The sequence below is a fragment of the Stenotrophomonas sp. CASM114 genome (assembly GCF_049384325.1).
GTDB lineage: Bacteria > Pseudomonadota > Gammaproteobacteria > Xanthomonadales > Xanthomonadaceae > Stenotrophomonas > Stenotrophomonas muris.
Window position 1 is genome coordinate 224,901 of the sequence record NZ_JBMRGJ010000003.1, and the last position, 56,601, is coordinate 281,501.

A 56,601-nucleotide genomic window follows, 5' to 3' on the forward strand; every position below is an offset into this window, starting at 1 on the left:
GTTGTGCGGCGGCTTCAGCGCGGCCACGTGCATGGCCAGGCCACGGGCCAGCTCGACGTCGCCGCCGATCAGGTCGACCAGCACGCCGACCTTGCCGTTGGTGTGGACGTAGGCGCCGATGTTGCCGGTGGTGTCGACCTTGACCATGCGGCGGATCTGGATGTTCTCACCCAGGGTCTGCACGGCGGTGGCGCGGGCTTCCTCGACGGTACGGCCGTCGGCCAGCGTGGCGGCCTTCACGGCTTCGACGTCGTTGGCGCCCGATGCCAGGGCAGCAGCGGCGACGGCGTTGACGAAGGACTTGAAGTTGTCATCGTTGGCGACGAAGTCGGTTTCCGAGTTGACTTCGACCAGCACGGCCTTGCCGCCGTCCTGGGCCAGGCCCAGGCGGCCTTCGGCGGCCACGCGGTCAGCCTTCTTGTCGGCCTTGGCGGCGCCGGACTTGCGCATGGCTTCAGCAGCGGCGTTGATGTCGCCGTTGGCTTCGGTAAGCGCCTTCTTGCATTCCATCATGCCGGCGCCGGTGCGCTCGCGCAGTTCCTTGACCAGGGAAGCAGTGATTTCCACGGGATTACCTCACGAAAGAAAGGGGTTGGGCCGGCATGGTGGCCGGCCCGTGTGACACGGTCCTGTCACGCGCCGATGGCTGCGTGCAGGGAGGGTGGACGCCGGGCGTCCACCCGGGGCCTGGATCAGGCCTGGGCGTCGTCGCCCTTCTTGGCAGCCTTCTTGGCCGGAGCGCGGCGGGCCGGCTTCTCTTCGCCTTCAGCAGCGGCTTCAGCGAATTCTTCCTCGCGCACCGAAGCGGCGTGCGGGGCAGCCGCCTTGCCTTCCAGCACGGCGTCGGCAGCGGCGCGGGCGTACAGCTGCACAGCGCGGATGGCGTCGTCGTTGCCCGGGATGGCGTAATCAACCAGTTCCGGGTTGTAGTTGGTGTCGACCACGGCGATGACCGGGATGCCCAGCTTCTTGGCTTCCTTGATCGCGATGTCTTCGTGGCCGATGTCGATCACGAAGATGGCGTCCGGCAGGCGGTTCATGTCCTTGATGCCGCCCAGCGAGGCTTCCAGCTTGTCGCGCTCGCGACGCAGGCCCAGCACTTCGTGCTTGACCAGCTTCTCGAAGGTGCCGTCGGTTTCACCGGCTTCCAGTTCCTTCAGGCGGGCAACCGACTGCTTGACGGTACGGAAGTTGGTCAGGGTGCCGCCCAGCCAACGCTGGTTCATGAACGGCATGCCGCAACGCTCGGCTTCTTCCTTGATGGTTTCGCGGGCGCTGCGCTTGGTGCCCAGGAACAGGACGGTGCCGCGCTTCTGGGCAACCGACGAGATGAAGTTCATCGCGTCGTTGAACAGCGGGACGGTCTTTTCCAGGTTGATGATGTGGATCTTGCCGCGGGCGCCGAAGATGTACGGAGCCATCTTCGGGTTCCAGTAGCGGGTCTGGTGGCCGAAGTGGACGCCGGCTTCCAGCATCTGACGCATGGTGACCTGGGGCATTGCAATACTCCTGATATGGAACCAGCGATTCCGCCCGCGGGGATAGGTATGCGGGACGCGTGGAAGCGCGATCGGTTCCGGGGTTGGGCTTCCCTGTTGCCTCCGTGGCCGAACTCCTTGCGGAGCACCCCGGCACGGATGGGGGCAGCAGGTGTGGATTCACCGGTGACGTCCGGTGTGGACGGGTTCGCGCGCACGCTGGCGGCAGGAATCCGGTCGATTATAGCCCGCTGGGGGCGCTTGCTGCAATTGCAGGGTCAGTTGCGGCCAGATCGACCTCGCGGCCGTCCTGCAGGCGTGCCTGGAAGCGGCCGCCTGCATAGCCATCGGCGCGGGCAGGCAGGGGCCAGCGGCGTTCATGGCCCGCCAGAATGTAGCCGGCCAGGCCAGCCGTCAGCAGCGTTGCCTGGCCGTCCGCCGTGATGAAGCGCAGATCGTGCAGGCGGCCGTGCAGGGTACCGGCATTGCTGAGTCGCAGTACGGCCAGAGACCCGTGGGCCTCGACGCGGCCCAGCAGCCGGGCCTGCAGTGCTGGCCCCGCTGGGCCGCGGAACAGCGGCAGCGAATAGCGCGGCAACCCCGGCAACGTCGGTGCCAGTACGACCCGATAGGCCTGTTCAGCGGCCGCCGCTGCCGGATCGCCCGGCAACAGCCAGACGCGCTGGGTGCTGCCGGGGGCCAGGTCCAGCCGCGCCGGGCTGACCCGGATCTGGTCGCTGGGGTGCAGTCGTTCGGCGTCCAGCTGCTGATCCCACGCCAGCACCTGCACCTGGCCCTGCCAGCGGCCGGGCCCGGGGTTGTGCAACCACAGTTCGGCGCTGCCGCCCTGGGCCGGCAGCTGCAGGGTGGTCGGCAACAGCTCCAGCGCTGCGGCAGGCAGTGCCAGCAGCAGTGCCAGCAGGATCAGCAACGCGCGCATCAGTAGATGAGGGTCACGGAGGGTGTTGCGTTCTCGTCCGTCGCCGGTGGTGCGAGCTCGCGGACCTGGCGCGACGCCTGGGGTGCGTCACTGCGCTGGTGCGGTGCCGGGCAGCGGATGCCGCCGCCATCGTCGCTGCAGGATTCAACCACGGTCAGCCGGATCTGCAGGGGGCTGCTGGGTTCGGCCCATGCCGGCAGGCTGGCGACCAGCATCGCCCCGATCAGGAATGTGCGAACCACCTGCCATCCACCATGCTGAAAGACTTGCTGCGCGGTATCGGCGGGATGTGCTGGAACTGTAGCGCCGAGCCGGCGCTCGGCACGGCCTTCGTCCGGTGGGTGCCGACCGTTGGTCGGCACGCCGGTCAGTAGGTGATCGTCACCGTCACCAGGTCGTTGTAGGTGCCGGCCGGCGGCTGGCCGCTGACCGGTGGCACCCGGCCATGGATGGTCAATTGCTGCGCGCTGCCGGTACCGGTGCCGCTGGCCGTGTCGACGGTCAGGGTATTGCCCCAGCGCAGGCTCCGCGCCGAGTCCCGGTAGAGCTCGTAGGCGAGGTAATAGGTGCTTCCGCCGAGGGTGGTGGCCATGCGCCGGGTGGTGGTGGCGGTGGGATTGTTCTGGCCGTTGTTGAGGCCGACCTGGAAGGCAGTGTTCTTCAGGCAGGTCAGGGTGAGGGTGGCGGTCCGGTCGATGTTGGCCGGAATGCCGCCGGTGACGTTGCCGAAGTCCATGGTGGTGGTGACGTAGCTGCCACATTGCGGCAGCACGTTGGCGGTGGCGGTGAAGCTGAAGGCTGCACTGGCGCTGTTGGTGCCGGTGGCGCCGCCATTGCAGGTGGCGGGCACGGTGGCGGTACCGAGCAGGACTTCGTTCCAGGCCCAGGTCAGGACCACGTTGGCCCCGCTGAAGGTGCTGCTGTACGCGCCGGAGGCCAGGATCTGGTTGGCCGGGATCTGCCCGAACAGCTGTATGGACTGCGCGCCGCTGCCGCCCGTCACCAGCGGCACGTTGTAGGTCATGGTCAGTTCCTGCGCAGGTGGCGTGCCGCGCGGCACCAGTCCGGTGACCTGGCCGAAGCTGGCGTTGTTGTACAGCTGGAAATTCAGGGTGTCACTGCTGGAGGTGGCCATCGTGCGGAAGGTGGAACTGCTGCCGCCGCCACTGCCTGCGCCGATGCCCACGCAGACGCGCACGCCGGTGGTGGCCAGCAGGCTCAGCGCGGCGGTGGTGCAGGTCACCGTGATGTTGAGGTTGGCCGTACTCGGGCCGGGTGCATTGCTGTTGATGTTGCCGAACGGCAGGGTCGGATTGGCGACCGCCGTGCAGACCGCGGTGGCACCGGCGGGCGCCGCTGCCAGCAGGCCGGCCCAGAGCAGCAGGACGAGCAGCAGCACCCTCATGGCGCCACCTCCGGGATGCACTGCTGCGGCGCCGGCTTCGGCCGTGCGCCGGACGCCACCACCTTGGGCAGGTCCGGCACTTTCACGCGGCAGGGGCCGCGGCTGGTGGTGACGTACAGCACGCTGCCGGCGGCAACGTCTTCCAGATAGAGCAGGCCGTCGTAGCCGACCGTGGCCTGGCGGCCATCGGGCAACCGCACCTCGCTGCCGACCTCCAGAGGCTGGCCGTCCATTGCCAGCAGGGTCAGGCTCAGTGACGGCCGCGAGCGCAGCTGGAAGGTCACGCGGGTGCCGGCGCGCTGGCGCGGGGTCACCCAGTCCTCGATGCGGTCGGCGCGCATGTCTTCGGGCAGGTCCAGGGTGTCGATCGAGACCCGGTTGCGCTGCCAGGACAGCAACGGACTGACCAGCAGCAGGCCGCGATCATCGGTGACGCCGATCAGGCGGTTCTCCAGCCGCACCGGGACGCCGCCGACCCCATTGGTGCTGATCACCGCGAACGCATCGGACACCTCGCGCGTGGCGAAGGTGTGCCCGCCCATCCACACCAGGCTGCCGCTGGCGCTGGCGTAGGCATAGTTGAGTCCACCCTGGCGCGAGGCGCCGAACGAGTAGCGACCGACATCGTTGAGGATGCCGACCTCGGCCAGGCCGCCGTTGCCGTCCTCGCCGTGGCGCAGCTGCGCGCGCCAGCCGACGCCGCCGGCGCTGCCATCGCCCGGCACTGGCTGGGTCACGTCCGCCACCCAGCTCTGGCTGTCGCCGTTGCGCTGGCTCGAAAGGCTGGCCTGGCGGTTGTTGCCCAGGCTGGCAGTCACCGACAGGTAGATGCTGCGGTCGTCGCTGCGGTCCAGGTTCTGGTTTACCGAAAGATAGGCCGACCAGCGCTGGCTCCAGGTACGTGACCAGAACAGGCTGGCATAGCGGTTGTCGTCTCCATCCGGGTAGCGCAGGCGCAGATAGCTGGCGCTGAGCGTGCCCAGCCGCAGCAGGTCCAGGCCGAGCGTGGCCTGCTCGCTGATGCTCGGCGGCAGGTTGCCCTGCAGCGCGCCGAGGTCGCGGTAGTCGCCGTGGCTGCGTACGCTGCGCAGATTGACGTTGAAGCGACGGTTGTTCCAGCTGTAGCCCAGCGCCCATTGCCCACCCTGCAGGCCGTGGTAGCCGCTGTGCGCATAGGCGGCATTGAACACGCCAGCGGCGCCGAGCAGCCACCAGCCACCGACACCGGCCTGGGCCAGGCCGCCGCCGCCTTCGGCATGCGCCTCGCCGGTGAACGTGTCGGTGACACCGCCGCGCCAGCTGGCACTGGCCACCGTGCGATCGTCATAGGCGAAGGAGCGCTGGCCAAAGTCCTCGCGCAGGTGGCCGACGCCGGCCGACCAGTCCGAAAGGCCCCTGGCCAGCAGCTGCTGGGTGCCATAGAAACTGAAATCCAGCGTCTGCATGCGGCCGAACGCATCGGTCACCACCACCTGCGCGTTACCGGTGCCGCTGATGCCGGGCTGCGCCGCCAACTGGAAGGGCCCGACCGGCACCTGGCCGCTGTACTGGCGCAGGCCATCGACATACAGCTCGACCGTGGAGGGCACCACCGCCTGGCCGAGGAAGCTCGGCGTGGGCGTGAGCACGCGGTAGGGCTGCAGGCCGTAGTTGCGGCCGATCTGCAGGCCGCCCAGGCGAACCGGGCGGGTCCAGTCGACGAAGCCGCTGTAGAAGTCACCGACCTCCAGCGTGGTTGCACTGTCCGGGAAATCCAGGCTCCAGCGTGTGTCCAGGCGCACGCTCTCGCCGCGCCAATGGCGGTCGCCGGGTTGCTGGTAGCGGCGGCTGATGGCGGTGTTTTCGAAGGTGCCGTTGCCGATACCGAACACGCGCAGCTCCGCGCTCAGGCTGAGGTTGCCGAGCGTGTCCACCCGGCTGCCGTAGACGTCGTAGTTGAGCAGCACGCCGGGCGAGGCACTGCCGGTGGGCGCGCGCGTCTGCGGGCGGCTGAGCACGGTGGTGGGCAGGATGAGCTGGTCCAGCGGCACGTCCAGTGCCAGGGTCTGCATGTGCGCGTCATAGCGCACCACCGCACCGCTGATCTGGTCCAGGTAGACCGGCGCATCGCCGCTGGCGTTGAAGCCAAGCTGGCGCAGCACTTCGGGGCTGGCCTGCAGCCGGCCGCGGTTCTCGGTGAATGGCAGCAGGCCGCGCGGGGTGCTGTTGAGCGACACATCCAGGTACAGCGCCTGGCTGGCGGTCAGCGGGGTCGGGGGAGGCAGGATGGCATCGGCCGACACGCCGGATACATCAACGGCCGCCACGCCGGACACATCGGCGGCCTCGGTCGCCGCGGGAGCCAGGGCCGCCAACAGCGCGCCCATCAACGCCTCAGCGAGCCGGTGGGGGCGACAGTGGCGTCTGTTCCGACTCGCCATTGAGCTTGGCCGTGATCTGGTCGTTGTCGCGGTCGATCGCCGTGCGTTCGATCGGCCAGCGCATCACCTGGCCCGGCAGCACGTAGCCCAGCAGCCCGGGATGGACAATGCGCGGGCGCGCGGCGCTGCCCAGCGCAAGATCGGCGATCTGTGCGTAGCTGTCGCCCGTATTGGCGACTTCCACGCCATTGCGGCCGTCCGCCAGTTTCACCAGGTGCGCCTGCAGTCGTGGGGCCAGGCGGCCGGCCGAAGGCTGCACGAACACCGGGATCGAATAGCGCAGCACGAACTGCATGCCCTCGGCACGGGTGGCCAGGTCGGGTACCTCGTCCACGATCAGCCGGTAGTGCCGCTGTGCAGGCGGTGGCTCGCTGTCCGGACGCATCACCCGCACCAGCTGCTGCTGGCCGGCGGCCAGTTCCTGCATCGGCGGCGTGGCCATCACTTCATCGGTGGGCAGCAGCTGTTCCTGGCCGTCCTGCTGCACCCAGCGGAACACGCGCACCTGCAGCGTCACCGGTGAGGTGCCGCTGTTGGTCAGCCACAGCTCGCCGGCACGCTGGCGGGCTTCCAGCTGCAGGCTGGTCGGGGCGACCTGCAGGCTGGTGGCGCCGGCACCGGCGGGGGCCAGCAGGTACAGGGCGAGCAGCGCCACGCCGGTGGCGCGCCACGGGCGGGGTCCGGCCATGCGGGCGTGCTCCATCAATAGGTGATCGTGGCGGTAACCGTATCCAGGTAGTTACCGGTGGCCGGGTTGTTGGTGCTCAGGTTCAGGATCTGGCCATAGACGATGTAGGGCACGGCCAGGCCAGTGCCGATGCCGGCCTGGGTATTGGTGCCGGTTGTGGCGCCCCAGACCAGGGTATGTGCGGCATCCTGGTAGAGCTGGTAGCCGACATAGTTGTTGGCGGTCACCGCGGCATTGGTGTTCTTCATGCGCCGGGTGGTGACGTCGTTGGCGGTGCCGGCGTTGGCGCCCGCGTTCAGCGCAATCGTGTAGGGCGTCAGTGCCGAGCACTGCGCGGTCACCGTACCCTGGCCCAGGGTGGGCGTGGCGGTGGTCGAGGCCGCCGTGCCGAAGTCGACGTTGGTGGCGGCCGCCGCCGTGATGGTGCAGGCCTTGGTGACCACCAGGGTGACGTTGAAGGTGGTGGTGTCGGCGGCCAACGCCGGGCTGGAAAGCAGCAGCCCGGCCATGACCCATGTCAGCGGGGATCGAACTGGGGATCGCATGGACAACCTCCCTGACCCGAAGGTCCGTTGAACAAGGCGAAGACGGCACGTTCGGCGCCGCTTTGACGACAGTGGGTCCAGCTTAGGAGGCGTAAGTGTCTGTAATCCGTGATAAATAGGCAGGCGCAAGAGTGGAGGCCATCACGCTTTCACTTTCCTTGCCGGAATCGTGCATGGCCCGGATCGCCAGTTGGGCGGCGTTCGTTCAGATTGCGGCCGGATCGGCGATAATGGGTGCCATGAGCGTGAATCTGAAAACCCCGCAGGAAATCGAGATGATGCGCATCGCCGGCCGCCTGGCCAGCGAAGTGCTCGACATCGTCACCCCCCACGTCAAGCCCGGTGTCACCACCGAGGAACTGGACCGCATCTGCCACGACCACATCGTGAACGTGCAGCGTGCCATTCCGGCCAACGTCGGCTACCGCGGCTTCCCGAAGACCGTGTGCACCTCGGTCAACAATGTGATCTGCCACGGCATCCCCAGTGAAGGGAAGGTGCTCAAGGATGGCGACATCATCAATATCGACGTCACCGTCATCAAGGACGGCTGGCACGGCGACACCAGCCGCATGTACTTCGTCGGCACCCCGTCGGTGATGGCCCGCCGCCTGGTGGAAACCACTTACGAAGCGATGTGGCGCGGCATCCGTGCGGTGCGTCCGGGCGCCACCCTGGGCGACATCGGCCATGCCATCCAGAGCTACGCCGAAGGCGAGCGTTTCAGCGTGGTGCGCGAGTACTGCGGCCACGGCATCGGCAAGGTCTACCACGACGAGCCGCAGGTGGTGCATTACGGCCGCCCGGGCCAGGGCCTGGTGCTGCAGCCCGGCATGACCTTCACCATCGAGCCGATGATCAACGAGGGCACCCGCTACAACAAGGTGCTGCCGGATGGCTGGACCGTGGTGACCAAGGACCGCAAGCTGTCGGCGCAGTGGGAGCACATGATCGCGGTCACCGAGACCGGCGTGGACGTGTTGACCCTGTCGCCAGGCGAGTCGCAGGTTTCCTGAAGATGCTGCCGGCGAGTTCGCTGCTGGACACGCCGGCCGCGTCGCTCAACGACCCGGATTGGGCTGCTGCCGCGCGCCAGGCGCTGCAGCAGGCCGACGCGCGCCTGTACCGCCGCTTCGACCAGGGCGACAACATCGAGCGCCTGCTGGCGTTGCGCGCGCGCGCTGCCGACCATCTGATCCGCCTGGCCTGGCAGCGCTGCCTGCCGGCCGACAGCGGCCTGTCGCTGTTCGCGGTCGGCGGCTATGGCCGCGGTGAACTGTTCCCGCGTTCGGACATCGACCTGCTGGTGTTCGGCGATCCGCCGGCACAACTGGCGCACGAGGCGGCATTGGCGCGCCTGTTCGCGCTGCTGTGGGACTGCGGATTGGCTGTCAGCCATGCGGTGCGTTCTGCATTGCAGTGCCGGGAGGCGGCGGCTGACCAGACCGTGCTGACCGCGTTGATCGAGGCGCGCCCGATCCTGGCCGATGATGCTGCGCGCCGCGCGCTGCGCGAGGCGATCGACGACCGCGAACTGTGGCCGGCACGCGCCTTCTTCCTGGCCAAGCTGGAAGAGCTGCGCAACCGCCACCAGCGCTTCGGCGATACCGCCGACAACCTGGAGCCGGACCTGAAGGATGGCCCCGGTGGCCTGCGTGATCTCAATACGCTGGGCTGGATGGCGTTGCGTGCCTTCGGCGTGCGCGACCTGGAGGCCCTGGTCGGGCTCGGCCACCTGGGCGCCGACGAAGCCGCGGCGTTGAAGCGCGAACGTGCAGTGCTGGCGCGGTTGCGCTTCGGCCTGCACCTGGTCGCGCGCCGTCCGGAAGAGCGCCTGCGTTTCGATTACCAGAAGACCCTGGCCGCGCGGCTGGGCTTCGAAGACGATGCCGAGAACCTCGGCGTCGAGAAGATGATGCAGGGCTTCTACCGCGCCGCGCTGGTGGTGCGCCGGATCAGCGACCGGCTGCTGCAGCGCTTCGAGGAACAGTTCGACGGCGAGGCCCAGCCGGAGCCGCTGACCGTGGGTTTTTCCCTGCGCCGTGGTTACCTGGCCGCCAACGAGGCCGACTGGCCACGCGGCGACATCGGCCAGGTGTTCGCCCTGTTTTCCAGCTGGGCCAACAACCCGCAGGTACGCGGCCTGCATTCGCTCACTGCGCGTGCACTGGCCGAGTCGCTGCCGCTGCTGCCGGCCTATGACCAGGCCGATGCCGATGCACGCGAGCAGTTCCTGGCCCTGCTGCGCGGCCAGCGTCCGGTCGATACGCTTTCGCGCATGGCGCGGCTGGGCGTGCTTGGCCAGTGGATTCCCGCGTTTGCCCAGGTCAGCGGGCGCATGCAGTTCGACCTGTTCCATGTCTATACGGTCGACCAGCACACGCTGATGGTCCTGCGCAACATCGGCCAGTTCGCCAGCAGCCGCGCCGACGAGCGCTTCTCGATCGCGCACGAAGTGTGGCCGCGCCTGCGCAAGCCGGAACTGCTGCTGCTGGCCGGCCTGTTCCATGACATCGCCAAGGGCCGCGGCGGCGACCACTCGGAGCTGGGCGCGGTGGACGCGCGCGCGTTCTGCCAGGCGCATGCGCTCAGTGGCACCGATACCGAGCTGGTGGCATGGCTGGTCGAACAGCACCTGCGCATGTCGGTGACCGCGCAGAAGCAGGACATCGCCGATCCGGTGGTGATCCATCGCTTCGCCACCCTGGTCGGCAGCCGCGACCGCCTGGATTACCTGTACCTGCTGACCTGTGCCGACATCGCCGGCACCAGCCCGAAACTGTGGAATGCCTGGAAGGACCGCCTGCTGGCCGATCTGTACTTTGCCACCCGGCGCGCGCTGCGCGAGGGGCTGGAGCACCCGGTACCGGCCGCCGAGCGCGTGGCCGAGGCACGTGACAGCGTGCGCGCACTGGTGCGCGAGCAGGGTTACGACGATGCCACCATCGACCGCCAGTTCGCGGTGATGCCGGATGAGGGCTTCATCCGCCTGCGCCCCGAGCAGCTGGCCTGGCAGGCCGCCGCACTGGTGCCGGTGAAGCAGGGCCAGGCGCTGGTGAAGGTGCGCCGGATCAGCGTCGACGACCCGGCGCTGGAAGTGTTCGTGCACTCGCCCGACCGTGATGGCCTGTTTGCCGCGATCGTGATGACCCTGGACCGCAAGGGCTACGGCATCCATCGCGCGCGCGTGCTGGACGGTCCGGCCGACACCATCTTCGATACCTTCGAAGTGAACCCGGCCGACACCTTTGCCGATGGCAGCAGTGCCAACCTGGAAGCGGCGCTGCGCGAGGCACTCAGCGGTGACCTGTCGCGCCTGCGGCCGTCGCGCCGGGTGGTACCGCGGCAGCTGCGGCACTTCCGCTTCGCCCCGCGCATCGAGTTCCGCGATGAACCGGGCGCAACCCGATTTGCCCTGGTCGCCCCCGACCGTCCCGGCCTGCTGGCCGATGTGGCGTTCGTGCTGCGCAACCAGGGCCTGCGCGTGCATGATGCGCGCATTGCCACGTTCGGCGAACGCGCCGAAGACACCTTCGTGATCAGTGACGAACACGACCTCCCCCTGACTGAACCTGCCCGGCAGCAGCTGCATGACGCGATGCTGGCCTGCCTGGACCCTGATCGAAACGCCGGAGACCCCGCCTGATGGCCACCAAGCCCGCCAAGAAGACCGCCGCGACCCCCAAGAGCGCAGCGGCCCGGAAACCCGCTGCTGCCGCACCGGCCGCGAAGAAGACCCCTGCGCCGAAGAAGGCCGCTGCGGTGAAGGCCCCGGCGAAGAAAACGGCTGCAGTGAAGCGTGCTGTGAAGAAGCCGGCCCCGGCCAAGAGTGCCGAAGCCGTCCGCGCCGAAACCATCGCCCGCAAGTCGCTGCGCAAGCCGTCGGCACCGGGCGTGGAAGAACTCAAGTTCGGCATCGAGAGCGCCTTCGAGCGCCGCGCCACCTTGACCCTGCACGAGCTGGAAGGGTCGACCAAGCCGCTGGTCAACCGCGTGATCGACGGCCTGGAGAGCGGTGAGTTCCGCGTCGCCGAGCCGGACGGCCAGGGCGGCTGGAAGGTCAATGAGTGGCTGAAGAAAGCCGTGCTGCTGTATTTCCGCGTCAACGACATGGCGGTGGTCGATGCACGCCCGGCGCCGTTCTGGGACAAGGTCGAATCGCGCTTCGCCGGCTATGACGAAGCGAAGTTCCGCCGTGGTGGCGTGCGCGTGGTGCCGGGCGCGATCGCCCGCCGCGGTACCTACTTCGGCAAGGACGTGGTGCTGATGCCGAGCTTCACCAACATCGGCGCCCATGTCGGCGAAGGCACCATGGTCGACACCTGGGCCACCGTCGGTTCCTGCGCGCAGATCGGCCAGCACTGCCATCTGTCCGGCGGCGCCGGCATCGGTGGCGTGCTGGAGCCGCTGCAGGCCAGCCCGACCATCATCGAGGACCACTGCTTCATCGGTGCGCGTTCGGAAGTGGTGGAAGGCGTGGTGGTCGGCCACCACAGCGTGATCGGCATGGGCGTGTTCCTCAGCCAGAGCACCCGCATCTACAACCGTGCCACCGGCGAGGTCACCTACGGCTACATTCCGCCGTACAGCGTGGTGGTGTCCGGCTCGCTGCCGAGCAAGGACGGCACCCACTCGCTGTACTGCGCGGTGATCGTCAAGCAGGTTGATGCCAAGACCCGCAGCAAGACCAGCGTCAACGACCTGCTGCGCGGCCTGGCTGACTGAAGATGACGGCGCCGGAGGATCTGGCGCAGTCCGCGATCTACCAGCATCCGTCCGACACCCTGTTCGGGCGGATGCTGCCGCGCCTGCTGCACGCTCCACGCTGGTCCCGGCTGCGCCGCGCGCTGTCGCGGCGCTGGCCGATGCCGGCGCTGGTAAGCGATGTGCGCGACGTGGTCTACGTGAGCTGGTGGGTCGACGTACGCCAAGCGCCGATGCCACCACCAGGCCATCACTACGTGGTCCATGCCGGACGCACGCCCTACACCATCCTCAGCTACCGGCACGGCCACTTCGGGCCCGCGCTGGCCGGGCCGCTGCGCTCGCTGATGCCGTCTCCCCGGCAGAGCAACTGGCGCTGGTACCTGCGTCGTGACGACGATCGGGACGGGACGCCAGTGGTGCTGTTTGATCGCAACGTGATGGACCAGCTGGCCTTCGTCGCCGGCGCGCGCGCTTTCAGCGATGCCATGCAGCCGCATCTGTCGGTGCGCTTCGCGCACGTGGTGCGCGCCGATGGCGGTGGGTACACCCTGATCGAGGGCGGGCAGGGCAGTGCGCCGGCGCTGCACCTGCAGTGGCAGGGCGCTGCGGGCTGGGACGATGCCGGGTGGGCGGCGGCCTTCGGCGGCCACCAGGCCCTGCTGCGCTTGCTGACCTGCCAGGACGAGGCCATCGCCCGCACCTGCGACCAGCGCTGGGCCAGCACCCGCATTGCTCTGCCGGTGGACATCGCGCAGCTGCAACCGCTGCAGCTGGAAGGCGAACAGCAGTGCCCGCGCCTGCAGGCGATGGGCGTGGCGCTGCACGAGGGGCTGGCCTTCCAGCTGCCAAGGGTACCTTTCCGGGTCGTGTCCGAGCGCCTGTTGTGAGATTCTGGCCCTCTGTTTTCCAGCATCACAGATGGCCATGAGCACCACTGTCTACGGTTTGAAGAACTGCGATACCTGCAAGAAGGCGACCAGGTGGCTGGACCGCTTCGGCGTGCCGTACACCTTCGTCGACTACCGCGACAACAAACCCAGCCCGGAAATGCTGCTGGCGTGGGCCGCGCAGCTGGGTGGCCTGGCCGCGATGGTCAACAGGTCCTCCACCACCTGGCGGCAGCTGCCGGACAACCGCAAGGCCGCCGATTCCGAGGCCGAATGGAAGCTGCTGCTGCGCGAGTACCCGCAGCTGATCAAGCGCCCGCTGGTGGTCACGGCCGATGGCACGGTCAGCCAGGGCTTCAGCGACAACGGCTTCAAGGCCCGCTTCGGCGTGGGTGACGCATGAGCGCGGTGCTCGACCTGACCTGCGAGCTGATCGCGCGGCCCTCGGTGACGCCCGATGATGCCGGTTGCCAGGCGCTGCTGGCGGCACGCCTGAAGCAGGCCGGGTTCCAGTGCGATCACCTGCGGCTGGGTGAGGTCGACAACCTGTGGGCGACCCACGGCCAGGGCGCGCCGGTACTGGTGCTGCTGGGCCATACCGACGTGGTGCCGACGGGCCCTCGCGAGGCCTGGGCCAGCGATCCGTTCAGCCCGCAGATCCGCGATGGCGTGCTGTATGGCCGTGGCGCCGCCGACATGAAGGGCAGCGTGGCGGCGTTCGTGGTGGCCGCCGAGCAGTTCGTTGCCGCGCATCCTGATCATCCCGGCACGCTGGCGGTGCTGCTGACCAGCGACGAGGAAGGCGACGCCATCGATGGCGTGCGCCACGTCGCACGCCTGTTCGCCGAACGCGGCCAGCGCATCGACTGGTGCATCACCGGCGAGCCGTCCTCGACTGCGACGCTGGGTGACCTGCTGCGCGTGGGGCGTCGCGGCAGCCTGTCGGCCAAGCTGCGCGTGCAGGGCGTGCAGGGCCACGTGGCGTATCCGGAGAAGGCACGCAACCCGATCCACCAGGCGGCGCCGGCCCTGGCCGAGCTGAGTGCGCGGCGCTGGGATGACGGCTACGAAAGTTTCCCGCCGACCAGCCTGCAGGTCTCCAACATCCATGCCGGTACCGGTGCCAACAACGTGATTCCCGGCGAGCTCGAGGTGGATTTCAACATCCGCTACAACCCGCACTGGGACGCACCGAAGCTGGAAGCGGAGATCACCGCGCTGCTGGAACGGCATGGCCTGCAGTACACGCTGAAGTGGCACCGCAGCGGCGAGCCGTTCTACACCCCGGAGGGCACGCTGCGCGCCACCGCGCGTGCGGTGCTGGCCGAGCACATCGGCCGTGCACCGGAAGAAAGCACCGGCGGCGGCACCTCCGATGCACGCTTCATCGCGCCCTTGGGCGCGCAGTGCATCGAAGTGGGGCCGGTCAACGCCAGCATCCATCAGGTGGACGAGAACGTGCGCGTGGCCGATCTGGAGGCATTGCCGGGGCTGTACCAGCGGCTGGTGGAGCGGCTGCTGGCGTGAACCTGCGACGCTGGGTGCCGACCGTTGGTCGGCACGCCTTTCGCCGGCATTGCTTTCCTGTAGAGCCTAGCCATGCTCGGCTGCTTCTGCGGGGAATGCCCAGCCGAGCATGGCTCGGCTCTACTCAGAAAAAATGAAGAACGGCGGCTCGACCGCTTTTTCCCAGTAGCTCGGCGCCGCCATGTAGAAGCGCTGCGCCTCGGCCCGGGCGAACCAGCGTGCGGCTGCGTCGGTGTCCTTCTCCACGCCCGGTGCACCGCGGCCCAGCAGCAGTCCGGCGAAGTACTGGCCGAACACATTGCCCTTCTCGCCGGCACGCTGGTACAGCTGCAGCGCACGTGCGGGATCGCGCGGCAGTCCCATGCCCTTTTCCAGCAGCGCGCCCAGGTCTACCTGCGCTTCGGCATCGCCACGCTCGGCGCGGCGCTGGATCTGCGCAACCAGTGGATGCACGGTGCCATCCTGTGCGGCCACCGCATCCGGTAGCCGTGACGATGAACTCGGGTAACGCTCGTAGATCATTCCGCGCAGGTCCCAGCGCAGCGCCTGTTGCGCGTCGCCTCGCTGACGATAGGCCTTGGCGAGTTCGTAGAACGCATAGGGATTGCCGTGGTAGGCCGCCGCCAGGTAGGCGCGTTCTCCGCGTCGCCAGGACGCACGCAGCACCGGCGCCGGATTGATGTGGGGGCTGTCGGCATGCCGCAGCGTGCCGGAGATCCAGATCCTGCCCAGTGCTTCTTCCGCCTTGGTGTTGTGGAAGGTCCAGGGTGTGACCGCGGCGGCGCGCTCGTAGTAGGCGATGGCGCGCGGATCGTTGAAGCGTTCGAAGGTTTCCGCGGTATCGAAGGCACCCTCGAAGCTGCCGTCGGTGCCGTGTTGCTCCAGGCCCTGCAGCTGGGCCGGCGGCAGGGGCGAGGGTGGGGCCAGGGTCTGGCAGGCGGCCAGGCCCAGGCAGAACAGGGCGGCCAGCGCCGCGTTGCGTCCAGTGCGGTGTTGCATTTCCATTACACGTTTCACGGCGCGCCATTATGCGCGCCGGGGAGTGGTTGCCAACGCAACGGTTGCACCATGCCGGAAACCGGGGTAGGGTCAATGCCATGTCGATCCGCCTGGCCACCGCCGTCAATAGCAACAACCGCAATAATCTGCGCGCGAATAATCGTGCGCGGCCGATGCGGGACTGCGCCCTGGGTAGATAGACAGCAACACACGCCCGGACACCAGAAAACCCGCATCGGTCGATGCGGGTTTTTTTGTGCCCGGGCGTGGTCCCACCCGGGCCTGGATGGCCGGTCGAACACCCTCCCACCCGTGAAATCCCCAACAGGAGCTCCCCCATGTGTTCGATCTTCGGAATCTTCGGCCTGCAGGCCGGTGACGATCTTCCCGCCCTGCGCCGGCACGCGCTGGAACTGTCGCAACGCCAGCGCCACCGTGGCCCGGACTGGAGCGGCGTGTACCTCGACGAAGGTGCGCTGCTGGTCCATGAACGGCTGGCCATCGTCGATCCGGCCGGTGGTTCGCAGCCGCTGCTGTCGGCCGATGGCCAGCTGGCGCTGGCGGTGAACGGCGAGATCTACAACCACCAGGCGTTGAAGGCGGCGCTGACCACCACCTACGACTTCCAGACCGGCTCGGACTGCGAGGTGATCAACGCGCTCTACCGCCAGGGCGGCGCGCCGGCGCAGTGGCTGGAACAGCTCAACGGCATCTTCGCCTTCGCGCTGTGGGACCGTGACAGTGGACGCGTGCTGGTGGCGCGCGACCCGGTGGGCGTGGTGCCGCTGTACTGGGGCCACGATGCCCAGGGGCGCTTGCGCGTGGCCTCGGAAATGAAGGCGCTGGTCGATACCTGTGCCGATGTCGCGCAGTTCCCGCCGGGCCACTGTTTCGACAGTGCCAGCGGTGAGCTGGTGCGCTACTACCAGCAACCGTGGCGCGACTACGCCGACGTGCAGGGCCGCCGGGCCGATCTGGCTGAACTGCGCCAGGCGTTCGAGCATGCGGTGGAGCGCCAGCTGATGAGCGATGTGCCTTATGGCGTGCTGCTGTCCGGTGGCCTGGACTCGTCGCTGGTGGCGGCGGTGGCCGCGCGCTATGCACGTCGTCGCATCGAGGATGGGGGACAGACCGAAGCCTGGTGGCCGCGCCTGCATTCGTTCGCGATCGGCTTGAAGGGCTCGCCCGATCTGGCCGCCGCAGCGATCGCCGCCGAAGCGCTGGGCACCGTGCATCACGGTTTCGAGTACACGTTCGAGGAAGGCCTCGATGCGCTGCCGGAGGTGATCCGCCACATCGAGACCTACGACGTCACCACCATCCGCGCATCGACGCCGATGTTCCTGCTGGCGCGGCGGATCAAGGCGATGGGCGTAAAAATGGTGCTCTCCGGCGAGGGCAGCGACGAGATCTTCGGTGGCTACCTGTACTTCCACAAGGCACCGGATGCGCGTGAATTCCACGACGAGCTGGTACGCAAGCTCGACGCCCTGCACAACTACGACTGCCTGCGCGCCAACAAGTCGATGATGGCCTGGGGCGTGGAGCCGCGCGTGCCGTTCCTCGACCGTGAGTTCCTCGATGTGGCGATGCGCTTCGATGCCGCACACAAGATGGTCGGTGCCGGTTTTGGCGGCCGCCGCATCGAGAAGGCCGTGTTGCGCGAGGCGTTCGACGGCTACCTGCCGGACAGCATCCTGTGGCGGCAGAAGGAACAGTTCAGCGATGGCGTGGGCTATGGCTGGATCGATGGGCTGAAGGCACATGCCGAGGCGCAGGTGAGCGACCGTGTACTGGCGGCCGCCGACAAGCGCTTCCCGCACAACCCGCCGCAGACCAAGGAGGCGTACTACTACCGCCACCTGTTCGAGCAGTTCTTCCCGAGCCGGGCAGCGGCCGAGACCGTGCCGGGAGGCAAGTCGATCGCCTGTTCGTCGCCCGCGGCCATCGCCTGGGACGCCAGCTTCGCCGCGGCGGCAGATCCCTCCGGTCGCGCGATCGCCGGCGTGCACGAGCAGGCACTGGCCTGAGCACCCCAAAAAGGGGACGGAGGGGATTAAGTCGTTTGTGCCATTAACGCCTTAATCCCCTCCGTCCCCTTTTTGTATGATCGCCCCCTGCACATTGGGGAATGTTCATGGACGTACAGGCAGGCGGCAACGCGCCGCCCACGAAATGGGGATGGCGCTACCTGGCGTGGGCCGGGGTTCCGTTGCTGGCTGGCGTGCTGCTGGCGCGGTATGCCGGGCCGGCGGCGCCCGAGGCGGTTGCCCGTGCCTCCGTCGCCGCCGAAGGCGGCTGGCTGCAGCATCTGGCGTCTCCGCTGGGCCTGTTCCTGCTGCAGCTGCTGGTACTGCTGCTGGTGGCCAAGGGCGCGGGGGCGCTGCTCAAGCGCATGGGACAGCCGGCGGTGATCGGCGAAATGGCCGCTGGCCTGATGATGGGGCCGCTGGTGCTTGGCAGCCTGCTGCCGCAGCTGCATGGTGCGCTGTTCCCGGCCAGTTCGCTGGGCCCGCTGGGCATGCTCAGCCAGCTGGGCGTGCTGATGTTCCTGCTGGTGGCCGGTGCCGAACTGGACCTGGCGGCGCTGCGTGGCCGCCGGCGTTTCGCCTTTACCGTCAGCCATGCCGGCATTGCAGTGCCGTTCGTGCTCGGCGTCGCCTTGGCGATCTGGCTGTATCCGCGGCACGGCCCACAGGGGGTGGGCTTCACCGCATTCGCACTTTTCGTAGGCATCTCGATGAGCATCACGGCCTTCCCCGTGCTGCTGCGCATCCTGGCCGACCGCGGGATCACACAGACGCCGCTGGGGCAGACCGCGATCGCCTGCGCTGCCTTGGGCGATGCCACCGCGTGGTGCCTGCTGGCGCTGATCGTGGCTGCCGCCCAGGCCAGCGGCTGGTTGCCGGCCAGCCTCAACCTGGTGTGCGTGGTCGCGTTCGTGGCGCTGATGCTGGGGCTGGTGAAGCCGTGGTTCGCGCGCCGGCAGATTGCGCCGGGCCGTGAGGGGCGCTGGCTGCTCGGCATCCTGCTGCTGTCGCTGGGCAGTGCGCTGGTCACCGAGATGCTGGGCATCCACGCGCTGTTCGGCGCGTTCGCTGCGGGTGTCGCGGTATCGTCGAACGCGCAGCTGCGTGACCTGCTGATGGCACGTGTCGAGCCGTTCGCGGTCACGCTGCTGCTGCCGTTGTTCTTCGCCATGACCGGGCTGCGCATGCGCGCCGATGCGCTGCAGGCCAGCGACATCGTGCTGTGCGTGGTGGTGATCGCGGTGGCCACGACGGGCAAGCTGCTGGGCACCTTCAGTGCCGCGCGCAGTGCCGGCATGCCCACGCGCGAAGCGTGGCGGCTGGGCGCGCTGATGAACACCCGCGGCCTGATGGAGCTGATCGTGCTCAACCTGGGGTATGAGCTGGGCCTGCTCGGTGACCGCCTGTTCGCGGTGCTGGTGATCATGGCACTGGTGACCACGGCGATGACCGGGCCGCTGCTGAACCTGATCGAACGGCGCAGGGCCTGAACGTTGAACGGTAGTGCCGGCCGCTGGCCGGCAACCTGGTGATGCTGGACACACCTGCATGGATGCCGGCCAGCGGCCGGCACTACCGCGCTGGCACCAGTGTCATCACGTGCTGCGTCTTGCCCGGCAGGAACGGTGTCGGGCGCCCATGCACCCAGTCCTCGTGGCCGGCACCCCAGTACGGTGACAGCGGATGGCCGCTCTGGCCGCCGGGCATGTGCACGATGCCGTCGGCCTCGTGGCCGGGCGAGACCACCATGCGCTCGGAGGCGCCGAAGTTCGGCGTCTGCACGCGCGGCATGTCCCGGTCGCCGGGCAGGCGGTCGGCGGGCATGCACAGCCAGCGCTTGGCGATGTCCGGCAGCGCCCGTGCGATGGGGTGGCAGATCGCCGCGGTATTGCGTTCACCCCAGCTGCGCTTGGCCAGCGGCCCCTGCTTGGCCAGCTCACCCTCGGTACGGCGGGCGGCGTCGATCAGCAGCGCATCCCAGCTGTCGAAGGCCGGTGGCAGCAGGTTGGCCGGGCGCTGTTCCAGCATCGGCCAGGCCACGCCTTCCAGCTGTGCCAGGCGTGGGTCCAGGTAGGCATCGCCCAGCTGCGCGTTGGCCGGGGCCAGCAGTGCATCGGACAGCGTGGCCATGACCTGCGTGCGGAATTCACGCACCACCCGGTAGCTGACCGAACTGGCCGAGGCGCGCCCGCCCCATTGATGGCTGGCCTCCTTCAAACGCTTCAGCGCAGGGTCGTCACTGCGTTCGATGACGTCGTGCAGCAGAGCCCACCAGCGCTGCAGGAACACCGCGCGGTCGTCGAGCTGGATCGCCAGAAGGTCGTGCTCGTCGAAGCGCTCCTGGATCGCCAGCAGGTCGCGGATCTGCCGCGCCCGCGCACCCAGGTCATAGCCGCCGTTGCCGACGCTGGCGAGTGCCTCGCCGTCGAGGACGCGTCCATTGGCGGTCCACAGGCGATGGTTGGGGGGATCGATCAATGCCGGCGAGGCATCGCTGCGGATCGGCCACGGCGCGCAGCCCTGGTTGCTGGCGGCATTGAAGCCGGCCGGTGCACAGCCGGGGCCGCGGTCCGGGCGAGCGCCGATCAGGCGCCAGGCAATGCGCCCGCTGCGATCACCGACCACCAGGTTCTGTGCGGGGATGCCGGCACGGTCGGCGAAGTGCAGTGCACCGTCGAGGTCACCGGCGCGGGCCAGGTCAGCGAAATCCAGGCGTACGGCACCGGGCAGGTGTGCGACCCAGCGCAGGGCGTCGCCACTGCCATCGGCATGGGTATGCAGGATCGGCCCCCAGTCGGTTTCGCGCACCGCGAACAGCACGTCGGCCTGGCCGGCCACGGCGATGCGCTCTTCGTGCACGGTCACGGCGGCGCTGGCCGGTTCCGTGCGATAGTCCGCCGTGTCGATGTAGCTGTTGGTGAAGCCCCAGGCGACGTGCCCGTTGCTGCCGACGATCACCGCCGGCAGGCCCGGCAGGGAGAAGCCGGTGACATCGACCTGGCCGCCGGCGGCCTGCGGGTCGGGGTAGCGCAGGCGCACGCGGAACCACAGGCCGGGTGCACGCAGGCCCAGGTGCATGTCGTCGGCAACGATGGCGCGGCCGTCGGCGGTAAGCGCGCCGGCCACCGCGAAGTTGTTGCTGCCGATGAAGTCGCCCTCTTCCTGCTCAGTGCCCGTTTTTCCCTTCAATGTGCGCAGGTCCAGCTGGCTGGCATCGGGCAGGGCGGCGTTGCCGGTGGGTTCGCCAAACAGCGGCGCATCCCATTCGGTGCCGTCGTGGGCGATCAGTGCGTACAGCGCCGGCGGCACCACTGCGCGGATGCGGCTGAGCGCAAGCTCGGTCTGGTTGCCGGGATCCTGCAGGTCGGCATACATGGCCAGCCCGGTCAGCACGCTGTCGCTGGCCTGCCACGGTTGTGGTGATTGCCGCAGCAGCAGGTAGGCCCACGGGCGCACGGAGAGATCGGCCAGGCCTTCGTTGACGCCATCCACGTAGGCGCGCACGGCTATGCCGTTGTCGCCCAGTGCGGCCTGCAGATTCGCCTCGGTGCGTGCACGCAGCCGGTGCACGCGCATGCGCTTGTCGGCGTCGATGGCCTTCGGCCCGAACAGCGCCGACAGCTCGCCAGCGGCACTGCGGCGCATCAGGTCCATCTCGAAATAACGTTCCTGCGCGTGTACGCGGCCGAGCGCACGCATCGCGTCGGCCTGGCTGCCGGCAGTGATGGTGACCACGCCCAGCCCATCGCGCTCGATGGTGACCGGCTTGGCCAGCCCCGGCAGCGCATGCTCGCCGTCCAGGTCGGCCAGGCTGCCGCGCAGCAGCAGCCACAGCACCAGTGCGGTGACCAGCACGATGGCGATCAACACGCCCAGCACCCAACGCCATGTACGTCGCATCGCACGTCCTTTCCGAACTCGTGGGCCGATTGTAGCCGCAGGCGCAACTGCGACTGATTCCGATTAGATCACCGTATTTTGAAATGCGGCACCCTATGCCGCATCGATTCACAGGAGCCCCCCCATGAAAGGCAACCCGGACGTCATCGCCTGCCTGAAGGAACTGCTGCGCGGCGAGCTTGCTGCGCGCGACCAGTACTTCATCCATTCCCGCCGCTACGAGGACCAGGGCCTGTTCGCGCTGTACGAACGCCTGAACCACGAGATGGAAGAGGAAACCCAGCATGCCGATGCGCTGCTGCGCCGGATCCTGTTCCTGGGTGGCGACCCGGACATGCGCCCGCATGCCACCGAGCCGGGCAAGACCGTGGAGGAGATGCTGCAGAAGGATCTCGATACTGAATACGCCGTTCGGAACAATCTCGCCGCCGGCATGAAGCTGTGCGAGGAGAAGGGCGATTACGTGAGCCGCGACATCCTGCTGGCGCAGCTGAAGGACACCGAGGAAGACCACGCCTGGTGGCTGGAGCAGCAGCTGGGCCTGATCAAGCGCATCGGCCTGGAGCTGTACCAGCTGAGCAAGATCGACGGCAGCGGCGCCCCGGCGCACTGAGCGGGCATCGTTTTTGTAGAGCCGAGCCAATGCTCGGCTGCCTTCCGGTAGAGCCGACCGCTGGTCGGCTGCAAAGCAGAATCCAGCCGACCAGCGGTCGGCTCTACCAGCAGCACAGCGTTCTGTCGCCCGCCAGCACCGGAGCACCGCCAGCCAGCCTTCGCCCGCCAGCCGCTCCACCGCCCGCCAGCCGACAACGAAAAAGCCGGGGAATGCCCCGGCTTTTTCGTGCCTGGGGTCAGAGCCCTTTCCCATGGAAAGGGATCCGACCCCCGTACCTCTTATTCCACCGACAGCCCTTCCACCTTCTGCCAGCCGCGCGGCAGCAGGTGGCCGCGGGTGGCACGGGCGCCGAGGTAGGCGTCGAGCTCGTTGAACTTCAGGCCCATGGTGCGCTGGCCGCTGCGCACCTGCAGGGTCTGCCCCGGACTGATCGCCACGATGGCGACCACGCGTTCGGTGGCGAGCTTGGCCTTCGGGATCTCGATGATCTTGTTGCCCTTGCCCTTGTCCAGTTCCGGCAGGTCGTTGGCGGCGATCGCCAGCAGGTTGCCGGAGCTGGTCACCGCCACGATGCGGTCGGTGGCCACGTTGGCGACCATCGACGGGGTGAGCACCGACGAGCCGGACGACAGGTTCAGCATCGCCTTGCCGGCCTTGTTGCGACCGATCAGGTTCTCGAAGCGGGTGACGAAGCCGTAGCCGTGGCTGGAGGCCAGCACGAAGCGGGCATCCGGCTCGGCACTGGCCAGGGTCACGAAGCTGGTACCCGCTGCCGGCGAGAAGCGGCCGGTCAGCGGTTCGCCATTGCCACGCGCGGAGGGCAGGGTATGCACCGGCGTCGAGTAGGCGCGGCCTTCGCTGTCGAGGAACGCGACCTGCTGGGTGCTGCGCGCACGCACTGCGCCCTGCAGGGCGTCGCCGTCGCGGTAGGACAGGGCGGACGCATCGACGTCGTGGCCCTTGGCCGCTCGGATCCAGCCCTTCTCCGACAGCACCACGGTCATCGGCTCGCTCGGCACCAGCTCGGTCTCGTCGATGGCCTGCGCGGCCTGGCGCTGCACCAGCGGCGAGCGGCGTGCGTCGCCGAACTTCCTGGCGTCGGCGGTCAGTTCGTCGCGGATCAGCTTCTTCAGCTTGGCCTTGCTGTCGAGGATGCCGAGGATCTTCTCGCGCTCCTTGGCCAGTTCGTCCTGCTCGCCGCGGATCTTCATCTCCTCCAGGCGGGCCAGCTGCTTCAGCTTGGTTTCCAGGATGTACTCGGCCTGTTCCTCGGACAGGCCGAAGCGCGCGATCAGCGCCGCCTTCGGTTCGTCCTCGGTACGGATGATGTGGATCACCTCGTCCAGGTTGAGGAAGGCGACCAGCAGGCCTTCCAGCAGGTGCAGGCGGCGCTCGACCTTCTGCAGGCGGTGCTGCAGGCGGCGGGTGACGGTGTTGCTGCGGAAGGTCAGCCATTCGCTGAGCAGCATCTTCAGGTTCTTCACCTGCGGACGGCCGTCCAGCCCGATCACGTTGAGGTTGACGCGGTAGCTGCGCTCCAGGTCCGTGGTCGCGAACAGGTGGCCCATCAGCTGGTCCGCGTCGACGCGGTTGGAACGTGGCACCAGCACCACGCGCACCGGGTTGGCGTGGTCGGATTCGTCGCGGATGTCTTCCAGCCACGGCAGCTTCTTGGCGCGCATCTGCGCGGCGATCTGCTCGATCACCTTCGACGGCGACACCTGGAACGGCAGCGCCGTCACCACGATGTTGTTGGCCTCCTTGGTGAAGGTCGCACGTGCACGCACGCTGCCGTTGCCGGTCTCGTAGATGTTCCGCAGGTCGTTGGCCGAGGTGATGATCTCGGCGCTGGACGGATAGTCCGGGCCCTGCACGTGCTCGCACAGGTCGCGCACGCTGGCATCGGGGTGGTCCAGCAGGTGCAGCAGTGCGCTGACGATCTCGTTGAGATTGTGCGGCGGCACGTCGGTGGCCATGCCCACGGCGATGCCGGTGGTGCCGTTGAGCAGCAGGTGCGGCAGCCGTGCCGGCATCCAGGTCGGCTCCTGCAGGGTGCCGTCGAAGTTCGGTGCCCAGTCGGTGGTGCCCTGGCCCAGTTCGCCCAGCAGCACTTCGGCGATCGGGGTCAGCTTGGATTCGGTGTAACGCATCGCCGCGAACGACTTCGGGTCGTCGCTGGAGCCGAAGTTGCCCTGGCCCTCGATCAGCGGATAGCGGTACGAGAACGGCTGTGCCATCAGCACCAGGGCCTCGTAGCACGCGCTGTCGCCGTGCGGGTGGTACTTACCGATGACGTCACCGACAGTGCGCGCGGACTTCTTCGGTTTGGACGCGGCATTCAGGCCCAGCTCGCTCATCGAATAGATGATGCGGCGCTGCACCGGCTTCAGGCCGTCGCCGATGAACGGCAGGGCGCGGTCCAGGACCACATACATCGAGTAGTCGAGGTAGGCGCGTTCGGCGTACTCGCGCAGCGGCAGTTGTTCGAATCCGTGGAACACGGGGCGGGCAAGTTCGGTCATGCGGCGTTGTTACCTGTTGTCGGGAGGCGGCGACGGCGGTCGCCGCTCGCAATCCTGTGATTATCCGGATGCGGCGGGGGATGCCAAGCCGCGCGCAGGGTCCAGCCCGGTTTCCAGGCCGTGCCCGGCCCGTGCCAGGTAGCGACCGGGCGGCAGTCCGAAGTGGCGGCGGAACACGGTAACGAACGCGCTGGCGCTGCTGAAGCCCAGCGCGTGGGCGATGTCGGCCACGCTGCGGCCGTCGGTCAGCTGGCGCAGGGCCTCTGACAGGCGCGCCTGCTGCCGCCACTGGGCGAAGCTGAGCGTGGTCTCGTCGCGGAAGTGACGGGTCAGGCTGCGCGGTGACAGACCGGCCCAATGCGCCCATTCGGCCAGGCTGCGTTCGTCGGAGGGGTTGGCCAGCAACTGCGAGGCGATCTTCAGCAGGCGCCGGTCGTGCGGCATCGGCAGGTGCATGCGCTGGCGCGGCGCGGTGCGGATCTCGTCCAGCAGCACGTCGATGATGTGCTGGCGCTCGGGCGTGGTGTCATGGCCGAGCGGCCATTCGCAGATGCGGTCGGCCAGCGCCTGCGCCAGCTTGGACAGGCCCAGCACGCAGGGGTCGGCGGGCAGGGTGGCGCAGGCCGGTGCAGCCAATGCCATGCCCCAGCCGCGCAACGGGCCGTCGAGGGTGACGGTGTGCGGTTCCAGCGGCGGCATCCAGCCGGCCGAGCCCGGCGCCAGCGACCACGTGCCATGCGAGGTGCGGGTGGTCAGCAGGCCGCGTTCGACGCAGATCAACTGGGCACGCTGGTGGTGGTGCCAGTCGACCTCGCGGGCCAGGCCCTGCTGGCTGTCGAAGCGGAAGGCGATGACCGGCGGGCCGTCGTTGCGCTCGAACCAGTCCAGTGCCTCATCTCTGAGTAGGCGTTTGGGAACCTGAATTTCTGCCTTGTTCATCATGTCCGCTGGCTGAAATGTGACATCCATTGGCTGGATTGTACTACCGGGCCACCTGACCAGATCATTAAGGTAGGCGCCTTCACTGATCGAGCCCGCTGCTGCAACACAGCATTCGATGCCAGATCGAATATTTCCATTGAGAAATATTTTTTTTGGAAGAGAATGCTCCCCCATGATCTGTCCTGCAACCACTCCCCCCAGCTTCGGCCTGCTGCTGCGCCAGGTGCGCGACGGCCTGGTGCGCCAACTCGACGCGTCCATGGCGGAAGAAGATCTGGGAATCGGCTTCACCCATTACATCGGGTTGAAGGTGCTTTCCCACATGGCGCCCTGCACCGCCAACGAACTGGCCCAGGCCATCGACCAGGTGCCCAGCGCGGTCACCCGCCTGCTGGACAAGCTGGAGGCGCTGGGCTGCGTCCGCCGCGAGGCGCATGCGCAGGACCGGCGGGCACTGCAGATCGTGCTGACCGACGAAGGCCGTGCGTTGTGGGCGCGGCTGAAGCTGCGCGGCGACGCGGTGATGGATTACGCGCTGCGTGATCTTTCCGCCGACGAGCGCACGCTGCTGCTGTCCCTCCTTACCCGAATCCGCGATTCACTGACGACCCCATGAACCCGATCCCGCATTCCACTCTCCGCCGGTCCGGGCGCGCGCTGCTGGTGTCAGCGCTGGCGCTGGCCCTGGCCGCCTGCGCCAGCAGTCGTGGCCTCAACCCGCAGGGCCACGTGCTTGACGTGGACAGCCTGCACAGCGAACGCACCCTGGCTGACACCGACCTGAGCGCCGCCGGCTTCCCGGCGCAGGACTGGTGGAAGGCACTGGGCGATGCGCAGCTGGACGCACTGGTCGCCGAAGGCCTGGCCGGTCATCCGAGCCTGGACGCCGCCGACGCGCGCCTGCGCCAGGCCCAGGCCCAGGTCGGCACCGCACGTGCCGACGAACTGCCCAGCCTGTCGGTGTCCGGTGGCTACACCGGCCTGCGCCTGCCCGAGTCGATGGTCGGCAGCGAGATGGGCGGCCGCTATGGCGGCAGCAGCCAGGTCGCCTTCGATTTCAGCTACGGCGTGGACCTGTGGGGCGGCAAGCGCGCTGCCTGGGAGGCCGCCGTGGATGGCGCGCATGCCGCCACCGTTGAAGCCCAGGCCGCTCGCCTGAACCTGTCCACCGGCATTGCCCAGGCCTATGCCGACCTGGCCTACGCGTGGCAGCTCAACGACGTGGCCGAGGAAGAACTGACCCGCTCGCAGAAATCGCTGCAGCTGACCCGCCAGCGCCGCAGCGCCGGCATCGACAGCGATCTGCAGGTGCGCCAGGCCGAGGCCCGCGTGCCGGCCGCGCAGCAGCAGGTGCTGGCCGCGCAGCAGCGCATCGACGCCGCCCGCACCGCGCTGGCTGCACTGGTCGGCAAGGGGCCGGACCGTGGCCTGTCGATCCAGCGCCCGCAGCCGTTGAACCCGATGGCACTGCAGCTGCCGGGCGTACTGCCCAGCGAACTGCTCGGCCGTCGCCCCGACATCGTGGCTGCGCGCTGGCGCGTGGAAGCGGCCGACAAGCAGATCAAGGTCGCCAAGACCAAGTTCTACCCGAGCTTCAACCTGACCGCGCTGGCCGGCGTGGTCGCCCCGAACGTGGGTGACCTGCTGAAGAGCAGCTCGACCTTCGCCTACATCGGCCCGGCGTTGAGCCTGCCGATCTTCGAAGGCGGCAAGCTGCGCGCCAACCTGGCCAACACCGACGCGCAGTACGACCTGGCGGTGGCCAACTACAACCAGGCCGTGCTCGATGCACTGCGCGACGTCGCCGACCAGGTCAACGCGGTGCGCTCGCTGGCGCAGCAGGCGCACGCGCAGCAGCAGGCAGTGGACACCGCACGCTCGGCCTTCGACCTGGCCCAGCAGCGCTACCGCGCCGGCATCGGCAGCTACCTGGACGTGCTGACTGCGCAGTCCACCCTGCTGCAGTCGCAGCAGCAGCTGGCCGGCCTGCAGTCGCAGCAGGTGCAGACCTCGGTGCGCCTGAGCAAGGCGCTGGGCGGTGGTTTCCAGCCCGCCGACACCGACCGCGCACCGATCGCCTCCCATTCCGATTCCTCGCATTCCTGAAGACGCCCGCCATGAGCCAGACCCAAGACACCGCGGCCCCGGCCGCCCCCAACCGCCGCGGCAACCTGCTGCGCGGCCTGTTCGTGATCGTCGTGCTGCTGCTTGCCGCCCTGGCGCTGTGGTACTTCATGTTCGGCCGTTGGTTCGAAGAGACCGACGATGCCTACGTGCAGGGCAACCAGGTGCAGATCACCCCGCTGGTGGCCGGTACCGTGGTCGCCATCAATGCCGATGACGGCATGCGCGTGGAGCGCGGCCAGCTGCTGGTGCAGCTGGACCCGTCCGACACTTCGGTGGCGCTGCAGCAGGCCGAAGCCAACCTGGCCAAGACCGTGCGCCAGACCCGTGGCCTGTACCGCAGCGTGGAAGGCGCGCAGGCGGACCTGAACGCCCGCCAGGTGACCCTGAAGCGCGTGCGCGAGGACTTCGCCCGCCGCAAGGATCTGGCCGCCACTGGCGCCATTTCCAACGAAGAACTGGCCCACGCCCGCGACGAGCTGGCTGCGGCCGAAGCGGCCGTTGCCGGTTCGCGCGAGACCGTCGAGCGCAACCGCGCGCTGGTCGACGACACCGTGATCGCCACCCAGCCGGACGTGCAGGCCGCCGCCGCGCAGCTGCGCCAGGCCTTCCTCAACAACGCCCGCGCCGGCATCGTCGCGCCGGTCACCGGCTACGTTGCCCGTCGTTCGGTGCAGGTGGGCCAGCGCGTGCAGCCGGGCAATGCCCTGATGGCCGTGGTGCCGACCGAGCAGATGTGGGTCGAGGCCAACTTCAAGGAAACCCAGCTGCGCCATATGCGCCTGGGCCAGGAAGTGGAGCTGAAGTCGGACCTGTATGCCGGTGACGTGAAGTACAAGGGCCGCATCCAGAGCCTGGGCCTGGGTACCGGCTCGGCGTTCTCGCTGTTGCCGGCGCAGAACGCCAGCGGCAACTGGATCAAGATCGTGCAGCGCGTGCCGGTGCGCATCGCCATCGATGCCAAGCAGCTGGCCGAACACCCGCTGCGCATCGGCCTGTCGATGAAGGCCGAAGTGAGCCTGCGCGACCAGAAGGGTGAAGTACTGCCGAGCACCCCGGCCAAGGGCACCGTGTTCGACACCGACGTATATGCCAAGCAGCTGCATGATGCCGATGAGGTGATCCACACGATCATCCAGGGCAACCTGCCGCAGCAACAGGCAAAGGTGGGCTGAGGTCGCCATGTCCGCACAAGCTCCAGCCGCACCCGGCGCTCCGGGTGCACCGGCGGCGCCGGGTGCGGCCTCCGGGTTCCTGCCACCCAGCGTCGCCCTGTGCACCGTGGGCCTGGCGATGGCGTCGTTCATGCAGGTGCTCGACACCACCATCGCCAACGTTTCACTGCCGACCATCGCCGGTAATCTCGGCGCCAGCTCGCAGCAGGCGACCTGGGTCATCACTTCGTTCGCGGTCAGCACGGCCATCGCGCTGCCGCTGACCGGCTGGCTCAGCCGTCGCTTCGGCGAGCGCAAGCTGTTCGTCTGGGCCACGCTGGCCTTCGTCATCACCTCGCTGCTGTGCGGCCTGGCGCAGAGCATGGGCATGCTGGTGCTGTCGCGTGCGCTGCAGGGTTTCGTGGCCGGCCCGATGTACCCGATCACGCAGTCGCTGCTGGTCTCGATCTATCCGCGTGAGAAACGCGGACAGGCATTGGCGCTGCTGGCGATGATCACGGTGGTGGCGCCCATCTGCGGTCCGATCCTCGGTGGTTGGATCACCGACAACTACAGCTGGGAATGGATCTTCCTGATCAACGTGCCACTGGGCATCTTCGCCGCGCTGGTGGTGGGCAACCAGCTGAAGGGACGCCCGGAGCAGATCGAGAAGCCGAAGATGGACTACGTCGGCCTGGTCACCCTGGTGATCGGTGTCGGTGCCCTGCAGCTGGTGCTCGACCTGGGCAACGACGAGGACTGGTTCTCGTCGATGAAGATCGTGGTGCTGGCCTGCGTGGCGGTGGTGACGCTGACGGTGTTCCTGATCTGGGAGCTGACCGACAAGGATCCGATCGTCGACCTGAAGCTGTTCCGGCACCGCAACTTCCGCGCCGGCACGCTGGCGATGGTGGTGGCCTACGCGGCGTTCTTCAGCGTGGCGCTGCTGATCCCGCAGTGGCTGCAGCGTGACATGGGCTACACCGCGATCTGGGCAGGCCTGGCGACCGCGCCGATCGGCATCCTGCCGGTGATCATGACGCCATTCGTCGGCAAGTACGCATCGCGCTTCGACATGCGCATGCTGGCCACGGTGGCCTTCATCGTGCTGTCGATGACCAGCTTCCTGCGTTCGAACTTCAACCTGCAGGTGGACTACATGCACGTGGCCGGCGTGCAGCTGATCATGGGCATCGGCGTCGCGCTGTTCTTCATGCCGGTGCTGCAGATCCTGCTGTCGGACCTGGATGGGCGCGAGATCGCGGCGGGCTCCGGCCTGGCCACGTTCCTGCGTACGCTGGGTGGCAGCTTCGCGGCGTCACTGACGACGTGGCTGTGGGCGCGGCGTACCCAGGTGCACCATGCCGACCTGACCGAGCACATCTCGGCCTATCAGCCCGGCATGCAGGACCAGGTGACGGCGATGGGGCAGGGCGACCTGCAACACGGTGCAGCGGTACTGAACAACATGATCAACCACCAGGCATCGCAGATGGGCTTCAACGACATCTTCTTCCTGCTGGGCTGGATCTTCCTGGCGATCATCACGTTCCTGTGGCTGGCCAAGCCGCCGTTCGGCGCGGGTGCAGGTGCTGCCGCCGGTGGCGGGCACTGACCGTTCATTGCTGTTGAAACGCAGAACCCCGCCGCAAGGCGGGGTTTTTCTTTTGGTGGATCCACGCCTCGCATGGGTGGATCTCGGGGCGTGAATTCCCAGACCCCGGAAACGAAAAAACCCGCTTTCGCGGGTTTGATCATCTTGAGTCGTGGTGCCCAGGAGAGGACTCGAACCTCCACGGTTTTACCCGCTAGTACCTGAAACTAGTGCGTCTACCAATTCCGCCACCTGGGCGACTCAGGAGATGAATTATGGGGAGCGACAGAAGATGTGTCAACAACATTTCACACTTTTTTCTGGGGCTGCACGCCCAGGTGATGCAGCAGGCTGCGCATCGCCGATGACAGTCGTGTCCACTCGGCAAAGCACGCGCACAGGCGTCGTTGCGCCCACGCATCGGCGAGCGGTACGGCGACGGTGTGCGTGCTGCGCCGATGCTGGCGCGCGATGGTCCGCGGCACGATGCCGACGCCGATGCCGTGGCCGACCATGATGCACACGCCTTCGAAGGTCTTCATGCGGATGCGTACATCCAGGCGGCGCCCGATGTCGCGCGCCTGGTCCTCGATGTAGGTCTGCAGTGCATTGCCGTCGGCCAGGGCAACGAAGGTCTCTCCGGCAGCCTCGGCAAAAGCCAGGCTGCGCCGGGTCGCGAAGCGGTGGTCGGCCGGCAGCAGCATTACCAGGGGATCTTCGGCGACCACATGCTGCTGCAGGCCGGCAGCGTCGACCGCATCGCTGATGATGCCGGCTTCGGCCTGGCCGGCACTGATCGCGCGTACGACTTCGGGGCTGGTGCGCTCCAGCAGTTCGACATGCAGGCGTGGGCGTTCGGCCAGCCACGGCGCGAGCCGCGAGGGCAGGTAGTTGGTCAGCGCGGCGGTGTTGGCATACAGGTGCAGGGTGCCGCGCGCACCCTGCGCGAACGCCTGCAGTTCGCCACGCAGCTGTGCCTGCTGCTGCAGGATCAGGCGTGCGTGGTGGGCGAGGGCGGCGCCGGCCTCGGTCAGGCTGACGCCGCGTGGGTGCCGGTTCAACAGCGCGGTGCCGGCATCGGCTTCGATCGTGCGCAGGCGCTCGCTGGCTGAACCCAATGCCAGGTTTGCCTGTGCCGCGCCCGCGGTGATGCTGCCGGCTTCGGCGATTGCCAGGAACAGGCGCAGGTCGGCGATGTCCATCCGCATGTCGTGCCTCATTGCTGATCCGGCGCCTTCGGGTCAGCCGAAGGTTGGGCCGGGAAGACCGCATTGTGCGCCTGGCGAGGGCCCGGTCCAATGAAGCCATGCATGAATCGACGTACTTCTATTTGCTGCTGGTGGTGGTGTTCGTGCTGGCCGGCGTGGTCAAGGGCGTGACAGGGATGGGGTTGCCGACGGTGGCGATGGGCCTGCTGGGCAGCACCCTGTCACCGGTGGCGGCGGCGTCGATGCTGTTCATTCCAACCTTCGTCACCAATGCGTGGCAACTGCTGTCCGGGCCGTCGCTGGGCCACATCGTGCGGCGTTTGTGGCCGATGATGCTTGCCGTGGTGGTGGTGACGCTGGGTTCGGCCGCACTGCTGGTGCGGGTCGATCGCACCTGGTCGCGCATTGCGCTGGGCGTGGCATTGGTGGTCTATGCCGCCTATGCGTTGCTCGCGCCGGTGTTCCGCGTGCCGCAGCGGCGCGAGCGCTGGCTGGGGCCGCTGGTGGGTGCGCTGTCCGGCGTGGTGACGGGGGCGACGGGTGTGTTCGTGATGCCGGCGGTGCCGTACCTGCAGTCGCTGGGATTGCAGCGCGAGGAGCTGGTGCAGGCGCTCGGGCTGGCGTTCACCGTGTCGACGATTTCGCTGACCACCGGTCTGGTGCTGCACGGTGCGTTCGGCATCCAGCAGCTGGGGCTGAGTGCGCTGGCGGTGCTGCCGGCGCTGCTGGGCATGTGGCTGGGCCAGGTGATCCGGCAGCGCATCAGCGCGCGCGTGTTCCGCGCCTGCTTCCTGGGGTTCCTGCTGCTGCTCGGGCTGGAACTGGTGCTGCGGCCGTTGTTCTGATGCCGGATCCGGGGCATGAAAAAACCCGCTTTCGCGGGTTTTTCTCATTCTCGACGTGGTGCCCAGGAGAGGACTCGAACCTCCACGGTTTTACCCGCTAGTACCTGAAACTAGTGCGTCTACCAATTCCGCCACCTGGGCGTCGAGGAGCGAGATTATGGGGTGCCGTGACGGGGGTGTCAACACTTTTTGCTGATCCCGGGTCGGTTGCCGTTGCGCATGCGAAACGGGCTCTGCCCCCCATCTCACTCGCTTGGGGCCAGAGCCCTTTCCTCTGGAAAGGAATCCGACCCCGGCTGCCGGATCACAGGCAAAAAAAATCCCCGCCGAAGCGAGGAGTTTTTTCGTTGGTGCCCAGGAGAGGACTCGAACCTCCACGGTTTTACCCGCTAGTACCTGAAACTAGTGCGTCTACCAATTCCGCCACCTGGGCGTTCCAGAGGCGCAATTGTGAAGATGAATCCGCAGGCTGTCAACGACTTCCTGAATGTTTTTGACGCGATCGCTTGAAGGCGACCGCTGACCCGTTCTGCACGCCGCCAGCGGCTACCATGTAGGGCGATGACTACCAAAAAACCAAGCAAGGGCGGGAGCAAGTCCCGCAGCCAGGCCCCGAACAAGGGCGCCAAGGCGGGTGCAGCCCGCACCACCAAGCCGGGCAAGCCGCTGCCGGGCTGGTTCCCCGAATTGAATGAAGGCGGTGCACCGCCACGCGGCCGCAAGGTCCGCAGTACCGATGCACCGGGCCCGGCCCCGGGCCGCAAGCTGCCGCCGGCCGGCAAGGTGATCGACGATCCCTATGCCGCTCGCGAAGCGGAGAAGTACGAACAGCCCATCGCCAGCCGCGAGGCCATCCTGGCCCTGCTGGAGCGTTGCGAAGGGCCGCAGACCGCCGAGGAACTGGGCGCGCGCCTGGGCCTGACCGCTCCGGACCGGGCCGAGGCGCTGTCGCGCCGGCTCGGTGCGATGGTCCGCGACGGCCAGCTGGTGCAGAACCGTCGCGGCGGTTTCGCCCCGATCCAGACCCTGAACCTGGTCACCGGTGTGGTGATCGCCAACCCGGAAGGGTTCGGCTTCCTGCGCCCGGTCGAGGGCGGCGACGACCTGTTCCTGCCGCCTTATGAAATGCGCAAGGTCATGCACGGCGACAAGGTGCTGGCCCGCGTGACCGGCATCGATCACCGTGGCCGTCGCGAAGGCAGCATCGCCCGCGTGCTGGAGCGCGGCATGACCCGCCTGATCGGCCGCTTCAGCATCGAGATGGGCATCAACTACGTGGTGCCCGACGACAAGCGCGTGCAGCGCAACGTGCAGGTGCCGCCGGACCAGACCGGTGGTGCGCGCGACGGCCAGCTGGTGGTCTGTGAACTGACCCAGGCGCCGGACAGCCGCCGCCCGCCGATCGGCCGCATCATCGCGGTGCTCGGCGACAAGCTGACCGCGTCGCTGGTGGTGGAGACCGCCATCCATGGCCACGAGCTGCCGTTCGAGTTCCCGCAGGAGGTGCTGGACGAAGCGGCCTCGGTGCCGCTGGTGGTCGAGCCGGCGATGATTGGCGACCGTGTCGACCTGCGCAGCACGCCGCTGGTCACCATCGATGGCGAGGATGCCAAGGACTTCGACGACGCGGTGTACTGCGAGCCGAATGCCGAGGGTTTCCGCCTGGTGGTGGCGATTGCCGACGTCTCGAATTACGTTCGCCCTGGTACGCCGCTGGATGAAGAGGCGCAGAAGCGTGCGACGTCGGTGTACTTCCCGGGCTTCGTGGTGCCGATGCTGCCGGAGACACTGTCCAACGGCATCTGCTCGCTGATGCCGAAGGTCGACCGCATGTGCTTTGTCTGCGACATGCAGATCGACCGCGATGGCCTGGTCACGCATTCGCGCTTCTACGAGGCGGTGATGAACTCGCATGCGCGCCTGACCTACACCCAGGTGTGGAAGGCGGTGGGCGAGGACGATGCCGATACCAAGGCCTGGATGGGCGACCTGCTGCCGCAGGTGCAGCGCCTGCACCAGCTGTACAAGGTGCTGTCCAAGGCACGCGCCAAGCGCGGTGCCATCGAATTCGAAAGCAGTGAAGTGCGCTTCGTGCTGGACAACCGTGGTGAAGTGACCCAGGCCGGCATGCTGGTGCGCAACGACGCGCACAAGCTGATCGAGGAGTGCATGATCGCGGCCAACGTCGAGGCCGCCAGGTACCTGCTGTCGCGCCATGTGCCGGCGCCGTACCGCATCCACGAGAAGCCGCCGGAAACCAAGTACGCCGACCTGCTGGAATTCCTCAAGGAGTTCAAGCTGAGCCTGCCGCCGTGGTCGAAGGTGCGCCCGGGCGATTACACCAAGCTGCTGAAGAAGATCCGCGACCGCCCCGATGCCACGCTGCTGGAATCGGTGTTGCTGCGCAGCCAGAGCCTGGCGATCTACAGCCCGGAGAATCACGGCCACTTCGGCCTGGCGCTGGAGGCGTACGCGCACTTCACCTCGCCGATCCGCCGTTACCCCGACCTGCTGGTGCACCGTGCGATCAAGCATGCGTTGTCCGGCAAGCCGCTGGACAAGTTCACCTACAACGCGCGCGAAATGGCGGCCCTGGCGCTGCAGTGTTCCGAGCGCGAGCGCCGTGCCGACGAAGCCGAGCGCGAGGTCGACGAGCGTTACCGCGCGGCGTGGATGGAAAAGCACGTGGGCGGCCAGTTCGACGGCGTGATCAGCGGCGTGACCAGCTTCGGCCTGTTCGTGGAACTGGACGAGTCCAAGGTGCAGGGCCTGGTGCATGTGACCCAGCTGCCGCAGGACTATTACAAGTTCGACGCCACCCGCAAAACGCTGACCGGCGAACGCCGCGGCAGCAGCTACCGGCTGGGTGACCGCGTGCGGATCCTGGTGCTGAAGGCCAGCATGGAAGAGCGCAAGATCGACTTCCGCCTGGTCGAGCACAAGGGCGAGGACGAGGGCGATGGCCTGCCGCCGCCGCCCGAGCGGGGCAAGCCGGCCAAGCGCACCAAGAAGAAGTATTGAAAGGTGTGCCGACCAACGGTCGGCACCTACCTCAACTGGTAGGTGCCAACCTTGGTTGGCACGACGTCCCGGAGGAACCCCAGCATGCAAGGCCAACCCGAATACAGTGGCGGCTGCCAGTGCGGCGCGGTCCGCTTCCAGGCGCGTGGCGAGCTCACCGACAGCTCGATCTGCCATTGCCGGATGTGCCAGAAGGCGTTCGGTGCCTATTACGCGCCGCTGGTATCCGTGCGCGGCGTGCAGTTCAGCTGGACCCGCGGCCAGCCGCGCTATTTCCAGTCGTCCAACGTGGTGCGGCGTGGTTTCTGCGCCGACTGCGGTACACCCCTGACCTATGAAGCCCCGGATGGCGTGGCCGTGGCTGCCGGCGCCTTCGATGAGCCGGAACGCCTGCCACCGACGATCCAGTACGGGGTGGAGCGCAAGCTGCCGTTCGTCGACAGCCTGTCCGGCCTGCCGGCGCGGCGCACCGAGGACGACGTCGCCGCGCTGGAGTTCCTGGCCACCATCGTCTCCCACCAGCACCCCGACCACGACACCCCGCACTGGCCGCCGCGCAGTCGGTAACGCCCCTCTAGCGCCGAGCCCACGCTCGGCTGCTCCGGGTTCAGGCTTCATCGGCCCCCCGCCAGCCGAGCATGGGCTCGGCGCTACAGAGGGGCGGCCGGTCGCAGCGCCCGGCCTGCCGATGCTCTACCATAGCCACCCCCTTTCCGGTCCCCGCCCGCATGAGCAAGAACAGCCAGTGGATTGTCGGCGTCAACGCCGTCGCCTCCTCCATCGAGAACGACGCCGAGAACGTCCGCGAAGTGCTGGTCGAGGCCGGTGCGAAGAACCCGCGCCTGACCGAGATCGAAGAGAACGCCCGCCGCAAGGGCATCGATGTGCGCAAGGTGAACAGCCAGGCGCTGGACGGTGTTGGCGGTTCGGTGCGCCACCAGGGCGTGGCCGCGCGCTACGCCGCCGCCCGTACCTACAGCGAGAACGAGCTGGAAGGGCTGGTCACCGCGGCCGAGGGCAAGGCCCTGCTGCTGGTGCTCGACGAGGTGCAGGACCCGCACAACCTCGGCGCCTGCCTGCGCTCGGCCGCTGCCGCCGGGGCGACCGCGGTGATCATCCCGAAGGACAAGTCGGCCACGGTCAATGCCACTGTGCGCAAGACTTCGGCCGGTGCCGCCGACCTGATCCCGGTGGTGGCGGTGACCAACCTCTCGCGCTGCCTGAAGGACCTGCAGAAGCAGGGCGTGTGGATCTACGGCCTGGCCGGTGAAGCCACGGCCTCGCTGTACCAGCTGGACCTGAAGGGCAACATCGCGCTGGTGCTGGGCGGCGAAGCCGATGGCCTGCGCCGCCTGACCCGCGAGAACTGCGATGGCCTGGTCAAGATCCCGATGCCGGGCGAGATCGAGAGCCTGAACGTCTCCGTCGCCGCCGGCGTCAGCCTGTTCGAGGCCGTGCGCCAGCGCGGTTGATCGGCCAGCGCGATGTGATCGGGGTCAGATTCCTTTTCCAATGGGAAAAGGGATCTGACCCCGTTTCATGTCCCGCCTCACCCCGCGCTGCCGCCCAACGCCTTGTACAGCGTCACGTCGTTGTTGAGCTGGCCCTGGCGCGCACGTGCCAGCGACAGTTCGGCATCACGCCGGGTCTGCTGCGCTTCCAGCCAGGTGCGCAGATCGGTGGCACCCACGCGGTAACGCACTTCCTGCGCGCGTTCCACTTCCACCGCTTCGTCGTATGAAGCCTGCGAGGCCGCCACCTGGCGCGCCAGCTGCTCGCGCGCCGACAGTGCGTTGTCCACTTCCGAGAGCGCGGTATACAGCGTCTTGCGGAAGTTGCTGGCGGCGATCTGGTAGGTGGTGCCGGCGATATCGGTATCCAGCTGCGCACGCTGCAGGTTGAGGAACGGCAGCGACAGGCCGGCGCCCAGCGTGGCCACCGGGTTGCGCAGCACATCGCCCAGCGAGGTCGCGCTGGAACCGAGGCTGCCGGTCAGGCTCAGCGCAGGGTAGTACTGGGTGGCGGTGACCTTGATGGTCTTCAGACTGTTGCGCAGGCGAAGTTCGGCCGCGCGCAGATCGGGGCGGCGGCCGAGCAGATCGGTCGGCAGGCCTTCGCTGATGGCTGGGCTGCGTGCGCCCAGCAGGTCCTGTGGTTCGTCCTGCTGGGGCCAGGGCGTGCCGTCCAGCAGCACGGTCAGCGCGTTGCGCACCTCCACCCGCTGCTGTTCCAGCGCGCTCTGCAAGGACCGCTGCGACTGCAGGTTCTGCAGTGCCTGGCGCACTTCCAGGCGCGATACCGCACCGGCGTCGAAGCGGGCCTGCACCAGTTCGCGGGTGCGTTCCAGGCGCTCCAGGTTGGCCTGGCCGGTGGCGATCGACTGGTTGAGGTAGGCCAGGTTCCAGTACTGGGTGATGGTGTCGCTGATCACCAGCAGCGCGGTGTTCTGCCGATCTTCCTCGCTGGCCTCGGCTTCCCAGCGGGCGATGTCGCGCTGGGTGCGCAGGCGGCCCCACAGGTCCACTTCCCAACCCAGCGAGACGCCGGTGGAATAGCTGCGGCGCCAATCATCAGACTGGTCGGTGGCGCGGCTGGCGCTGCCGCTCACGCCGGATGACGAGGGCTGCGGCCACAGTGCGTTGCTGGCCAGGCCGGCCTGCAGGCGCGAACGCTGCACGGCCAGGCCGGCGGCGGCCAGATCGCTGTTGGCGGCCAGCGCCTGCGCCACCAGGCGGTCCAGGCGTTCATCGCCGAAGCCGGTCCACCAGGTGTCCTGGCGGATGTCGCGGCCCGGTGTATCCAGGCTGCTGCGCGGGTCATCGGCTGGCGCGTTGAGGGTGGCATCGCCACGTCCATACTGCGCCGCCACGGCCGGGTCGTGCACCGGGTAGCGGCCGACCGACGCGCAGCCGGACAGGGCGAGTAGAACGGCACCGGCCAGCAGCAGGTGCCGGGGAGCGGGGAAGGGCAGTCGGGTCATCATCTTCATTCGCGGGCCAGGGCCTCCACCGGGTCGAGCTGCGCGGCGTTGCGCGCTGGCAGGAAGCCGAACGCCACGCCGATCAGGGTCGAGCAGGCAAACGCGGCGACGATCGAGGCGGTGGAGAACAGCACCTGGAAGTCGCTGGCGAAGCGGCCGATCATCGAGCCCAGCAGCAGGGCCAGGCCGATACCGAGCACGCCGCCGAGCAGGCAGACCAGCACCGCTTCGATCAGGAACTGCTGGCGGATATCACTCTGCCGTGCACCGACGGCCATGCGCACCCCGATCTCGCGGGTGCGCTCGGTCACCGATACCAGCATGATGTTCATCACGCCGATGCCACCGACCAGCAACGCGATGGCGGCGATGGCACCGATCAGCAGGGTCATCGTGCGCGTGGTCTGCTCGATGGTCTCGCGGATCTCGGCGCTGTTGCTGAGGAAGAAATCCTCGGTGCCATGGCGCAGGGTCAGCAGGCGGGTGATCGCTTCCTGCGCGGCGTCCATCGGCGTGTCATCGTCCACGCGCACGGTGATGCTGGACACGTGGCTCTGGCCGAGCATGCGCGACATCACCGTGGTGTACGGCACCCACACGCTGAGGCTGGTGCTGCCGCCGAAGCCGAAACTCTGCCGCTTGGCCACGCCGATCACGCGCGCCGGCACGTTGCCGAGCAGGATCACCTGGCCGACCGGGTCGACATCGGGAAAGAACTGGGACTGGGTGTTCTCGTCGATCACCGCCACCTGGCCCAGGCCCTTGACCGCATCGGCATCGAAGAAGCTGCCGCTGAGCAGGGTCACGCCCTTGACCCGGAAGAACTGCTCGCCAACGCCGCTGACCTGGGCGGTGGACGACTGGTTGCGGTAACGCGCGGTGACCGAAGTCGATACGCTGGGGGTGGCGCTGTCCACGTAGCTCTGCCTTGCCAGTGCATCGGCATCGCTGGCCTTGAGCGTCTGTACGCGCGCCGAGCGCATGTCGCCGAAACCGCGGCCGGGATAGACGTCGATGGTATTGGTGCCGAGCGCGCTGATGTTCTGCAGGATCTGCTGCTGGGAGCCATTGCCCAGCGCCACCACCGAGACCACCGAGGCGATGCCGATGATGATGCCGAGCATGGTCAGGAAGGTTCGCAGCCGATGTGCGTTCATCGCCAGCAGCGCCATGCGGAACGCTTCGGTGAAGCGGTCGCGCGCGGCCCGCCAGCTGTTGCCGCGGGCGACGCCGGTACTGGCCTCGCGCTGCGCACGGTAGGTCGGCGCATTCGGGTTGGCGCGGTCGGCGATGATCTCGCCATCGCGGATTTCGAGGATGCGCTGCGCGTGCTCGGCCACGCTCATGTCGTGGGTGACGATGATGATGGTGTGGCCTTCGGCATGCAGTTCGCCGAGGATCGCCATCACTTCCTCGCCGGATTTCGTGTCCAGCGCGCCGGTCGGTTCGTCGGCCAGGATCACCTCGCCGCCGTTCATCAGGGCGCGTGCGATCGACACGCGCTGCTGCTGGCCACCGGACAGCTGGCCCGGCTTGTGATGCATGCGGTCGCTCAGGCCCAGCCGCTGCAGCAGTTGCTCGGCACGCGCGTTGCGCACCGGGCCGGGGCTGCCGGCGTACACCGCCGGCACTTCCACGTTGCCGCGCGCATCCAGGTCGCCGAGCAGGTGGTAGCGCTGGAAGATGAAACCGAAATGCTCGCGGCGCAGTTCGGCCAGTTCGTCCGGTTGCATCTTCCCGGTTTCGCGGCTGGCCACCTGGTAGCTGCCACGGGTGGGACGATCGAGGCAGCCGAGGATGTTCATCAGCGTCGACTTGCCCGAGCCGGACTGGCCGACGATGGCCACCATCTCACCGGCGTGGATGTCGAGATTGACGTCGCGCAGCACGGCGATCACATCATCGCCGGCCGGGAATTCACGTCGCAGGTCGCGCAGGCGCAGCAGCGGCGCCGTCGTGCTCATCGGCGCCCCATGCCCGGGCCGCCAACCCGCATCTGCATGCCGCCGCGGTTGCCGCCGCCGGCGCTGGCACCGGCCGCACCCGCTTCGCCAACCACCACGCGCTCGCCTTCCTTCAGCCCGGACAGGATCTCGGCCGAGGCGCCATTGTTGATGCCCACCGTGACCTTGCGCGGCTGCGGCTGGCCCTTGTCGTCCAGCACCCGCACCATGCGCTCGTCGCCACGGCGCTTCGGCCCCAGCGCCACTGCCGGCACCATCAGCACGCCCTTGGCCTGCTTGAGCAGCACCGAGACCTGCGCGGTCATGTCGATGCGCAGCGTGCCGTCCGGGTTCTCCACGTCGAACAGCGCGTTGTAGTAGACCGCGCTGCTGGAACTGGAACTGGAGGAGCTGCTGGAGCTGGATGAATTCTCGTTGGCGATCGAGGCTGGCGCCGGATTGATCTGGCGCAGCGTGGCGTGGTACTTGCGGTCCGGGTCGCCGAGCGTGGTGAAGTACACCGGCATGCCGGCCTTGATCTTGACCACGTCGGCCTCGGAGATCTCCGCATTGACGGTGACCACGTCCAGCCGCGCCAGCATGACGATGGTCGGCGCGGTCTGGTTGGCGTTCACCGTGCGGCCTTCCTCGGCCACCACCGCCACCACGGTGCCGTCCATCGGCGCGGTGATGCGGGTGTAGGCCAGGTTGGCGCGGGCGGTGCCCAGCTCGGTTTCGCGGCCCTTGATCTGCGCCTCGTAGGACTGCAGCTGGGCACGGGCGGTCTTCAGCTGCGCCTCGGCGGCATCGTATTCCTGGCGCGAGGTGGCCTCGGCGGCCAGCATCTGCTGCTGGCGCGCGAATTCCAGTTCGGCCTGGCGCAGGGTGGCCTGCTGGACGGCGCGCTGGGCGGTGACCTGGTCCAGCGAGGCCTGCGCGTTGAGCACCTGGTTCTGCTGGGTGGTGGCGTCGATCTCGGCAATCAGGTCGCCTTCCTTCACGGTGTCGCCCAGCTGCACCTTCAGCGACTTGATCTGGCCCGAGGCCTGCGCACCGACGCTGACCAGCTTGTAGGCATCGATCACGCCGGTGGCGTCCACCGTCTGCTCGATGTCACCGCGGCTGACCGGCGAGGTGGCCACCGCCGGCGCGGCGGGCTTGCGCAGCAGCCACCAGGCGGTCGCGGCGACGATCAGGGCAAGCAGGGCGATCAGTATCAGGCGACTCCGGCGGGTCGCGGGCAGCAGGCGGAACGTCACGTCGTGGCTTCACTCTCGGGGCCGCGCGTGCGGCGTTGGCGGGCATTGTGAAGACCGGGCGATGGACGGCTCAATCCTCGGGGTATGTCTGTATGTAACACTGTCGGTGAATACGCGTAACCACAGGTATCCCGCCCGTGGGTAGATACACTGGTACGCATTGCCCCGGATGCGGTTCAGCTGCCGACACGGGATGATCGCGACATGGAGACTGAAAACCCGATGCATCGACTGCTGATCGTCGACGACGACAACGACATCCGCACGCTGCTGGCCGAGCAGCTCGGCCGCGCCGGTTACCTGGTGAGCACGGCGGCCGATGGCACCGCCATGCGCCAGCTGCTGGACCGCGAGCACGTGGACCTGATCGTGCTCGACCTCAACCTGCCGCGCGAGGATGGCCTGACCCTGTGCCGTGACCTGCGTGCGCGTTCGAACACGCCGGTGATCATGCTGACCGCACGCGCCGAGCCGATCGATCGCGTGCTGGGCCTGGAAATGGGCGCCGATGACTACCTGGCCAAGCCGTTCGAACCGCGCGAGCTGCTGGCACGCATCCGCAACGTGCTGCGCCGGACCGAGGCGCTGCCGGCCAACCTGGAGCCGCTGGCGGTGCGCCGTGCGCGCTTCTCGCGCTGGGTGTTCGACCTGGAACATCGCCACCTGGTCGATCCGGATGACCGCGTGGTGGTGCTGTCCGGCGCCGAGTTCCGCCTGCTGCGGGTGTTCATCGCGCACGCCAACAAGGTGCTGTCGCGCGAGCAGCTGGTCGCGCTCAGCAGTGGCCGCAACTACGAGGCACAGGACCGCGCGATCGACCTGCAGGTCAGCCGCCTGCGCAACAAGCTGGGCGACGACGGTGGCCCGGACGGACTGATCAAGACCGTGCGCAACGAGGGCTACGTGCTGGCCTCCGCGGTCAACCTGGAATAAGCCGCGATGAAGCGCCTGCGCCATTTCCTGTCCTCAATGGTCGGGCGGTTGTTCGTGATCCTGCTGCTGGGCATGGCGGTGGCTGCGATCGGCGCGACCATGCTGGCCACTTCCAAGCGCCAGCAGGAGTTCGAGCGGCAGAACCTGAACCGCATCGCCGACCGCCTGCAGGGCTACGTCAACCTGCTGGACGGCAATCCGGAGCTGCGCGAGCGCCTGCTGGCGATCGGCGGGCCGAGCGTGCGCGCGCTGCAGCCCGGAGCCCGCCTCGGGCGTGCCGACACGGCGCTGATGGAAGTGCTGGAAGACCGCCCCGGACCGGTGTCGCGCGCGCATGTGCACTTCGCTTCGTTCCGCTCCTGCATTCCCAAGCTGCAGGACCTGCTGCCGCCGCCACCGCCGGGTCACCGGCGGCCGCCGCGCGAACGCGACCCGGCGTTCATCCCGCCCAAGTGCCGCGCGGTGGACGTGACCCTCAACGACGGCACGCTGCTGAAACTGGCGCTGGACTCGCCGGCGGTGGCGCACAACGGCATCCTCGCCGTGGACCCGTGGTTCCTGACCCTGCTGGTGCTGGCGATTGCCGTGCTGGCCTATATCGTTGCGCGCATGGCCAGTGCGCCACTGCAGGAACTGGCCGCCGCTGCCGAGGATCTCGGCGACGATCTGCAGCGCGACCCGTTGCCATTGCGCGGGCCGCGTGAAGTGCAGCGCGCCGCCGAAGCCTTCAACGCCATGCAGCACCGCCTGCAGCGGCACCTGGCCGAACGCACGCAGATGCTGGCGGCGATCACCCATGACCTGCAGACGCCGCTGACCCGGTTGCGCCTGCGCCTGGAGAATGTCAGCGACGAAGCCCTGCGCGAGCGCCTGGTCGGTGACCTGGCGGCGATGCAGGCGCTGGTGCGCGAGGGCCTGGAACTGGCCCGCAGTGCCGAGAGTGCCGAGCAGCGCGCCGCACTCGACCTGGATTCACTGCTGGAGAGCATCGTCGAGGACACCGCCGAAGGCGGCGCCGACGTGGTCTTCGAGGGGGGCAGTGGTTCGGTGCTGATGCTGCGTCCGCTGGCCATGCACCGCCTGTTCTCCAACCTGGTGGACAACGCGGTGATGTACGCGCAGCGGGCGCGGGTACGGGTCGAGCGCAGCGGCGGTGCGATCACCGTAGTGGTGGCCGATGACGGTCCCGGCCTGGCCGAAGAGCAGCTGGAGGCGGTGTTCGATCCGTTCGTGCGGGTGGAAACCTCGCGTTCGCGCCAGACCGGCGGGGCCGGCCTGGGCCTGACCATCGCCCGCGCCCTGGCCGAGAAGGACGGCGCGCGGCTGTGGCTGCGCAACCGGGCCGAAGGTGGCCTGGAGGCGGTGGTGCAGTGGCCGGCCAGTGCCCAGGTGGTGGCGCCCGGCCGCGCCGGCTGAGCCGGCGGGCCGCGGACGGTGACGCCGGGGCCGGGGTTTGGCCTATCATCTGCCCATCTCCCCAGTCTCCCCTCGATGAGCCAGCCCGTTCCCGCCGGCATGCCAGTGCGCGCTGCCCGGCTGTTCCCGCACGCTGCCGCGCCCTGCAGCCGCACCTGGCCGCCGCTGCTGCGGTGATGGGCGGGCAGGGGGACCAGGGGCGCTGGGTGGAGCGCCGCGCATCAGGATTCAGGCGGGCACTGCGGCAGGGCCTGCTGTGGTTGCTGCTGGCCCTCGCGCTGCCGCTGGCGGCACAGGAGGGCGCGCCCCCGCTGCGCGACTACGCCATCGACGTATGGACCTCGCGCAACGGCCTGCCGCACAACTCGCTGCGCGACATCGCACAGACGCCGGAGGGCCATCTGTGGTTCGCCACCTGGGAAGGGCTGGTGCGCTACAACGGACTGGACTTCACCGTGTTCGACCGCAGTACGCGCCCGGGCCTGCGCGACAACGGCATCGGCGCACTGTTCGTCGACCGCCAGGGCGGGCTGTGGATCAGCGATTCGCGCGGCAACGTCAGCCACCGCGGCAGCGACGGCCAATGGCGGGTCTGGGAGCACCAGGCCGGTACACCGCAGGTGCTGATCCAGTCCATGCAGATGGACAGCCAGGGCCGGCTGTGGCTGCTGTACGAAGGCAAGGGCATCGGCTACCTGACGCCGGATGCCGGCATCGTCTACCAGGCACCGGCGGCGGACCTGCCGATGGCGATGAGCTTCACCAAGCTGGTGGTCGATGCACAGGACCGGGTATGGGTCGGCACGCTCGACGGGCTGGTGCTGCGCGACAACGACGGCGTGCTCAAGCGCGCGCCCGCCGCGTGGGGGCTGGGCGCCGGCAGCGGCCTGTCGTGGCCGTACCGGGCACCGGATGGCGCGCTGTGGATCGTCGCCGGCGAGCGCCTGTACCGGGTGGAGGACGACCAGCTGGTGCTGGTGCACCGCCTGCCGGGCCAGCTGCACATGACCTCGATGCTGCAGGACCGGCATGGCGATCTGTGGCTGGGTACCGAGAACCAGGGCCTGCTGCGCATTTCCGCCCATGGCCTGGAGCGGCTGCCGGCCGGCCTGAACCTGCCGGGCGGACGCGTGGTCAGCCTGCGCGAGGATGCCGAAGGCAGCATCTGGGTGGGAGCCAATGGGGGCCTGTACCGCCTGCGCGAAACACTGTTCAGCAGCTTCACCGAGCGCGATGGGCTCAGTGGCGACTACGTGCGCACGGTGTTCGAGGATCGCGACCGCCAGCTGTGGGTCGGCAGCGCCAGCGGCCTTGACCTCCAGACCCGCGACGGTCGTTTCCGCGCGGTACCGCTGCACAACCGCGGCGGCAAGGCGCCCTCGGTACTGAGCCTGGCACAGGGGCCGGACGGTGACCTGTGGGTGGGAACCTTCGGCGACGGCGTTTACCGGCTGGGTCGCGATGGGGGCCTGCGCCACAACTATGCGGCGACTGACGGCATGCCGGGCGGCAACATCCGTGCGATCACCGTTGACCCGCAGGGCGTGGTCTGGGCCGGCACGCAGAAGGGCGTGGTGCGCATCGACGGCGACCGGGTGCAGGTCTCGAACGTGCCGGGTATGCCCGGCGGCCTGATCACCGCGCTCGAGCATGACCACCAGGGCAACCTGTGGATCGGCACCATCGAAGGCATCCGCGTGCTGCGTGGCGACCACGTGCAGTCGATCGACCTGGCCCCGCTGGGGGGCGGCCGCAGCGTGTTCGGTTTCCACCAGCTGGGCGATGCGATGTGGATCAGCAGTGATCGTGGCCTGTACCGCTGGCGCAACGGTGCGCTGGCGCGGGTCGGCCTGGAGCAGGGCATGCCGGTGGACGCGGTGTTCCAGCTGGTGCCGGACCGCCTCGGCAATGTCTGGATCAGCAGCAACCGTGGTGTGCTGCGCACCGACATGGCCACCCTCAATGCGGTGGCCGATGGCCGCACGCCGCGGGTGGTGCTGGAGCGCTACAACGAGATCGACGGCATGGCCAATGCACAGGCCAATGGCAGCTCCAGTCCATCGGCGATCCTGCGCCAGGATGGCACGTTCTGGGTGGTCACCGCCGGTGGCCTGAGCACGGTCGACCCGCAACGCCTGCAGCGTTTCCGCGAGCGGCCATCGCCGCCGGCGGCGATCGAGAGCGTGCAGGTGGATGGTGCGCCGGTGCACTGGGAGGGACCGGATCGCAATTACATTCCCGGTGGCCGCCGGTTGGCGGTGAGCTATGTCGGCCTGAGCTACCTGATGTCCGACCGGATCCGCTACCGCACGCGGCTGGACGGCCTCGATGCCGGCTGGGTCGAGCGTGGCCCGCAGCGCAGCGTCGAGTTCGTTGGCCTGCCGCCGGGCGACTACACCCTGCATGTGGCTGCGGCGCATCCGGGCGGCAGCTGGGGCCAACAGGAGGCGGTGTGGAGCTTCAGCGTCGAGCCGTTCTGGTGGCAGCGGCGCAGCGTGCAGGCGCTGGGCGGGCTGTTGCTGCTGGCGGGCCTGGTGGCACTGTACCGCCTGCTGCTGCAGCAGCTGAAGGCCAGCAACCTGCGCCTGGCGCGGCGGGTGGACGACGCGACCTTCGACCTGCAGGCCAAGACCGTGCACCTGCAGGCGCTGAACCAGGAAAAGACCGAGCTGGCCGAGCGCCTGGCGCGCCAGGCCGAAGCCTTCGAGCGCCAGGCCCGCGAGGATGCGCTGACCGGGCTGGCCAACCGCCGCGGCTTCGACGAGACGCTGGCGCGTGACTTCGCCCGTTCGCAGCGCAGTGGTCATCCACTGTGCCTGGTGGTGCTGGACATCGACCATTTCAAGGACGTCAACGACCGCCACAGCCACAGCATCGGCGATGCCGTGCTGGTGCAGGTGGCGACGCTGATCGCAGCCGCCAGCCGCGACTCCGACCTGCCGGCGCGCACCGGCGGCGAAGAGTTCGCGCTGCTGCTCAACGACACCCGCCTGGAGGAAGCCGCGCAGCTGTGCGCGCGCCTGCGCGGCCTGTTCCATGACCACCCCGACTGGGCCGGTGTGGAAGGCCTGCGCGTGACCTTCAGTGCGGGGCTGGTGGAGCTGGATGCCGACGACCGCACCCCGGCGCTGCTGTACCAGCGCGCAGACCGCGCGCTGTACCGCGCCAAGAGCGACGGCCGCGATCGCACGAGCATTGGTTGATCGCATCCACGCATGGCGTGGATCTACTGTGCGGCGATGATTCGCCACCATGCATCGATGGAACGACGTCGGCCTGTAGAGTCGAGCCGTGCTCGACCACCGCGCGGCAGCGCGGAAAAAGGTGAAGCCGAGCATGGCTCGGCTCTACAGAAAGCGCTGTCTTACCGCGGCCAGGCGTTGGCGATGGTGCAGAACAGCCGCGCGGTCTGCTCGGTGTCATATACCGCGCTGTGCGCTTCATTCGCATCCCAACCCAGCCCGGCGGCAGTGGCCGCACGCGCCAGCACGGTCTGGCCGTAGGCGATACCGGCCAGGGTGACCGTGTCGAACACGCTGAACGGATGGAACGGGTTGCGCTTGTGGCCGGTCCGCGCCACGGCCGCGTTGACGAAGCCGAGGTCGAAATGGGCATTGTGGCCAACCAGGATCGCGCGCTGGCAGCCGTACTTCTTCATCGCCGCACGCACCGGAGTGAAGATGTGGTCCAACGCCGCTTTTTCTTCCTTGGCCAGCCGGAACGGATGGTCGAGGATGATGCCGGTCACTTCCAGCGACTTCGGGTCGATCTCCAGGCCCTCGGCCGGGACCACGTGGGCACTGGCGGTCTGGCCGGGGTAGAGCAGGCCGTTCTCGTCCATCTCGATCGGCACCGCAGCGATTTCCAGCAGCGCATTGCGCTGGCTGTCGAAGCCGCCGGTTTCCACATCCACCACCACCGGCAGGAAGCCGCGGAAGCGTTGTGACATCGCGCGCTGCGCCTGGGGAACTGCGGAATCGGGAACGGCGGCAGGTGCGGGGATGGGGTCATTCATGCGTGAATTCTATCAGAGCGGCCCTGAGCGCCCGGCCACGCAGCCCATGCCAGCCACCGTGGTGGCACGAACGCAGAACCCGGTAGGTGCCAACCTTGGTTGGCACACGACGCGCCGACCAAGGTCGGCATCTACCGAACCGCTGGCCGCGCAGGTGTGGCCGAGGGAGACCACCGCGCCAGCCACGCATCCACGCTCAGCTTGCCGGCGCCGGTGAAGATCAGCGGCAGCAGCATGGCCATGAACAGCACCGGCAGCTTGAAGTTGCCGAAGCCCTGGTCGCTGATCGCATAGCCCATGGCCAGGTCGGCCAGCGAGTTCCACTCCATCGGCCAATGCACCGCATAGGTGGCCACCACGGTCAGCACCAGCAGGCTCGCGGCGGCGAAACGGGTGCCGAAACCGAACAGCAGGCAGGCCGCCCCGAGCAGTTCGAACCAGGTCGCCAGTTGCCAGTTCAGGGTGGCCGGCAACTGGTCGAACGGGAATGGAAAGGCGTCCTGCAGGTCGGCGAACCAGTTCTGGCCGCGCAGCTTCTCGCGGCCGGATTCGAAGAATTCCCAGGCCAGCAGCAGGCGCAGGCCGAGCGGGGCCAACCAGGGGGCGAGACGGTCCAGCTGGCCACGCGCGGCGGCCAGGGTCGGAAGGTTCATCAGGGGATCTCCGCAAATGGGGTGTCAGGGCGGGGTGGTGAGCGGGCCGATCACGCCGGCCTGCAGGAACTGCCGCAGCAGCGCGGCACCGGGGCCGGCCAGCGCGTCTTCGGCCAGCCCATGCGTGGTGGCGAGGCGTTGCAGGTACGTACGGCCTTCCAGCCCAGGCTGTTCACCGATGCTGGACAGCAGGTGCACCGCCAAGGGGCTGAGCGCGGCGAATCGCACTTCACCGTCGGCTTCGCGGCGGACCAGCAGGCCGGTGGGTTCTGGGAGGGGCTGGGTCGGCGCATCCTCTGCACCGAGACGGTGCACCGGCCACTGGTACAGCAGCGGCCACGCCAGCGGCGAACGCTGCAGCGGCACCCGCAGCGGATCGACATCGCCAGGCGCAGGAAGTGGCTCGGCCTGCAACTGGTACAGCGCGGTTTCCACCCACTCGTAGTGGGCCAGTTCGGCCAGCGCCGGGTGCGGCAGCTGCGGCTGTGCCTGCAGCCACTGCACGAACTCGGCGGCCAGCTCGGTGAACAGGGGGGTCTGGCAGCGATGGGTGGCGAAGTAGTGGCGCACCAGCGCGCTCCATGCCGGTTCGCCGAGCAGGCGGACGCAGACCGGGAAACCGTTGCTCAGGAGCCCGAGCAGGTTGTTGAACAGCAGGTGCTGGTACACCGCCAACCGGCGTGCATCCAGGCCGGCCGGTGCCGGCACCGCCTGTGGATCGCGCAGGTGCGCGGTGAACGCGTGCTGCTGCGCGCGCAGGGTGTCGATAGCGTCAGCCATGTGCAGCCCCGGCGTGTGCGGCCTGCAGGCGGCGGATGGTCTGCAGTTCGCCCTGCAGTTCCGCATAGGGCGGGAAATTGAAATCGCGTTCGAGCAGGGTGGGGCGTGGGCCGATGCGAGCATAGGTACGCGCCAGCAACTCCCAGACCGGATCAATCACCGCGCTGCCATGGGTATCGATCTTCAGGTCGGGTGCCTCGTCCAGGTGCCCAGCCACGTGCAGGCAGACGATGCGCTGCGCGGGCAGGCCGGCGATGAAGGCATCGGCATCGTAGCCGTGGTTGCAGGCGTTGACGTAGACGTTGTTGACGTCCAGCAGCAGGTCGCAGTCGGCTTCGGCGAGCACCGCATTGGTGAACGCCAGCTCGTCCATCGCCGGTTCCGGCGCCAGGTAGTAGGACACGTTCTCCACCGCGATGCGGCGGCCGAGCAGGTCCTGCACGTGGCGGATGCGCTGCGCGGTATGGCGCACGGCTTCGTCGGTGAAGGGAATCGGCAGCAGGTCGTACAGGTGGCCGTCGTCGCTGCAGTAGCTCAGGTGCTCGCTGTACAGCGGCACGCGGTGCTTTTCGAGGAACCGGCCGACCTGCTCCAGCAGCTGGGTGTCCAGGGCGGCACTGCCGCCCAGCGACAGCGACAGGCCGTGGCAGCTCAGCGGATGGCGGTGTGCCAGTTCGGCCAGGGCATCACCGGCCGGGCCGCCGACATGGATCCAGTTCTCCGGCGCGCATTCCAGGAAGTCGAAGTCGCCTGCCGGAGCGTCACGCAGATCCTGCAGCAGCGCCCGGCGCAGGCCCAACCCTGCAGCCGCCGCGCGAAGCGGCGACTGCGGGTGGACGAGGCTGGCGCGGACGTCAGTGCTTGCCACCGCACTTGCCTTCGCCGCACTTGCCTTCAGCCGACTTCGTGTCGCCGGTCTTGGCCTTGGCGCCCGCTGCGCCGGCAGCCTTGCCCTTGTCGGCACCGCACTTGCCTTCGCCGGTCTTGCCGTCGGCACCACACTTGCCTTCGGCGTGCTTGGTCGCGTCGGCTGCCATCTTGGTATCGGCGGCCTTGGCATCGGTACTGGCCTTGGCTGCCTGGCCGGCCACCAGGTAGCCCTGGGCGAGGTCGCTCATGCTCAGCGCCGAGGCGCTGGCGGTCATGCCCAGGCCGGCGGCCAGGGCGGTAGCGGTCAGCAGGGACAGGGTCTTGTTGGAACTGCTCATCGGTCTTACTCCTGGGTGGTGGGCAGGTGCCCGGGGTGAATCGATGGTGCAGCGATCCTACTCAACGAATCCTCGCCAAGAACTCAAATTTTCGTGAGATCTGTTACAGAAGCATCCGGCAGGTCCGCACCGGGCACGCGTGGCGCCCACAATGCGGATGAAACACCCCAAAAAAGAAGGCCGCTGTCACCAGGACAGCGGCCACCTTGGAGTCGACTCCGGTGTTGCAGTGCAGCGTCAGGGCTGGCCGGTGCTGGAGGTCTCGTCGCGCTTTTCACGCGGTGGCAGCGGCTGCTCGCCATGCACCAGGAACCATACGTTCTCGGCGATGTTGGTGGCGTGGTCGCCCACGCGCTCCAGGTTCTTGGCCATGAACAGCAGGTGCGTGCACGGGGTGATGTTGCGCGGGTCTTCCATCATGTAGGTCAGCAGCTCGCGGAACAGCGCGGTGTACTGCGCGTCCAGGCGGGCGTCGTCCTCACGCAGTTCCAGCGCGGCATCAGCATCGTTGTCGCGGTAGGCGGCAATGGCACGCCGGACCTGCTGCGCGGCCAGGCGGCCCAGTGCACGCAGGCCCTGGATCTGCGGCAGCGGCGGCACCTTGCCCAGCGCGATCGAGCGCTTGGCGACGTTGGCAGCGTAGTCACCGATGCGCTCGATGTCGGCCGGAATGCGCAGGCCGGCAAGGATCTCGCGCAGGTCGCGCGCCATCGGGCCACGCAGCGCCAGGCGCATCACGTCGTGGCTGATCTGCTGTTCCAGCGCATCGATCGCCTCGTCGTTGGCGATGATGCGATGGGCAGCGTTCTCGTCGCGCTTCTCGATCACGTCCATCGACGCTTCGAGCTGGGCGACGGCCATCTCGCCCATGCGCACGATCTCGGCCACCAGGCGCTGCTGCTCTTCGTCGTAGCTCTTGACGATGTGGTCGTTGGGAAGGTTCATGGTTGTTCCACTCTGTAGAGTCGAGCCACGCTCGACTGATGGTGTCTGCAGGGTCGAGCCGTGCTCGACTGACGTTTCAGCCGAAGCGGCCGGTGATGTAGTCCTCGGTCTGCCGCTGCGACGGCTGCGAGAAGATCACTTCGGTGCGGTCGTGCTCGATCAGGTCGCCCAGGTACATGAAGGCGGTGTAGTCGGACACGCGCGCGGCCTGCTGCATGTTGTGGGTGACGATCACGATGGTGTACTCGTGCTTGAGCTCTTCCACCAGCTGCTCGATGCGGCTGGTCGAGATCGGATCCAGCGCCGAGGTCGGCTCGTCCAGCAGCAGCACCGACGGGCGCAGGGCCACGGCACGGGCGATGCACAGGCGCTGCTGCTGGCCGCCGGACAGGCCCAGTGCGCTCTGCCCCAGCTTGTCCTTCACTTCGTCCCACAGCGCGCCCTGGCGCAGCGCCTGCTCGACGCGGTCGGCCATGTCGGCCTTGCTCAGCTTCTCGTGGTGGCGGATGCCGTAGGCCACGTTCTCGAAGATGGTCATCGGGAACGGCACCGGCTTCTGGAACACCATGCCGACCTTGCTGCGCAGGCGGTTCATCGGGTACTTCGGCGACAGGATGTTCTCGCCGTCCAGCAGCACTTCACCGCGCGCTTCCAGCTTCGGGTACAGCGCGTAGATGCGGTTGAAGATGCGCAGCAGGGTCGACTTGCCGCAACCGGAAGGACCGATCAGCGCGGTCACGCGCTTTTCCGGGATTTCCAGGTTGATGCCCTTCAGGGCGTGGAACTTGTCGTAGTAGAAGTCCAGTCCACGCGCAGCCAGCTTCACCGGCGACGGCGTGTGCAGGCTCTCGTGCGAGGACGGCACGGCGATGCGCTGCATCGGCACGGCGTTGGAAAGGTCGTTCATGGCGTTATCCACGGAAAGGTCAGTCATGGGAGATACGGTTGCGCAGCAGGATGCCGCGGGCGGCAAGGCTGACCAGCAACACGAAGACAGTCAGCACCAGGGCACCGGCCCATGCCAGCACCTGCCAGGATTCATACGGGCTGCCGGCGAACTGGTTCATCACCACCGGCACCGAGGCCATCGGCTGGAAGATGTTGTTGTTCCAGTACTGGTTGCCGAAGGCGGTGAACAGCAGCGGTGCGGTCTCGCCGGAGATGCGGGCCAGTGCCAGCAGGATGCCGGTGATGATGCCGGCCGAGGCACTGCGGTAGAGCACCTGCACGATCACCTTCCACTGCGGGATGCCCAGCGACAGGGCCGCTTCGCGCATCTGCGAGGGCACCAGGCGCAGCATCTCGTCGGTGGTGCGTACCACCACCGGCAGCACGATGAAGGCCAGCGACAGCGCACCGGCGAACGCCGAGAAGTTGCCGCCGGTCTGCATCACGTACAGGGTGTAGACGAACAGGCCGAGCACGATGGACGGGGCCGACAGCAGGATGTCGTTGACGAAGCGGACCACGGTGCCGGCCTTGCGGGCGTTGCCGTACTCGGCCAGCCAGGTGCCCGCCAATACGCCCAGCGGGGTGCCGATGCCGATCGCCAGCGCACACATCACGGCGCTGCCGAAGAACGCGTTGGCGAGGCCGCCTTCCTGCATCGGCGGCGGCGTCATCTTGGTGAACAGATCCAGGTTGATGCCGGCCAGGCCCTTGGAGGCCAGGGTGAACAGGATCCAGCCCAGGAAGAACAAACCGAACAGCGCGGTGGCGCAGGAGGCGGTGATCGCAACGACATTGCCGATGCGGCGGCGCAGGTACAGGGAGTCAGCGGTGCTGGACATCAGTTGCCCTCCTTGCGGGACAGGCGCATCAGCATCAGGCGGGCGATGGCGAGCACCACGAAGGTGACGATGAAGAGGACGAAGCCGAGCAGCAGCAGGGCCGAACGGTAGGTTTCAGTGGCTTCACCGAAATCGTTGGCGATCAGCGCAGCAATGGTGGTGCCCGGTTCCAGCAGCGACGGCGACAGGCGCACGCTGTTGCCGATCACGAAGGCCACCGCCATCGTCTCGCCGAGGGCGCGGCCGAGGCCGAGGAAGATGCCGCCGATCACCGCCGAGCGGGTGTAGGGCAGCACGATGTCCCAGCTCACTTCCCACTTGGTGGAGCCCAGCGCATAGGCCGATTCCTTCAGGCGGGTCGGCACGGTCAGGAACACTTCGCGCATCACCGAGGAGATGAACGGAATGACCATGATCGCCAGCACGAAGCCGGCGGTGAGCATGCCGATGCCCAGCGGTGGGCCCTGGAACATCGGGCCGATGATCGGCCATTCGCCCAGGGTCTCGTTGAGGAACGGCGTGACGTACTCGGTCATCACCGGCACCAGCACGAACAGGCCCCACATGCCGTAGATGATCGAGGGAATGCCGGCCAGCAGTTCGATGGCGGTACCGACCGGGCCACGCAGCCAGCGTGGCGCGACTTCGGTGAGGAAGAAGGCGATGCCGAAGCTGACCGGCACGGCGATGACCATCGCGATGACGGCGGTGACCAGGGTGCCGTAGATCGGGGCGAGCGCGCCGAACTTGTTCTCGACCGGATTCCAGTCGGCGGAGAAGAAGAAGCTCAGGCCCTGCATCTGCAGGGCATGGCGGCCGCCCCACAGCATCGACAGCGCGGCGCAGGCCAGGGCGATCAGGACGAAGATGACGGTGCCGACCAGCACCCATCGGAACAGTTTGTCGTTGCGGGCATCACGCGCATCACGCGTGGACGGGGCGGCTACAGGCTGGGCGATGGCATTCATGGGGACGGCAGGGCCAGGAAGGGGCGGGGCGGCACGGCGTGGAAGCGGTGCCCGCGCGGGGCGGGCACCGTCGAGTCCGTCACTTCAGGTCGGTCGCCCAGTAGGCCTCGATCTGCTTGACCAGTTCGGCCGGCAGCGGCACGTAGTGCAGCTCGTTGGCCTGGGCCTGGCCGTTCTCGAAGGCCCACTTGAAGAAGGCCAGGGTGTCCTGGTTGCGCTTGGCGTCCTTCGGCTGCTTCTGCATCAGCATGAAGTTGGTGGCGGTGATCGGCCACGCCTGCTCGCCCGGGGCGTTGGTGATGACCAGGTTGAAGTCCTTGGCGCTGGCCCAGTCGGCGCTGGCGGCCGCCGCGGCGAAGGTTTCCGCGCTGGGCTCGACCCAGTTGCCGGCGGCGTTCTGCATGGCGGTGTACGGCATGCCGTTCTGCAGCGCGTAGGCCAGCTCGACGTAGCCGATGGAGCCCTTGATCTGCTTCACGTACGAAGCGACGCCTTCATTGCCCTTGCCACCGACGCCGTCCGGCCACTGCACCGAGGTGCCTTCGCCGACCTTGCTCTTCCACTCCGAGCTGACCTTGGACAGGTAGTTGGAGAAGTTGAAGGTGGTGCCCGAACCGTCCGAACGGTGGACCAGGGTGATCTTGCCGTCCGGCAGCTTCACGCCCGGGTTGGCGGCGACGATGGCCGGATCGTTCCAGGTCTTGACCTTGCCCAGGAAGATGTCGGCCAGCAGGGCGCCGCTCAGGCGCAGCTTGCCGGCTTCCAGGCCTTCGATGTTGACCACTGGCACCACGCCGCCGATGGCCGACGGGAACTGTGCCAGGCCGGCCTGTGCCAGCTCTTCGCTGCTCAGCGGCTTGTCGGAGGAGCCGAAGTCGACGGTGCCGGCCTTGATCTGGGCGATGCCGCCGCCGGAGCCGATCGACTGGTAGTTGATCTTGGCACCGGTGCTGGCGTTGTAGTCGGCCGACCACTTGGAGACCAGCGGGAAGATGAAGGACGCGCCCGCGCCGGACACTTCGGCGGTCACCTTGGCACCGGCAGCGGCCGGGGCAGCGGCACCGTCGGCCGCCGGCTGCTGCGCGGCCTGCTTGTCGCCACCGCAGGCCGACAGGCCCAGGGCGATGGCCAGGGAAAGGGCGGCAAGGCCGGCCGAGTGCAGTTTCATGGTCACTCCATAGCGGGGAAGAGCCGACGTGGTCGGCGGATGCGGCTATGAAATGATGTTTTTGTTACAGCCGTATTACGACCATGACAGAGGTGTCCTGGATCACGTTCTGACAAGGGTTTCACCGGGTTGGCCCCCATCCGGCAGAGCCCCGGAGACCCCGGATCTGCGCACCGGTATGGCGGCCGGTTGGCCCGTGTAGAGTCAAGCCATGTTCGATAGCTCCCTGCCCTCGGTAGGTGCGGACCGTCGGTCCGCACGCTCCAGCACCCAGCCGAGCGTGGGCTCGGCGCTGCAGAGGCAGATGCATGCATCCCCGAAAACAAGAAGAGCGCGAGATCTCGAGGATCTCGCGCCCGGTTGGGGCCGGCGGGGGAGAGAGGACCCGCCGGCCCCGTTCCTGCGGGGGAACGTGCTTACTTCAGGTTCTGCGACCAGTAGGTCTCGATCTGGCGGACCAGGCTGTCCGGCAGCGGCACGTAGTCCAGCTGGCGGGCCTGGGCGTCGCCGCTCTTGTAGACCCAGCGGAAGAACTCCTGGGTGGCCTTGCCGTTGGCAGCGTTCTTCGGCTTCTTGTGCACCAGGATGAAGTTGGTGGCGGTGATCGGCCAGGACTCGGCGCCCGGGGCGTTGGTCATCACCAGGTAGAAGTCCTTGGCGCTGGCCCAGTCGGCGCTGGCGGCAGCGGCGGCGAACGATGCATCGCTCGGCTGGACGAACCTGCCGGCAGCGTTCTTCATCGCCGTGTACGACAGCTTGTTCTGCAGTGCGTAGGACAGTTCGACGTAGCCGATGCCGCCCTTGATCTGCTTCACGTAGGCAGCAACGCCTTCGTTGCCCTTGCCGCCGATGCCGGCCGGCCACTGGACCGAGGTGCCTTCACCGACCGAGCTCTTCCACTCCGGGCTGACCTTGGACAGGTAGTTGACGAAGTTGAAGGTGGTGCCCGAACCATCCGAGCGGTGCACGACGGTGATCTTGGCGCTCGGCA

General features: G+C 67.9%; 47 protein-coding genes and 3 tRNA genes (2 of these 50 running past the window's edge). 20 read left to right on the forward strand and 30 right to left on the reverse strand.

Annotated elements, in window-relative coordinates; translation table 11 throughout:
* The 8 genes from tsf to VG566_RS05625 all read right to left on the reverse strand — a co-directional run.
* A protein-coding gene (gene tsf / locus VG566_RS05590; RefSeq protein WP_032956847.1) for a translation elongation factor Ts crosses the window boundary here: on the reverse strand, positions 1-567 show its 5' portion. 309 nt of this gene lie to the left of the window's left edge; only the first 567 of its 876 coding nucleotides appear in the window; the start codon lies at positions 565-567; its stop codon lies off the left edge, out of view.
* A 125-nt stretch (positions 568-692) separates the two neighbouring features.
* Complete coding sequence (gene rpsB, locus VG566_RS05595) at positions 693-1,499, reverse strand: 30S ribosomal protein S2 (protein ID WP_005408748.1); 807 nt, start codon at positions 1,497-1,499, stop codon at positions 693-695.
* A 220-nt stretch (positions 1,500-1,719) separates the two neighbouring features.
* The gene (locus VG566_RS05600; RefSeq protein WP_014646503.1) at positions 1,720-2,418 is read right to left on the reverse strand and encodes a fimbrial biogenesis chaperone; all 699 of its coding nucleotides are present in this window, start codon (positions 2,416-2,418) and stop codon (positions 1,720-1,722) included.
* Positions 2,418-2,633 carry a hypothetical protein gene (locus VG566_RS05605; protein WP_241884185.1) on the reverse strand — a complete coding sequence of 72 codons (216 nt, stop codon included), beginning with the start codon at positions 2,631-2,633 and terminating at the stop codon, positions 2,418-2,420. The genes VG566_RS05600 and VG566_RS05605 overlap by 1 nt, the downstream gene beginning before the upstream one ends.
* 152 nt (positions 2,634-2,785) lie before the next feature.
* A complete protein-coding gene (locus VG566_RS05610; RefSeq protein WP_014646505.1) occupies positions 2,786-3,823 on the reverse strand; it encodes a Csu type fimbrial protein in 1,038 nt (345 codons plus the stop codon).
* On the reverse strand, positions 3,820-6,189 hold the full coding sequence (locus VG566_RS05615; RefSeq protein ID WP_241884176.1) for a fimbria/pilus outer membrane usher protein: 2,370 nt from the start codon (positions 6,187-6,189) through the stop codon (positions 3,820-3,822). Before VG566_RS05615 ends, VG566_RS05610 begins: the two co-directional genes overlap by 4 nt.
* Positions 6,190-6,196: 7 nt before the next feature.
* Positions 6,197-6,946 carry a fimbrial biogenesis chaperone gene (locus tag VG566_RS05620; RefSeq protein ID WP_049403820.1) on the reverse strand — a complete coding sequence of 250 codons (750 nt, stop codon included), beginning with the start codon at positions 6,944-6,946 and terminating at the stop codon, positions 6,197-6,199.
* Entirely contained in the window at positions 6,946-7,476 is a 531-nt protein-coding gene (locus VG566_RS05625) for a Csu type fimbrial protein (RefSeq protein ID WP_032956855.1), read from the reverse strand. Before VG566_RS05625 ends, VG566_RS05620 begins: the two co-directional genes overlap by 1 nt.
* Before the next feature lie 230 nt (positions 7,477-7,706).
* On the opposite strand from VG566_RS05625, the gene map reads away from it, so the two are divergent.
* Genes map through dapE form a run of 6 tightly spaced genes read left to right on the forward strand, consistent with a single transcriptional unit; the run spans position 7,707 to position 14,597 of the window.
* Positions 7,707-8,492 (forward strand): type I methionyl aminopeptidase, encoded by a 786-nt coding sequence (gene map / locus VG566_RS05630; protein WP_241884177.1) that lies wholly within the window; start codon positions 7,707-7,709, stop codon positions 8,490-8,492.
* Between the two features lie 2 nt (positions 8,493-8,494).
* Positions 8,495-11,122: a [protein-PII] uridylyltransferase gene (locus VG566_RS05635; RefSeq protein WP_014646510.1), complete on the forward strand. Its 2,628-nt coding sequence runs from the start codon at positions 8,495-8,497 to the stop codon at positions 11,120-11,122.
* Positions 11,122-12,201, forward strand: a complete 1,080-nt coding sequence (dapD, locus tag VG566_RS05640) for a 2,3,4,5-tetrahydropyridine-2,6-dicarboxylate N-succinyltransferase (protein WP_049403826.1) — start codon at positions 11,122-11,124, stop codon at positions 12,199-12,201. The genes VG566_RS05635 and dapD overlap by 1 nt, the downstream gene beginning before the upstream one ends.
* A 2-nt stretch (positions 12,202-12,203) precedes the next feature.
* Positions 12,204-13,070, forward strand: a complete 867-nt coding sequence (locus VG566_RS05645; protein WP_241884178.1) for a hypothetical protein — start codon at positions 12,204-12,206, stop codon at positions 13,068-13,070.
* 31 nt (positions 13,071-13,101) lie between these two features.
* Positions 13,102-13,473, forward strand: coding sequence for an arsenate reductase (locus VG566_RS05650; protein WP_014646513.1), 372 nt, complete (start codon positions 13,102-13,104; stop codon positions 13,471-13,473).
* On the forward strand, positions 13,470-14,597 hold the full coding sequence (gene dapE, locus VG566_RS05655; RefSeq protein ID WP_049403828.1) for a succinyl-diaminopimelate desuccinylase: 1,128 nt from the start codon (positions 13,470-13,472) through the stop codon (positions 14,595-14,597). The genes VG566_RS05650 and dapE overlap by 4 nt, the downstream gene beginning before the upstream one ends.
* Positions 14,598-14,717: 120 nt before the next feature.
* Here dapE and VG566_RS05660 read toward each other — a convergent pair whose 3' ends face one another.
* Complete coding sequence (locus tag VG566_RS05660; RefSeq protein ID WP_100449986.1) at positions 14,718-15,596, reverse strand: tetratricopeptide repeat protein; 879 nt, start codon at positions 15,594-15,596, stop codon at positions 14,718-14,720.
* Between the two features lie 338 nt (positions 15,597-15,934).
* Here VG566_RS05660 and asnB point away from each other — a divergent pair, with 338 nt between their 5' ends.
* Both asnB and VG566_RS05670 read left to right on the forward strand, forming a co-directional pair.
* Positions 15,935-17,626, forward strand: coding sequence for an asparagine synthase B (gene asnB / locus VG566_RS05665; protein ID WP_241884179.1), 1,692 nt, complete (start codon positions 15,935-15,937; stop codon positions 17,624-17,626).
* Positions 17,627-17,727: 101 nt separating this feature from the next.
* Positions 17,728-19,116, forward strand: a complete 1,389-nt coding sequence (locus VG566_RS05670; protein WP_241884180.1) for a cation:proton antiporter — start codon at positions 17,728-17,730, stop codon at positions 19,114-19,116.
* Between the two features lie 82 nt (positions 19,117-19,198).
* Here VG566_RS05670 and VG566_RS05675 read toward each other — a convergent pair whose 3' ends face one another.
* Positions 19,199-21,526 carry a penicillin acylase family protein gene (locus VG566_RS05675; RefSeq protein WP_241884745.1) on the reverse strand — a complete coding sequence of 776 codons (2,328 nt, stop codon included), beginning with the start codon at positions 21,524-21,526 and terminating at the stop codon, positions 19,199-19,201.
* Positions 21,527-21,650: 124 nt separating this feature from the next.
* On the opposite strand from VG566_RS05675, the gene bfr reads away from it, so the two are divergent.
* Positions 21,651-22,139: a bacterioferritin gene (gene bfr, locus VG566_RS05680; protein ID WP_005415872.1), complete on the forward strand. Its 489-nt coding sequence runs from the start codon at positions 21,651-21,653 to the stop codon at positions 22,137-22,139.
* A gap of 281 nt (positions 22,140-22,420) precedes the next feature.
* Here the strand turns inward: bfr and parC are convergent, their stop codons facing one another.
* Positions 22,421-24,664 (reverse strand): DNA topoisomerase IV subunit A, encoded by a 2,244-nt coding sequence (gene parC / locus VG566_RS05685; protein ID WP_164076952.1) that lies wholly within the window; start codon positions 24,662-24,664, stop codon positions 22,421-22,423.
* A 60-nt stretch (positions 24,665-24,724) separates the two neighbouring features.
* Positions 24,725-25,606 (reverse strand): AraC family transcriptional regulator, encoded by an 882-nt coding sequence (locus VG566_RS05690; protein ID WP_204294291.1) that lies wholly within the window; start codon positions 25,604-25,606, stop codon positions 24,725-24,727.
* A gap of 172 nt (positions 25,607-25,778) precedes the next feature.
* Here VG566_RS05690 and emrR point away from each other — a divergent pair, with 172 nt between their 5' ends.
* The 4 genes from emrR to emrB are packed head-to-tail and all read left to right on the forward strand — an operon-like array spanning position 25,779 to position 30,499.
* Positions 25,779-26,222, forward strand: coding sequence for a multidrug efflux system transcriptional regulator EmrR (gene emrR / locus VG566_RS05695; RefSeq protein WP_014646521.1), 444 nt, complete (start codon positions 25,779-25,781; stop codon positions 26,220-26,222).
* Complete coding sequence (emrC, locus tag VG566_RS05700; protein WP_046429738.1) at positions 26,219-27,712, forward strand: multidrug efflux transporter outer membrane subunit EmrC; 1,494 nt, start codon at positions 26,219-26,221, stop codon at positions 27,710-27,712. Before emrR ends, emrC begins: the two co-directional genes overlap by 4 nt.
* 11 nt (positions 27,713-27,723) lie before the next feature.
* Positions 27,724-28,905, forward strand: coding sequence for a multidrug efflux MFS transporter periplasmic adaptor subunit EmrA (gene emrA / locus VG566_RS05705; RefSeq protein WP_032956867.1), 1,182 nt, complete (start codon positions 27,724-27,726; stop codon positions 28,903-28,905).
* A gap of 7 nt (positions 28,906-28,912) precedes the next feature.
* Complete coding sequence (emrB, locus tag VG566_RS05710; RefSeq protein ID WP_005408769.1) at positions 28,913-30,499, forward strand: multidrug efflux MFS transporter permease subunit EmrB; 1,587 nt, start codon at positions 28,913-28,915, stop codon at positions 30,497-30,499.
* Between the two features lie 152 nt (positions 30,500-30,651).
* Here emrB and VG566_RS05715 read toward each other — a convergent pair.
* A tRNA-Leu gene (locus VG566_RS05715) sits at positions 30,652-30,736 on the reverse strand.
* Positions 30,737-30,786: 50 nt separating this feature from the next.
* Positions 30,787-31,686, reverse strand: a complete 900-nt coding sequence (locus VG566_RS05720; RefSeq protein WP_241884757.1) for a LysR family transcriptional regulator — start codon at positions 31,684-31,686, stop codon at positions 30,787-30,789.
* Positions 31,687-31,784: 98 nt separating this feature from the next.
* On the opposite strand from VG566_RS05720, the gene VG566_RS05725 reads away from it, so the two are divergent.
* Positions 31,785-32,531, forward strand: a complete 747-nt coding sequence (locus VG566_RS05725) for a sulfite exporter TauE/SafE family protein (RefSeq protein WP_164166033.1) — start codon at positions 31,785-31,787, stop codon at positions 32,529-32,531.
* A gap of 56 nt (positions 32,532-32,587) precedes the next feature.
* On the opposite strand, the gene VG566_RS05730 is transcribed toward VG566_RS05725, so the two are convergent.
* Together VG566_RS05730 and VG566_RS05735 are read right to left on the reverse strand one after the other, a co-directional pair.
* Positions 32,588-32,672 (reverse strand) — tRNA-Leu (locus tag VG566_RS05730).
* A gap of 207 nt (positions 32,673-32,879) precedes the next feature.
* Positions 32,880-32,964: transfer RNA gene (locus VG566_RS05735), tRNA-Leu, on the reverse strand.
* A 128-nt stretch (positions 32,965-33,092) separates the two neighbouring features.
* Here VG566_RS05735 and rnr point away from each other — a divergent pair.
* The 3 genes from rnr (at position 33,093) to rlmB (ending at position 37,024) form a co-directional block, all read left to right on the forward strand.
* The gene (gene rnr / locus VG566_RS05740; protein WP_049442198.1) at positions 33,093-35,552 is read left to right on the forward strand and encodes a ribonuclease R; all 2,460 of its coding nucleotides are present in this window, start codon (positions 33,093-33,095) and stop codon (positions 35,550-35,552) included.
* An 84-nt stretch (positions 35,553-35,636) separates the two neighbouring features.
* Positions 35,637-36,119 carry a GFA family protein gene (locus VG566_RS05745; RefSeq protein WP_014646528.1) on the forward strand — a complete coding sequence of 161 codons (483 nt, stop codon included), beginning with the start codon at positions 35,637-35,639 and terminating at the stop codon, positions 36,117-36,119.
* A gap of 161 nt (positions 36,120-36,280) precedes the next feature.
* Positions 36,281-37,024 carry a 23S rRNA (guanosine(2251)-2'-O)-methyltransferase RlmB gene (gene rlmB, locus VG566_RS05750; RefSeq protein WP_005408775.1) on the forward strand — a complete coding sequence of 248 codons (744 nt, stop codon included), beginning with the start codon at positions 36,281-36,283 and terminating at the stop codon, positions 37,022-37,024.
* Positions 37,025-37,101: 77 nt separating this feature from the next.
* Here rlmB and VG566_RS05755 read toward each other — a convergent pair whose 3' ends face one another.
* The 3 genes from VG566_RS05755 to VG566_RS05765 are packed head-to-tail and all read right to left on the reverse strand — an operon-like array spanning position 37,102 to position 41,734.
* On the reverse strand, positions 37,102-38,541 hold the full coding sequence (locus VG566_RS05755) for a TolC family protein (protein ID WP_241884746.1): 1,440 nt from the start codon (positions 38,539-38,541) through the stop codon (positions 37,102-37,104).
* Positions 38,538-40,496, reverse strand: a complete 1,959-nt coding sequence (locus VG566_RS05760; RefSeq protein ID WP_241884747.1) for a MacB family efflux pump subunit — start codon at positions 40,494-40,496, stop codon at positions 38,538-38,540. The genes VG566_RS05755 and VG566_RS05760 overlap by 4 nt, the downstream gene beginning before the upstream one ends.
* Positions 40,493-41,734: an efflux RND transporter periplasmic adaptor subunit gene (locus VG566_RS05765; protein ID WP_014646531.1), complete on the reverse strand. Its 1,242-nt coding sequence runs from the start codon at positions 41,732-41,734 to the stop codon at positions 40,493-40,495. Before VG566_RS05765 ends, VG566_RS05760 begins: the two co-directional genes overlap by 4 nt.
* A 204-nt stretch (positions 41,735-41,938) precedes the next feature.
* Between VG566_RS05765 and VG566_RS05770 the strand changes: the two genes are divergently transcribed.
* The 3 genes from VG566_RS05770 (at position 41,939) to VG566_RS05780 (ending at position 47,286) form a co-directional block, all read left to right on the forward strand.
* On the forward strand, positions 41,939-42,667 hold the full coding sequence (locus tag VG566_RS05770) for a response regulator (RefSeq protein ID WP_041863210.1): 729 nt from the start codon (positions 41,939-41,941) through the stop codon (positions 42,665-42,667).
* A 6-nt stretch (positions 42,668-42,673) separates the two neighbouring features.
* Positions 42,674-44,083, forward strand: a complete 1,410-nt coding sequence (locus VG566_RS05775) for an ATP-binding protein (protein WP_049407970.1) — start codon at positions 42,674-42,676, stop codon at positions 44,081-44,083.
* Between the two features lie 176 nt (positions 44,084-44,259).
* Entirely contained in the window at positions 44,260-47,286 is a 3,027-nt protein-coding gene (locus VG566_RS05780; RefSeq protein WP_049407972.1) for a ligand-binding sensor domain-containing diguanylate cyclase, read from the forward strand.
* Between the two features lie 161 nt (positions 47,287-47,447).
* Here VG566_RS05780 and rnt read toward each other — a convergent pair whose 3' ends face one another.
* From rnt to pstS (VG566_RS05835), 11 genes are all read right to left on the reverse strand, one after another.
* Positions 47,448-48,098, reverse strand: coding sequence for a ribonuclease T (gene rnt / locus VG566_RS05785; protein WP_049407974.1), 651 nt, complete (start codon positions 48,096-48,098; stop codon positions 47,448-47,450).
* A 131-nt stretch (positions 48,099-48,229) separates the two neighbouring features.
* A complete protein-coding gene (locus tag VG566_RS05790) occupies positions 48,230-48,751 on the reverse strand; it encodes a DoxX family protein (protein ID WP_014646534.1) in 522 nt (173 codons plus the stop codon).
* A 24-nt stretch (positions 48,752-48,775) separates the two neighbouring features.
* Complete coding sequence (locus VG566_RS05795) at positions 48,776-49,531, reverse strand: DNA-binding domain-containing protein (RefSeq protein WP_049407976.1); 756 nt, start codon at positions 49,529-49,531, stop codon at positions 48,776-48,778.
* Positions 49,524-50,399 carry a DUF692 family multinuclear iron-containing protein gene (locus VG566_RS05800; protein ID WP_164076948.1) on the reverse strand — a complete coding sequence of 292 codons (876 nt, stop codon included), beginning with the start codon at positions 50,397-50,399 and terminating at the stop codon, positions 49,524-49,526. Before VG566_RS05800 ends, VG566_RS05795 begins: the two co-directional genes overlap by 8 nt.
* Positions 50,386-50,739, reverse strand: coding sequence for a hypothetical protein (locus VG566_RS05805; RefSeq protein WP_014646537.1), 354 nt, complete (start codon positions 50,737-50,739; stop codon positions 50,386-50,388). The genes VG566_RS05800 and VG566_RS05805 overlap by 14 nt, the downstream gene beginning before the upstream one ends.
* 237 nt (positions 50,740-50,976) lie before the next feature.
* Entirely contained in the window at positions 50,977-51,684 is a 708-nt protein-coding gene (gene phoU, locus VG566_RS05810; protein ID WP_005408787.1) for a phosphate signaling complex protein PhoU, read from the reverse strand.
* A gap of 76 nt (positions 51,685-51,760) precedes the next feature.
* Complete coding sequence (pstB, locus tag VG566_RS05815; protein ID WP_005408788.1) at positions 51,761-52,591, reverse strand: phosphate ABC transporter ATP-binding protein PstB; 831 nt, start codon at positions 52,589-52,591, stop codon at positions 51,761-51,763.
* A gap of 19 nt (positions 52,592-52,610) precedes the next feature.
* Positions 52,611-53,474 carry a phosphate ABC transporter permease PstA gene (pstA, locus tag VG566_RS05820; protein WP_014646538.1) on the reverse strand — a complete coding sequence of 288 codons (864 nt, stop codon included), beginning with the start codon at positions 53,472-53,474 and terminating at the stop codon, positions 52,611-52,613.
* Positions 53,474-54,442, reverse strand: coding sequence for a phosphate ABC transporter permease subunit PstC (pstC, locus tag VG566_RS05825; RefSeq protein WP_005412771.1), 969 nt, complete (start codon positions 54,440-54,442; stop codon positions 53,474-53,476). The genes pstA and pstC overlap by 1 nt, the downstream gene beginning before the upstream one ends.
* A gap of 79 nt (positions 54,443-54,521) precedes the next feature.
* Positions 54,522-55,610: a phosphate ABC transporter substrate-binding protein PstS gene (pstS, locus tag VG566_RS05830; RefSeq protein ID WP_241884748.1), complete on the reverse strand. Its 1,089-nt coding sequence runs from the start codon at positions 55,608-55,610 to the stop codon at positions 54,522-54,524.
* Between the two features lie 416 nt (positions 55,611-56,026).
* A protein-coding gene (pstS, locus tag VG566_RS05835; protein ID WP_049405778.1) for a phosphate ABC transporter substrate-binding protein PstS crosses the window boundary here: on the reverse strand, positions 56,027-56,601 show its 3' portion. Its footprint extends 442 nt past the window's final position; the window shows 575 of its 1,017 coding nt (coding positions 443-1,017); its start codon lies off the right edge, out of view — the gene reads right to left on this strand; its stop codon occupies positions 56,027-56,029.

Bases quoted from the DNA above. Each gene is read 5' to 3' on its own strand.
- rpsB (WP_005408748.1), bottom strand. From the start codon at position 1,499: ATGCCCCAGGTCACCATGCGTCAGATGCTGGAAGCCGGCGTCCACTTC.
- VG566_RS05600 (WP_014646503.1), bottom strand. From the start codon at position 2,418: ATGCGCGCGTTGCTGATCCTGCTGGCACTGCTGCTGGCACTGCCTGCC.
- VG566_RS05605 (WP_241884185.1), bottom strand. From the start codon at position 2,633: ATGCTGGTCGCCAGCCTGCCGGCATGGGCCGAACCCAGCAGCCCCCTG.
- VG566_RS05610 (WP_014646505.1), bottom strand. From the start codon at position 3,823: ATGAGGGTGCTGCTGCTCGTCCTGCTGCTCTGGGCCGGCCTGCTGGCA.
- VG566_RS05615 (WP_241884176.1), bottom strand. From the start codon at position 6,189: ATGGGCGCGCTGTTGGCGGCCCTGGCTCCCGCGGCGACCGAGGCCGCC.
- VG566_RS05620 (WP_049403820.1), bottom strand. From the start codon at position 6,946: ATGGAGCACGCCCGCATGGCCGGACCCCGCCCGTGGCGCGCCACCGGC.
- VG566_RS05625 (WP_032956855.1), bottom strand. From the start codon at position 7,476: ATGCGATCCCCAGTTCGATCCCCGCTGACATGGGTCATGGCCGGGCTG.
- map (WP_241884177.1), top strand. From the start codon at position 7,707: ATGGGTGCCATGAGCGTGAATCTGAAAACCCCGCAGGAAATCGAGATG.
- VG566_RS05635 (WP_014646510.1), top strand. From the start codon at position 8,495: ATGCTGCCGGCGAGTTCGCTGCTGGACACGCCGGCCGCGTCGCTCAAC.
- dapD (WP_049403826.1), top strand. From the start codon at position 11,122: ATGGCCACCAAGCCCGCCAAGAAGACCGCCGCGACCCCCAAGAGCGCA.
- VG566_RS05645 (WP_241884178.1), top strand. From the start codon at position 12,204: ATGACGGCGCCGGAGGATCTGGCGCAGTCCGCGATCTACCAGCATCCG.
- VG566_RS05650 (WP_014646513.1), top strand. From the start codon at position 13,102: ATGGCCATGAGCACCACTGTCTACGGTTTGAAGAACTGCGATACCTGC.
- dapE (WP_049403828.1), top strand. From the start codon at position 13,470: ATGAGCGCGGTGCTCGACCTGACCTGCGAGCTGATCGCGCGGCCCTCG.
- VG566_RS05660 (WP_100449986.1), bottom strand. From the start codon at position 15,596: ATGCAACACCGCACTGGACGCAACGCGGCGCTGGCCGCCCTGTTCTGC.
- asnB (WP_241884179.1), top strand. From the start codon at position 15,935: ATGTGTTCGATCTTCGGAATCTTCGGCCTGCAGGCCGGTGACGATCTT.
- VG566_RS05670 (WP_241884180.1), top strand. From the start codon at position 17,728: ATGTTCATGGACGTACAGGCAGGCGGCAACGCGCCGCCCACGAAATGG.
- VG566_RS05675 (WP_241884745.1), bottom strand. From the start codon at position 21,526: ATGCGACGTACATGGCGTTGGGTGCTGGGCGTGTTGATCGCCATCGTG.
- bfr (WP_005415872.1), top strand. From the start codon at position 21,651: ATGAAAGGCAACCCGGACGTCATCGCCTGCCTGAAGGAACTGCTGCGC.
- parC (WP_164076952.1), bottom strand. From the start codon at position 24,664: ATGACCGAACTTGCCCGCCCCGTGTTCCACGGATTCGAACAACTGCCG.
- VG566_RS05690 (WP_204294291.1), bottom strand. From the start codon at position 25,606: ATGATGAACAAGGCAGAAATTCAGGTTCCCAAACGCCTACTCAGAGAT.
- emrR (WP_014646521.1), top strand. From the start codon at position 25,779: ATGATCTGTCCTGCAACCACTCCCCCCAGCTTCGGCCTGCTGCTGCGC.
- emrC (WP_046429738.1), top strand. From the start codon at position 26,219: ATGAACCCGATCCCGCATTCCACTCTCCGCCGGTCCGGGCGCGCGCTG.
- emrA (WP_032956867.1), top strand. From the start codon at position 27,724: ATGAGCCAGACCCAAGACACCGCGGCCCCGGCCGCCCCCAACCGCCGC.
- emrB (WP_005408769.1), top strand. From the start codon at position 28,913: ATGTCCGCACAAGCTCCAGCCGCACCCGGCGCTCCGGGTGCACCGGCG.
- VG566_RS05720 (WP_241884757.1), bottom strand. From the start codon at position 31,686: ATGCGGATGGACATCGCCGACCTGCGCCTGTTCCTGGCAATCGCCGAA.
- VG566_RS05725 (WP_164166033.1), top strand. From the start codon at position 31,785: ATGCATGAATCGACGTACTTCTATTTGCTGCTGGTGGTGGTGTTCGTG.
- rnr (WP_049442198.1), top strand. From the start codon at position 33,093: ATGACTACCAAAAAACCAAGCAAGGGCGGGAGCAAGTCCCGCAGCCAG.
- VG566_RS05745 (WP_014646528.1), top strand. From the start codon at position 35,637: ATGCAAGGCCAACCCGAATACAGTGGCGGCTGCCAGTGCGGCGCGGTC.
- rlmB (WP_005408775.1), top strand. From the start codon at position 36,281: ATGAGCAAGAACAGCCAGTGGATTGTCGGCGTCAACGCCGTCGCCTCC.
- VG566_RS05755 (WP_241884746.1), bottom strand. From the start codon at position 38,541: ATGAAGATGATGACCCGACTGCCCTTCCCCGCTCCCCGGCACCTGCTG.
- VG566_RS05760 (WP_241884747.1), bottom strand. From the start codon at position 40,496: ATGAGCACGACGGCGCCGCTGCTGCGCCTGCGCGACCTGCGACGTGAA.
- VG566_RS05770 (WP_041863210.1), top strand. From the start codon at position 41,939: ATGGAGACTGAAAACCCGATGCATCGACTGCTGATCGTCGACGACGAC.
- VG566_RS05775 (WP_049407970.1), top strand. From the start codon at position 42,674: ATGAAGCGCCTGCGCCATTTCCTGTCCTCAATGGTCGGGCGGTTGTTC.
- VG566_RS05780 (WP_049407972.1), top strand. From the start codon at position 44,260: ATGGGCGGGCAGGGGGACCAGGGGCGCTGGGTGGAGCGCCGCGCATCA.
- rnt (WP_049407974.1), bottom strand. From the start codon at position 48,098: ATGAATGACCCCATCCCCGCACCTGCCGCCGTTCCCGATTCCGCAGTT.
- VG566_RS05790 (WP_014646534.1), bottom strand. From the start codon at position 48,751: ATGAACCTTCCGACCCTGGCCGCCGCGCGTGGCCAGCTGGACCGTCTC.
- VG566_RS05795 (WP_049407976.1), bottom strand. From the start codon at position 49,531: ATGGCTGACGCTATCGACACCCTGCGCGCGCAGCAGCACGCGTTCACC.
- VG566_RS05805 (WP_014646537.1), bottom strand. From the start codon at position 50,739: ATGAGCAGTTCCAACAAGACCCTGTCCCTGCTGACCGCTACCGCCCTG.
- phoU (WP_005408787.1), bottom strand. From the start codon at position 51,684: ATGAACCTTCCCAACGACCACATCGTCAAGAGCTACGACGAAGAGCAG.
- pstB (WP_005408788.1), bottom strand. From the start codon at position 52,591: ATGAACGACCTTTCCAACGCCGTGCCGATGCAGCGCATCGCCGTGCCG.
- pstA (WP_014646538.1), bottom strand. From the start codon at position 53,474: ATGTCCAGCACCGCTGACTCCCTGTACCTGCGCCGCCGCATCGGCAAT.
- pstC (WP_005412771.1), bottom strand. From the start codon at position 54,442: ATGAATGCCATCGCCCAGCCTGTAGCCGCCCCGTCCACGCGTGATGCG.
- pstS (WP_241884748.1), bottom strand. From the start codon at position 55,610: ATGAAACTGCACTCGGCCGGCCTTGCCGCCCTTTCCCTGGCCATCGCC.